Here is a 57,206-nt window from a genome sequence, read left to right as displayed (position 1 = left end):
ATTTAGTAAAATAAATTATTTAATGTGTTTTTCGCTAAATTTAGCTAATCAGCGAATAAGAAATTCAAGAAGAGAAAGACAAAAAGAAATTAAGAATTTCAATCAAAAAGCAAACCAACGAATGTTTATTCCATTAATTTTGTCTTTCTGAGAAATTACATTTATAAAAATACGCATGTTTTATAAGAGATATTTTAGAAGTCTCTATTACTCTTTAAAGCGAAAAACAAAAGAATTTAAGTGAAAGAAAGGAAAGAACAAAGAATAACAAGAGAAGAATAAGATACGAAGAAAATTAAGAATCTATATTCCAAATTCTTTCCTTTCTAAATAAATCTCTTCTTCAATTTCGGAAACTGCAATTAACAGCGGCTTCACGCTTCGCTGCGGGACTTGCGCCCTTGCTCGGCCTACGGCAAATTTCCCGCTATTCCTAACGCCTCCTACAGAGGCTCAGGGCGGGAAACTTCGGGAAGCCTAGTTCGTTATATGCAATTGCCACACTTTTCTTGAGTAAAAAAGTATTTGAAAGAAAATGATTGCATTCACTCATAACTAATTTAGGATATAAGTTGGCAGATTTGCACACTTATGAAGCAGATAATAATATGGCAGTGTTCGCTTCCGCAACTTATATAGAAAAGCCTAAAAAACTCTTTTCAAAGAAAAGTAACAAATTTATTAGATTGAGCATAGCACCATTAAGACTAGAAATAGATTTAGATTTTGGTTGGGGAGAGAATACATTTACCATCTATGAACTGTATAAACTAGAAGGTAATTTTAAATTTCCTGAGCGGAAATATAGCTTATACGAAGCAATGTACGATGAAAAACAACTGCAATTTGAATTTGAACGTTTGATTGAAATTTTCAAGTTATGCGGGAAAAGATTTCTATCAAACGATATGTTACTAAAACGTGATTTAGAGCAGCAAAGACAAAATATATCTTCCGTTACCAAAAATGAAATGATTTCTAAAAAAGCTGAAAAAGCATTCAAAGATCATCTTTGGGAAGATGTGGTAACATTGCTTACTGGCAAGGAAAACTCTTTAAGTTCATTAAATCAAATGCGTTTGAAATATGCAAAAAAAAAGATTCAAAAATTCAAATGACAAACTATTTTAAATCATATATTAATCAATATTCATATACTTTTAAAGCTTCATAAATAAATCAATAACACGGGCAACTGCGTATAACAGCGACTTACCGCTACGCTTCGGCACAAGGCCTCGCTCGGCCTCCGGCAAATTGTCCTTCTGTCACTCGCATGCATACGCAAGCTACGTGCCAGTCCCTAACGTCCCGTTCCGGGACTCAGGGTCGGACAACTTCGGTAAGTCTAGTTCGTTATACGCAAGTCCCTAAATAAAATTAAAGAAAATTAATATGATTAGAAAAAAATATGCATTTTTAGTATTTTTCATAACTACTTTTTTAAATTCCGAACCTTTAATTTTCGGAGGAAATAATCTAGGTTCTGATGAAATGGTATTGAAACTTGAAAACTCAAGTGCTCTATATTATTTTAATGGTGAGGGAGATGGTTGTGATGGTTTTAAGGCAAATTTTTCACAAAATGAAAATACTTTTAACTTCACAAATTTGATATCCAATTGCTCTAACAAAAAATTGAAAAATTTCAATTGTATTACGAAAATAGATGATAATTCATTAATATTTGCAGAATACTTACAATGTGATAATAAATTAATACTTTATAATAAAAACAAAGAAATTAAAGGAAATCTTAACAGAAATTACAATGGATTTGAGGTTCTTACTTTAGGCTTAAAAAATGGAACTGTAACTTCCAACCTAAAAATGAGAGAAAAACCAAATACTCAGTCTAAATCATTTACTTGCTATTTTACTCATATCGACGACGATAACATTAAAGAAAATGAAATAAATTTTATTCCTAAAAATATAAATCTCACTATTATTGCAAAAACTTTAGCTGAAGATACCGTAGGGGACAAAATAAATTTCTGGTATTTAGTATATCCAGTTTCCGATTCATATAATGGTTGTTTATTAAAAAACTCAAAGCAAAAAGAAGGTTGGGTTTTTGGAGAATACATCAAATTTAATAATTAGGGACCAGCGCATAACAGCGTGGAAACGCTGCGCTTCGGCACGAGGCCTCGCTTGGGCTACGCCACATTTCCCTTCTGTCACTCGTTTGCATCAGCAAACTCCGTGCCAGTCCCTAACGTCCCGTTGGGACTCAGGGTCAGCCTACGTCGTTAAGGCTAGTTCGTTATACGACATCACCTGAAATTAAATTCTGGAAATAATAACTATTGACAACAGTATCGCCTTGCGTTAGCATGCAATAGTGATACTAAGTTTTGCTGACAAAAAAACTGAAAAAGTTTGGAAAGGTGAGTTTTCTAAAGATTTACCGACTGAAGTTCAGAACCAAGGCAGAAAAAAGCTTAGGATGATAAATAATGCTCAAAATATTGAAGATTTAAAAGTTCCTCCGGGCAATAAACTTGAACCTCTAAAAGGCGATAGGAAAGGTCAGTTCAGCATACGTATTAATGATCAATGGCGTATCTGTTTTAAGTGGGATGGAAATAATGCTTCTTTACTAGAAATTGTTGATTATCATTAAAAAGGAGATTATATGAAACGTTTACCAAACATCCATCCGGGACAAATTCTATTGGAAGAGTTTCTTACTCCCTTAAAAATCACGGCATATCGACTTGCAAAGGAAACTGGTATTCCGCAAACAAGAATCAGTCAAATTCTACTCTATAAAAGGTCAGTTTCTGCTGATACCGCAATACGCTTATCGAAATTCTTCGGAACTACTCCGCAGTTCTGGCTTGGTCTACAAAATGATTACGATTTGGAAGAAGAAATGTTAAAAAAACAGAAAGAATTTAACGGAATTCACAATTACAAAGATTTAGCAATAGCTTCTTAATCCTTTACCATTACAACGGTGACGTCGTATAACAGCGATACGAGACTCAAGGCAACGCATTACTTCCGAACACTCCTTTCCTAAATACTCACTTGATTTAAAAAATACCAGATTCCCACTCACAAATTGACTTTACGAAAAGACTGAATCTTATCAATACTTTCAGAACAAGGTAACCATTCATTCCCTTTTGCTACATCAAATTCGAAATAGGAAATACAATAGTATGAGTAATAAAAAGAAATTGTCACCAAAACAATCAAATGACCTACTCCAAGAATTAAAAGCCCGCTTCGAGAAGAACAAAAATCGACATAAGGATTTGGACTGGGCGAAAATACAAACTAAGTTAGAAGCGAACGCCGAGAAGTTATGGTCTCTCAGTGAAATGGAAAAAACTGGAGGAGAACCGGACGTTATCGGATATGATAAAAAAGCAGATGAATATATTTTTTATGATTGTTGTGAAGAAACTCCCAAAGATCGCCGCAGTGTTTGTTACGACAAAAAAGCACTTGATGCAAGAAAAGAACATAAACCAAAAAATAGCGCCATTGAAATGGCAAATGCAATGGGTATAGAGTTATTATCAGAAGAACAATACAGAGAACTACAAACGCTTGGTCACTTTGATACCAAAACTTCCAGTTGGATCCAGACACCTACGAGTATTAGAAACTTAGGGGGAGCTCTTTTTGCAGACTTTCGTTATGGAACTGTTTTTATCTACCATAATGGCGCAGATTCTTACTATGCAGTCAGGGGATTCCGAGGATCGTTACGAGTTTAAAAAATCAATTATACAAACGATATTATAAATGCGATTGAACATAATACTATTAAGTCCTTCTTTCAACCAAAGAGCATAAATTAGTAAGCTATTAATTCTTTATATTACCCGTGTCAAATCTATTCACAAACAGACTAGTTTCTCAAAAAGATTATAAAGCTCGGTGGGCAAATTTTTTCAACTCCGACAACAATTATGAACAAGACTACCAAAAACATGGAATCGACGGGCTAGCGATAAAACCCAACAGTCCATTTTGGTATCTGAGAATGATCGAAAACAAAATTGTAATTTCATCTGGCACTTGGGGAACAAAACAATCTTGGGTCAATCGACTCATCACTACAACCCAATCCGAACATATATTCTCCTCTTCCTTTTGGAAAAATTATTCAGCAAATCGATGTTTAATTCCAGTAATGTCTTACTTTGAATGGCAAACCCAACTCAGTGGGGAAAAACATAAATTCAAAATCGAATTTAAGGATAAAGAATCCTACTTCGGTGGAATATGGGGTTCCTATCCAAACAACACAACTTGGGTAACAATTGTAACACAAGTTGCCAACGTGAAGACAGCAGAAATTCATAACTTTGGAAATAATAAACATAGGCAACCAATCGTGATTCGCAAAGAAAATCAAGATCATTGGCTTGATCCAAAGATCAATTCGGAATCAGAAGTTAAAAACCTCATCACTCAATTCCAACCCGAAGATATCACTACCGAAGATCTTGATTATGAACAAACTCTATTCGGTTAGCCAATATGAGTTCAAATTTAGATTGATTCCTGCTATTTCGAACCTTATTATATTTTTTACTTATGATCAGTATTGAGACAATAAGAAATCTTGCCTTTACTTTACCTGAAGTAGAAGAGATGCCTCATTTTGAAAAAACTTCATTCAGGATTAAAAACAAAATTTTTGCAACGGTGGATAGGGAAAATCATATTGCTACTTTTAAGTTTTCAAAAGATGATCAAGAGTTTTTTTCTTCTGCATCAAATGGATCTGTATACGCTATCGACAATCGCTGGGGCCAAAAAGGTTGGACCCACGTTGAACTAAAATCAATCGACAAAAGTATTTTTAAAGATATGATGCAAATCGCCTATTGTGAAATTGCACCGAAAAAACTACGCGACCAAGTAAAACACTCCAAGTAATCAATTCACTTAAGAAACACTGAGTTCACGGATTTGTAATAGAATTTCTGAATTCTAAAATCCGACTAGATTAATAGTGGAAAACATTAGCCCTAAAATCATTCTATAGATTATGAGTGATGTTTGGACGAAAAGATGGGATGAACGTTATAGCCGAGAGGAGTTCGCTTATGGTGAGTCACCGAACCAATATTTAAAAGAACAACTCGATAAACTCAAAACCGGTAGTATTCTTTTTCCCGCGGAAGGAGAAGGTAGAAATGCAGTTTATGCAGCGAAAATCGGTTGGAAAACTTTTGCGTTTGATATCAGTGTAGAAGGACAAAAAAAAGCGAAGTTATTCGCTGAAAAGAATAAAGTTTCGATTGATTACCAAGTAGGTGGAATCGAATCTCTAGGTTATAAGCCAAATCAATTTGATGTGATTGCGCTTATCTATGCACACTTCCCTGCTGCCGTCAAATCACAATACCATCAAATACTAGATCGTTTACTCAAACCCAATGGATATATTATTTTTGAAGCATTCAGTAAACGACATATTGATTATCTAGCAAAAGACGAAAAGATGGGTGGTCCAAAAGAAATTGATATGTTATTTTCAATTGAAGAAATTCAATCCGATTTTCCAAACTATCATGTGATTGAACTAAAAGAAGCGGAAGTTGATTTGAAGGAAGGTGAGTTCCATAATGGAACCGGTTCCGTAATCCGATTCGTAGGCCAAAAGAAATAATATTACAAACCAAAGACTATCGTGTTTGTTTCGTAAATAAAATAAGTGATTTTACTGCTTAATAGCATCGCCGAGAGCCATTCGGAATTGTTTTAATACTACCAAAAATATCTTCCTGTTTTTCACAGGCAACGAAAGAAACAATGGAAACCTCTATTCCCATTTTGATTGTAACCAATTACTGAGATAGGAAAGTCCCATTGTAAAGTAGTGTATGTTATCGTTTTTGACTACCGAAAACATACACCTCTAGTTTTATCTGCTTGCAAAATGAACGATTAAAAATTCATTTCTGACAAAGAGACTTCAATTCATATCATCAATTTTAATATCACTAGGCGCAGGTCTTCCAACTCCCACCTCAACAAGGCTTTTTAAACTAAGTAGAAAAGTAGCCCATTTCATACTACAGTGAGCAGTGAATTCCGATTCCTTTTTCCAATCTTGGTGTCGGAAGTGAATGATCGTCATTCTGCCTCCATCCGGCGCCTTACTGGAATTCAATTGAAAGTCGATATGAGAACCTACCCAATCTTCTGGACCGGAAACACACTCCCATAACACTCGTTTGGGATCTGATTCTTGCACTTTCATCTCAAAAGCATTCCCATGCCCAAATCCAAACTGAATGGACTCACCCACCACAGAAACACCCGAAGCAAAGCTTCCTTCTACTTCCTTTGTCCACCAATTGGCGAGACCCGCTTTTGTTGTCAATGCACTGATGACTTCCTTTTCATCAGCCCTAATTCCTACTTTGTGGTATATCCCGTTCATACAACACTCCTGTTTTTTATTTTATTCTTTAACTAACTTTTATATATTAATGATCTTCTCTCGATCTTAATCCATCCATTGGCTTAGGTTTTCGAGAATACTGGTCCAACCATGGTTGTGCATTTTGATTTGAATGTCGTTTATGAGTTGTTCGTGGATCAAAGTCACTAAGGTTTGCGGTTTTTGTTTCAGACCATTTTCTATAATAACATCTGATATTTTCGTGAAGGTTACGGTCACAAGAGTATCTTGGTTTTCTGTGGCATGAGAACGCCAAGTAAATACAAGTTTATGTGGTGAATCAATTGTGATGTATTCTCCTTGGTGTGGGAAAATTTTTCCATCGAGGGTCATGTTAATCAAAAATTTTCCGCCAGGTCTTGGATCCATTGTAACCGACTCAATTCCAATACCCTCACCTGACAAAAACCAAAGAGCAAAATCTTCAACGTTTAGCCATGCCTGAAAAATCCTTAGAGGATCTGCACTAATTCTTTTTTCTACTTTTAGGATTTGTGGGTTCATTTCCTTTTTCCTCTAAAAATGCTTCGAGTCTTGTCAATTTATTTGACCAAAACTCTTGATGATAGGTAATCCAGTTGGTTGCTTCAGACAAAGTCTGGCTTTGTAATTCCAATCGAAAACTACGACCGTCTTCTGGAGCTCGCACTTTCTTTACAAGTTCTGCTTCAGTCAGGACTTCAATATGTTTGGCCACTCCAGCAAAAGACATAGCAAAAGGCTCTGCAAGTTCAGTGATACTCAAAGAACCTTTACGAAGCCTGGCCAACATTTGTCTCCGCGAATGGTCTGCTAGTGCGGCAAACACTCGGTCCAAAATCTGTTCTTTTTTTCGTAATTCAACCATTTAGTTGAATATAATATTTCATATTTTTTTAGTCAAATATTAAACCAACTGGTTTAATATTTTTTATCCATCCCGAACGGAGCAAACAAAAGGACGGGAAAACCATTACCCTTCACTTTAGGAACCGGTGGATTTGATCCCCTCTATTCCAGAAAGATTGTTTGATATAGGATTTACTTTTCCTGATAGAAATAGAAATCTATCCTCTAGAGAGTGAGTATGAATTGGATTTTACTTTTTATAGCCGGCCTTTTTGAAGTTATGTTTGCAGCTTGTTTGGGAAAAGCCAAAGAAACCACTGGAAACGAAGCTTACTTATGGTATTTAGGTTTTTTTATCTCTTTAACCATCAGTATGTTGTTACTCATTAAAGTAACCCAAGTCTTACCCATTGGCACTAGTTATGCGATTTGGACAGGAATTGGTGCGGTGGGAACGGTCTTAATCGGTATCTTTTTCTTTAAAGAACCAGCTGATTTTTGGAGGTTATTCTTTCTTTCTACACTCATCTTATCGATTGTCGGATTAAAGTCTGTCTCTCACTAAAGACAAGACCCAAAAAATCATATGAGTCACAATTTGACTGAAAAAAATCCCATTCCCTCTTTTTTAAAACCGATCAAAGAAAACTTATTTGATCGTCTTGGTTTGCCAATCACGAACTTGGAACTCGAGCTGGAAAGTGCAGAATATGATGCCTGTCATTTTCAAATTCCAAATCAACATATATGGTTTCGTAGAGCAAAGATCACTCCTAAAAAAGTCGGACAATTTGTAACTTTATGGAAACGAAGTAAAAAAGGTCCAATAGAACCCTTTCATATCAAAGATGATATCGATTTCTGTATCATTGTCACAAATCACAAAACTCGTATCGGTTATTTTCTATTCACAAAACAAATATTAAGTGAAAAAGGAATTTTAACCGGTAAACGAGAAGGCAAAAGAGGATTTCGTGTCTATCCTGCTTGGGACAAACCAAGCAATAAACAAGGAACCGCAACACAAAACTGGCAACTCCCTTTCTTTATCGAATCCACAGGAAACAAAGAGGATATAGATTCTATTGCAAAACTTTTAGAGATTCACCGTAAGTAGTAGAATTGTAGATACTATTTTTCTCGTTGACGTAACTTCAATATCGACCTTTCATTCCTGAGATGAAATTCCTCAAACAAATTTGGATCAAGACCCTGAACATTGGAGTAACCAATGATCTACATGAAAAGGATGCAAAGTTCATTCGTTTGACCAATGCTATTGCCATCATCGTCGGAATTTGGTTATTTTCCATTATTCCCTCTCTACTTCCCTACTACCCCTCTAGCCAATACATCATTTATAATTCTATCTTCTTTCCCGTAATTTGGTTACTTGTTTTATACTTATCCGCCTAGACAACTAAAGTATATATCTCGTGTTTCTTTATCTGCTCTCATCCTATTCATTGCCGTAGAAGTGTATTTAACAAACAAAGGTCCAATCATCCAAGCACCACCAGAATTCTTTTGGCTCGGAAGACTCATCACACTTGTTGCCCTTTGTGTATTAGTGTATATAGTTACTTTATTCAATTACAAAACTCTGCACAAAGCCCAAGACTTACTTGAAATTGAACATCAAAAATCAGAAAGCCTGCTCCTAAATATCCTCCCCCCTACTATTGCACACCGACTCAAATCAAAAAATGAAATCATTGCTGACAAAACAAATGAAGCAACGATCCTTTTTGCTGATATCGTAGATTTTACAATCCTATCGCAAACAATGGAGCCGGAAAGAATTGTCTCTCTTTTAAACGATATTTTTTCGGAGTTCGATACCATCATCAAAACTCACAATTTAGAAAAAATCAAAACCATTGGTGATGCCTACATGGTAGCTTCCGGAATCCCTGAGTCGAGAGAAGACCATTGTGAAGCTGTTGCATTATGTGCACTTGATATGTTATCTTCTATTAAAAATGGCATCTCCGAAGATTCTAAAAACTTCAAAATTCGAATTGGAATCCATACCGGCCCAGTCGTCGCAGGTGTGATTGGTAAAAGCAAATTTATCTATGATTTATGGGGAGATAGTGTGAACACCGCCAGTCGTATGGAATCGCATGGAACCGAAGGAAAAATTCATGTTTCCAAAGATGTATACCAAAAACTAAAAACAAAATTTATATTTGAAGACAAACGAGAAATCCAAGTGAAAGGAAAAGGAATTATGGAAACCTATTTTTTGATTCAAAAATCTTAATGATAGGTTTTGAAATCCTGAGATGAAATCAGATGATTCTTTGAATTCTACTTTACCACCAACTGGCAAAGAGGAAAAAAGTGCAATGAGTCAGATTTTTCGTAAAACCTTAACCACCCACCACTTTGATTTGGATTGGAACCGTCATGTCACGAGTAGGACCTATGAACGGTTTGGTTACGATGCCAGGTGCGAAATTCTAAAGGAATTCGAATATCCTATAGAACGAATGTTAAACGAAAATATCAGTTATATTCCCGGATCCACCTATGTCCGTTTTTTAGACCAACAGTTTGTAGGTGCTGAGATGACTGTGGAATCACAAGTCTTCCGAATGAACAGTGGGGTTCTCCTCTGGAAACAAAGTATTTTGGGACCCAGCGGAAAAAAAGCCTGCGAAATAGAAACAACCTCCAGTTTGGTTCAGGATGGAAAGATCATCATCATCCCAACTATCCTTGCATTCAATATCGCTCCCTACAAATTCACCATCCACCCAAAGCCCACCAAACAAAACACAGTGGACCATGAATATTATATTCCTTTTAGTGATATGAATTGTTTTTGGAATTTACCTTCGGATGCAGTATGGAAAATTTTTGAGGAAGGTCGGTTTTTATTTTTTAAAGAAATCGTAGATTTGAATTTAATCAAAGAGACGGATGCCACTACATTTTTTATGGGCGGTGAAATCTTAATCCACAAACAACCGGAACCCGGCTCTCATGTAAAAATTTTAAGTTGGATTGAAAGTTTTGAAAAGATTCGTTTTTATTTTAGACAAGATGTAATTGATCTGAACGGAAACTTACTAGCAAGCATGAAAGATGAACAACTGTTTGTTTCTCTTTCGAAGGCTCGGCCAAGGAGAGCACCGGAAGCCTTCTTTAACAAAATAGAAAGATTTATTGAATGATCGGCGTTTTTTGTTTGAGGAGGATTTCCTCATCTGCAGTCAATTCCCGATAACTACCGAGTGTGAGTGTCGGGTCTAGTATTAAGTTTCCCATCTTCACTCTTTTTAGGTAAGTGACTTCCTTACCTAAACTTTGAAACATCCTACGAATTTGTCTAAACTTACCTTCTTTCAACCAAACCGTTACAATCTTTGGTTGGTTTGAATCGGGAATCGCAAGCCTTGCAGGTAAAGTTTGATAACCATCATCCAAAACAATTCCGGTTTCAAAAGCAAGGATGTCTTCTTTGGTCACATCATCAGAAATTTCAGCATAGTATTCTTTTTCTACAAAATGCTTAGGAGATGTATAATAATGACCGAGCGGCCCATCGGTGGTAAACAATAACAACCCCTCTGTTTCTTTATCCAATCGACCCACCGGAAACAAATCCATATTCGCATGCCTTTCGCTTAAGTAGTCCATCACCGTTTTCTCACGACTGTCTTCTGTTGCTGTGATACAATCGGGAGCCTTATTCATCATAAAGTAGTAAAACTCTTTACGAACAAGAGTCTCTTCATAATAGATCACTTCATCATTCATAGAAACTTTAAAACTAGGATCCTTAACCACCACACCGTTAACTTTGACTAGTCCCTGATGGATCTCTTTTTTGACATCGGAACGAGAACCGAGCCCATAATTTCCTAGAACTTTATCAAGGCGATCTTTTGACATATCTTATCATCCTTACAGTGCAAAAGGAATATGACAATCAGGAATTTCTTTAAGTAATGATGAATTGAATCAAAAAAAGGTATCGAAAACAAATGCCGAAAACAATCTAACTAGTATGTTCGATACCTTTCTAAGGATTGTCAAAACTTCACGAATTGCCTTTGATTTGGCTTACAAAAGTTCCCCTGTTTTAACTGCGCTTATCTCCATTCTAACGATCGCCAACGGTTTGTTCCCCTCTTTACTTGTATGGATCGGAAAACTGATCATCGACTCCATCCTCCAAAATCAATCCACCTCTGACCAATGGATAGATTTATTACAATCAGATGCGGCAAAATTAGTTTATATGGAAGGGATTTTAACCATCCTCTATTTTGGTTCGCAGAAGTTGTACAACATTGCTTATACTTTACTGCGCATTCGATTGGGCCAAGAAGTCAATGAAAGGATTTTGTCTAAAGCCATTCGTTTGGAACTCACTCAATTTGAAGACTCAGAAACCTACGACAAAATGACACAAGCAAGGACAGAGGCCTCTTCAAAACCTCTTTCCATGGTCACAAGATTTTTTACCATTGCCCAGTCCTCCATCACGATCGTCAGTTTCTTTGGACTTCTCATCAAACTCTCTCCACTCGCATCATTCATTTTAGTCATTGCATCCATTCCTTCTTTCATTGCAGAAACAAAGTTTTCGAATCATAGTTTTCGGTTGTTCCGATGGAAGGCAAAAGAAACAAGAGAACAAGTGTATCTTGAAACTTTGATGGCAAGAGAAGACAATGCAAAAGAAATTTTACTCTTTAACTTAGGAAAAGAATTCTTAAATAGATATAAAAACAACTTTCAAAGGATTTATATCGAAGACAAAAAACTCACCCTAACAAAAGGTATATACAGTTTTCTCCTTGGTTTACTCAGTCAATTTGCTTTTTACGGTTCCTATATCTGGATTGTATGCCTAGCTCTATTACATAAAATTTCATTAGGGGAAATGACAATGTATCTTGTCATCTTCAGACAAGGTCAAAGTACATTTTCCAATGCCCTTTCTGCTTTTGGTGGTATCTATGAAGATCATTTATACATCGAAAATCTTATGGAGTTTTTGGATCTAAATATCCTGAAACAATACGGAAACAAAAAAGGCAATCACCAAAGATTAGGAATTGTTTTTGATTCTGTTTCCTTTCAATATCCTGGTGCCAAACAACCTTCTCTTTCCAATGTTAGTTTTGAATTAAAACCAGAAGAAAAACTAGCCATTGTAGGTGAGAATGGATCTGGAAAAACAACTCTCATCAAACTTCTCACTCGTTTGTATTCTCCAACATCAGGTAAAATTTATTTAGATGGAATTCATTTAGAAGATTGGGATGAAGAAACTTTACGCAGAAGGTTCGGAGTGATCTTTCAGAACTTTGTCCAATACCAATTCAAAGTGGGAGAGAATATTGGGATGGGTGATGTACAAAAAGTGCAGTCAGAAGAAGAATGGATTCCTGCAGCGAAACTTGGAATGGCCCATGATTTTGTAACCAATTTGGAACAAGGATATGCGACGAGACTAGGGAAGTGGTTCCAAGATGGACGTGAACTTTCAGGAGGACAATGGCAAAAGGTGGCCCTTGCTCGCGCATTTATGCGCACTAGTGCCGATATTCTTATCTTAGATGAACCTACTTCAGCCATTGATGCAGAAGCTGAAATGAAAGTATTCGAACATTTTAGAGAACACACTCAAGGCAAAACTGTCATCCTAATTTCCCATCGATTTTCCACTGTAAGAATGGCAGATCAAATCTTAGTACTCGAACAGGGAAAAAAAACAGAATGGGGAAGCCATGAAGAACTTCTTTTGAACAAAGGGAAATATGAAAAACTATTTCGATTACAACAGGCCGGATATCAATAGCAGGGTTATTAAATCCGATACTATAAGTAATGGATAAGAACAAAAGGAGGATAGGACATGGAAGACAATTATTCTAATTTAGGTATGCGAAAACTTAAAGATCTTATCGATTCCTTTGGAGAAAGATCAAAAGAAATTGGGTCTGTGGCTGGATCAATCCAACAAGTAGCAAAACAAACCAACTTACTTGCATTAAATGCTTCTATTGAGGCAGCCAGGGCCGGCGAACACGGCCGCGGTTTTGAAATCGTTGCCAATGAAGTGACGAAGTTATCTTTCCAAACTTCCGAAGCGACAAAAAAAATATCTGAAATCTTATCTCGTATTAATTTAGAAAATTCATCCGCAAATTCAGATGTACTTGAGATGGAAAAACAATCCATTTTAGATAACGCAGAACTTTGGACTAGTAATATCGCCAAAGAACTCGAATCCAAATTCTACATCATGGCTACATCTCTCTATGGCTTAAAATTTTTAATTCAAAGTTTGGTTCATGCAAACATTGGAATGAAACGAGAACATTTACTTCTTATCTTACAAGAATACTTGATACAAAACGAACAACAACTGGCTTACGCGATTTGTTGTGAACCAAATGTGATCGATCAGATGGATCCAGAATACAAATCTAAGGAAGGCCACGATGCCAACGGAAGGTTTGTCCCTTACTGCCACAGGCATACGGGAAGGATTTCTATTGAACCTTTACAAGGTTATGACACGGCCGGAGAAGATGAATGGTACACTCTTCCTCGTGATTTAGGGGAAGACATCATGATGGAACCTTACGATTATCCAATCGAAGGAAAAACTGTCAAAATGACAAGCCTCATGACTAATTTATTTTTACATTCTAAATTTGCAGGGATCCTTGGTGCCGACTTTTCTTTGGAGCAGTTACAATCCGAACTCTCCCCTAGAAAAATATTTGGAATCGGTAAAACCTCCCTCATCACTTATAACGGAAATTTTGCCTCCCATCCAGATATGGAATCGCTTGGTATAACAGCTGAGATCCTCACCGAGGAAGCAAAAAAGGCCATCCAGAAAGGAGAAAGTTTTACCTTTATCGACAAATCTAGTAACGCGCGGATTCTAAAACCAGTTCGTATTGGCCAAAGTAAAAGACCTTGGAGTATCCTTGTTGAATTCAATTTGCTTTCTGCTCTTAAAAAATAAGGAACCTATTTTCATTTCGTAACTTGTGATTAGATACTTGCTTACCCCTCCCTAGAAAAAACTCTGGTTCTATGGACATCGATTCCTTGTTACAGGACCTAAAAACACTTTTGGACTCTCCCAAAGACCTTGTAACCATTTCGGAAGAAAAACGATTGGAACTCATGGTCCTCTGTGGCAAAATTTCTCGCCCCGATCGCAACGAGGTTCGCAAAAGAAACCGCACTGTCCGCGTCGAAAAAAAACAAACACTCAAAATCCAAGAAAAACAGAAAACTGCTCTAACAGGAATCAGGCGAGCACGAGAAACAGCTGTGTTCAAAGCACCTTTACAAATCTCCAATACAGCAGGATGGTCCTGGGACAAAGCAGAAGAACTTTCAAACCCTAAACCATGTTATATTTGTAAAACACCCTTCACCAAGTTACATTTTTTTTATGACTCCATGTGTCCTAATTGTGCAGAACTCAATTACTCCAAAAGGTTCCAAACCACAGATCTCAGGGGAACTGTAGCAGTCATTACAGGATCACGTTTAAAAATTGGTTATCAGGCAACCTTACTTTTGTTACGTGCCGGTGCCAGAGTCATCGCTACGACAAGATTTCCAAATGATTCCGCAATTCGTTTCGCCAAAGAAGTCGATTTTCACTTATGGAAGGATCGTTTACAAATTTTCGGTTTGGATCTAAGACATACACCCAGTGTGGAAATCTTCTCTAAATTTTTAGAAAACCATTTGGAAAGATTGGACATCCTCATCAATAATGCCGCCCAAACGGTTAGGCGCCCGCCTGGTTTTTATAGTCACCTACTCGACGCAGAAAAACTAACCATTTCTGAATTACCACCAGAGGCACAAAAGTTACTAAGTTTTTACCAACACTGCAAACAAGAGTTAGATTCTTATCGGTCTGATTCAGAAATGAAGGACACTGCCACGGCCCTTGCCGTCAGTTGGAATCACAAAACACCAGGGGTCGGAATTCGTTCTTCTGCGGCACTCTCTCAAATTCCCTACTCTCATGACAATTCAAATGAACTGGAAGCCGTTTTTCCGGAAGGCCAACTCGATGCTGATTTACAACAAGTTGATCTTCGCAAAACGAATAGTTGGCGGTTACGCCTTGGCGAAATTAATACTTCTGAAATGTTAGAAGTCCAATTAGTGAATGCAGTAGCACCATTTGTACTTTGTAATCGTCTTGTTAGTCTGATGCGAAGGGACAATACGGGTAAAAAACATATCATCAATGTTTCTGCCATGGAAGGAAAATTCCATAGGTTTAAAAAAGAAGACCGCCACCCACATACCAATATGGCAAAAGCGGCACTCAATATGATGACGCATACCTCAGCGGAAGACTTCGCAAAAGATGGAATCTTTATGAATGCGGTTGATACTGGTTGGGTGACAGATGAAGATCCGGTGGAACTTGCCAAAAGGAAACAAGACCTACATGATTTCCAACCACCTCTAGACATTGTGGACGGGGCAGCTCGGGTCATTGATCCCCTGTTTGACGGTGTCAATACAGGGAAACACTGGATTGGAAAATTTCTAAAAGACTATTTCCCTATTGATTGGTAGCCGGAATCTGGGATGAGAGAATTGGTTCTTTGGGAGAAAACTTCTTCAAAAATTGAACAAAGGATATCAGATTTCCTTTTTTAAATTTAAACTTAAGGATGGTCGTTGCTGGAGTTTTCAATCGAACGAGCATCTCTTTCCAATCCTGTGAATCCAGTTCGACAACCAAATTAGCATCAGCAAGTAGACCGGGAATGACTTCCGCCACAGCTTTTCGCAAATGAATGGTGTACTGTTCTTTCGTATCAGAAAAAACAAATCCCACCTTTTCATCAGAATCAATACTTAAAGCCGGATCCAAATTGGTAACAAAGCTACTTAAGATAACTTTGACTGGATAACGACGTAACAAAGCAGGACTTGGTCTTACTTTGATTTTTGCAACAAACTGCTTCCTAAGTTCTAAAGCTTCCGTAAGATAATAATGTTTGGCATTAGCATTTGATTCCGATTGGCCCAGTTTTTCTAAGGCCTCAATACGCATGGAAACTACTTCAGTGAGTTTGGGATCATTCCGAAGGAGGTAGCCTGACAAACTCAATACGGCTTGGTATTCTTTGGATTGTAACTTACTTTTTGTATATTTCAGTAGATTCTCTTTTCCTCCCGCCAAATCCACAATCAAATCAGCATAAGCCTTCCGATCCAGTGGTTGCAACTCTGCCGAGTCACCACTAAACCAACCCAAATTTCCTGTAAACGCGGAACGAACGGACCAAGACACCTTTCCATACACTTCTTGCAGGTAAGGAGATTTTTTTAAATGATCGGAAAGTTTCACAAACTCCACTAAATCATCCGGGTGGTATCCTGCATTGATCCCACGGAGGGACTGGTCATGTACGAATTGTACGGCATCTCGATAATCTGTCACAGTATCAAAGATAAATGTTTTCCCAGTGATTGGTTTTCCATGACTGGGAATGAGGTGGTCTGGTTTTAAATTCCGAATGATATCAAGGGACTGATACCAATTTTTCAAACTACGAAACCATGTTCCCCGAATTGTATATAAATTGGGAAATGCTTTATAAAAATTATCTCCAACTAACAAAACATTTTTTTCTGAATAATAAATATAAATTTGATCATCGGTTTCACCAGGGGCATGGATTAACTTCAATCGAACTCCAGAAACATCAATTTCCAAACTATCTCGAAATGTTTTTGTCGGTGGAACAAAATCCAATTTTGTATCGGCATTGTATCCTTGGTAAGGTCCAATCCCCACATTGACCAAATCACTTTTTTCTAAATAGTTCCCAAACATACGAGCACTCCTTGTCCCAATGATGGGAGTGGTTTCACTCGCTAGTTTTTGAACCGCTGGTAGTAGACTTTCGTGCGCATAAACGTCCGGAGACTGACCATCAGCAAACGTCCCAGAACCAAAAATATGATCGGGATGACTATGGGTATAAATGATTGCTTTGATGGGCAAAGAGGATATCTTTCTAAACTCTTCTAATACTTGTTTGGATGCCTGTATCTCATCTAAGGTATCAATGATAATCAGACCATCTTTTCCAACGATTAAGATCGAATTAGCAATTCCATATCCTACTGCGGAATAAACTCCGGGAACCACTTCATAAATTTTTTTCTCGAACTCAGCGTTAAAATTTTCTAGATGAACTTTCTCGGAACCTGTGGGTTCTTGTTTTGGTTTGGTGGAATGGCAATCACCAAATTGGAATAAAAAAATACATAGAATTAGAAAGTTAAGATGTAATTTCATAGATGATTCAATACAGAAATAAGATAAGATAGATGGAAACATAGTTTTATGGGGAGAGCAAGGGAACTTTTCAATTCAACCCACTGGATTGTACGAATTGTATAATCCGTAAGCGCTCACACCTGAGAAAGAATTTCATCCCAGATCGATGAAAAGCCAAAACAATCTAACTTTGATTAGCTGGTATAAAATGGATTCTCGTCCTTCCCAAAAAAACCTCCTATCTTAAATCAGGAACTAGACACAAAATACAATATATTGGATATCCATCTGTAATAACAGATTTAGGCCTATTCCCACAGCCTCTTTGGAGAACAGTGTCCAAAACACTACAGAGAGACCCAATGAAACAAATTCTATGGAGCCTATCCTTCTTCCTTCTCGCCTTTTATCCTCTTTTGGCACAATCTACGACTAAAGAAGGGGTGACCCTACCCAAGACAAACGAACCTAAGGAAAATCCGGCTGTCTCGGGGGACGAGAAATCGGACAAGGAAAGGTGGAGATTTCTCTTCTATGCAGGCGCGGGTAAGGCAGAAATCCAAACCAACCCCAATATCCCTTTTGCTCATCGGGATCCAAATACAGGACTTGCTATCAATCCAGGAATCGGAAAACGAACGGGACTTACCAATGCGGGAACTACCAATTTTCCATCGGAAGGATCGGGAACCAACCAAGGGTCTGTATTTACATTAGCCAACGACAAATGGCTGTTTGCTTACGGATACACTTCCATTGATTTAAAAATGTCACCGGCAAACCAGGGAACGGTTCCTTTACGTTCCTTTGATTCTTCTTCGGAACATGTAGTTCGTAATATCCGAGTGGATTATACTCAAAAAATTACAGATGTTTTTTCTACCGTTTTCTCTGTCCGTCAATTCCTTCGCACAGGAAATTATCAGTGGGATAATGTATTAGAAAATACAAACACAACGAATCACTATGTTGCCTTTCCGAAAATTCAAGTGAATGACAATATGAGAATTAATATCTTTGCATTGGGATTCAAATTCACTTATTTTAAAAATTGGGAAATAGAACCTTACTTTCAATATCGTGATGCCAGGTTCTATGCAAACGTATTCTCCACTGTAGGGATTGCACAAAGATCAGATAATTTACTTTTGCCATCAGATCCCACTGCCATTGGGAATGCCTGGGCTTACCAAGGACTCGGTAGTGCCTATGCGTTACCGCTCTACAACTCCATTAATAAAGAATTTGGAAACGTTGGATTAAGGTTACAATACAATCCTTATAAGTTTTTATTCTTGCGAACTGATGTAAGACGAAACCCTGTTCTCGCGGCCTGGGAAGTGCGCGGGTCAGTCACTGTATTTTTTAATAAGTATTTTGGAATTACAGCAGGTGGAGTGTATGCGGAAGCAGAAATCAACCCTTTAAGTTTACATGGTTGGGAAATTGGCCCTACTTTTACTTATTTGTTTTAAAGTAGAACCAATTTCTAAATCAAAGGGTAATTACCAAACCTAATGGTTTATGTTAATTATGGTAAAGGAATTTCGATTCTTTTACCATCATGTCCAATGATCAAATCTCCATGATATACCTTTTGAATCGGATCTTTATAGATGGCTTTGGTTTGAATATAACCTTTCACAAATGGAATCATATGGGTTAAAACCAATGTTTTTACTTTTGCCGCTTCTGCCAAGTTTCCTAATTCGGTAGCATCAATATGGTATAACTGAATGTCTTTCATAATTTTACTGAGCCGTGGATTATCAATGGATTCATAAGCCTTTTCAACTTTCGCAATCATAGATTTGTTCATCACTTCAGAAATTAGATAATCTACACCAGAGGACTGTTTCTTTAGGAATTCAGAATTAGCGGTATCACCTGAAATCACAATGGATTTTCCTTTGTATTCCACTCGGTAACCAACTGCCGGCTCCACAGGTTCGTGATTCACAAAAAAACCATGAACCACAACCCCATCCTTCTCATAAATAATTTTGGAAGAACCATCTGATTTAGGATTAAATTCATTTGCCTTGGCCCCTTTCCACTGTGCCGGCATAACAGCTTCGCCATGGTGTTTGGTGCGGTAGTAGTATTCCAATTGATAACTCTTTAGAAATCCATTCACAAGATCACCAGTCCCTCTCGGCCCGTATACAGTCAGAGGTTTTTGCCTTCCAAGTAACCAACTGCGATCAATCACCTCACCTAAATCGGCAAAATGATCCGAATGAAAATGCGTAATAAACACCGCATTGATTTCTGCAACTGGTAGGTGCAGTTTCTCCATCGCCATGGCAACACCATCCCCACTATCAAATAACAAAAACTGACCATTCACAAAGATTGCTGTGGAGTTTTGAATGCTTTCCGAAGGAAGTGGGGAACCAGTTCCTGTAAGGACAATGGTTATTTTATCTTTGTTAAAAAGCTCTTTGGCAGCTTCGACCTTTACCGTTGTACTTTCGTTAACACGGCTGAGAACAAAACGATCCCAAGAACAAGAGAGAGTCAACAACAAACTAAAAAGAATGCTGTATTGGAGTGGATGGATTTGGTTTAACTTCATAGTTTTTCCTTAGTATTTTTTTTGAATGTATCGAAACTCGTTCGTAATATAGTTCTAAAACCGATATGACCCGTGGCCAAGTGGTCTTCTTGTGGTTGTTTGGCGGCAGCTCTATAGCGTTTGCAGTAGTTTGGTGAACAGAGATAAGATCCACCTTTAATGGTATGGTATGTTGATTGATCCAATGTTTGAGTTACTTTCCAAGGATCAGCTGTATATTCCCAAACATTTCCAATCATATCATAAAGACCAAATCCATTTTTCGCAAAACACCCAACAGGCGAAATCCCAGAAAATCCGTCTTGTCCTTCATCGACGAAAGGAAATTCACCCTGCCATGTATTGGCTTCTTTTAATGGTTGGTTCTCTGTTTGAGATTCTTCTGACCCACCACGAGCCGCCCATTCCCATTCCACTTCTGTAGGTAGGGACCTGCCTTTCCACTTAGCATACAAGAAAGCATCTTTGTAAGTGATAGCAACCACGGGATAAGATCCCTTCTCCTCAATGGTCGATTCAGGCCCTTCTGGATGACGCCAATTGGTTCCAGGAATATACTGCCACCAAGCGAGAGGAGAGTCTTTAGGAACTTGGGTGGAAGGTTTTTGAAATACCACAGCACCTGGTTCATAGATTGGATTACCTAACTCTCCACCGAAACCAGAACTCTGTTTGGATTCCGCTTCTGTGATGTATCCCGTCTCAAAAACAAACTTAGAAAATTCATCATTTGTGGTTTCTGTTTCATCCATCCAAAAACCAGAAACCGATGTAGTGTAGATGGGTGATTCTTCTGGATAAACATTGTCCCCTTTTTTGAATTTGCCAGAAGGAACCCAAACCATTCCCGAAATTTTTGTGTTCCCATTTGATTTGGGGAAGTCACAAACATTTTTCTTAGTTCCAAAACTACTAGAAACTAGATAACAATGAGAAAGACCCAAACATAGAAATACTATTCCTAGTTTTCGAAACAACGAAAACAAATCAATTCACCCAATAGGTATACTCATCTTCCGGTTCCTGCTTTTGATCCAAAGTTTTATCAATGAGAACAGGAAATTCTATAAACGAAGGCCAAAGGGGTTTTGGCATTTGACTATTATAATTTACTAATAGTTTTTCTAACTTCGCGAGTGCATCAGGAAAAAGAGAGACTACGTTTTTCTTTTCTAGTGGATCTGAATCCAAATGGAACAACCATTTCTTTTTAGGTCTTTCTGTTTGGATGAGTTTCCATCCATCAGCCTGAACGGTTTGGTAGTATCCATCACTCCAGAATAGTGGTCTCGATTTTTGATTTTGTTGTCCCTTTAGATAGGGTAAAAGATTCACCCCATCAATAGGGCGATCTAAAGGCAAACTTGCACCAGCGGCACTGGCAACGGTCGGAAGGATATCAATATTGGTAATAGCATTTTGATATTTGGTACCAGGTTTGATATGGCCTGGCCACTTTGCCACATAAGGAACTCGAATCCCTCCTTGAAACAAAGTGAGTTTCCATCCTCTATAAGGCCTGTTGACATCGGGCAAACCAATATAGTTGGGAGCTCCATTGTCACTGGTAAAAATCACAATGGTATTTTCATCCAGGCCTTCTTTTTTTAGTGAAGACAAAATTTTTCCCACACTTCGATCCAAAGAACGAATCATACTCAAATACACTCGTTTCCTATGGTCTTTGATATGAGATAAGGCATCGTAATCTTCCTTACTGGCTTGTAAAGGAGTGTGAACCGCCCAGTGCGCTAAAAACAAAAAGAAGGGACGGTTTTTGTTTGTTTCAATCACTTTAACGGCTTCATCCGTAAAATAATCGGTTAGATACCGGCTAGGTTCAAACCACTTGCCGCCATTATAACTCACACCAAATCGCATATTGGGCCACAAAAATCGGTCTATCGGATCAAAGTCCTGTTTTGAATTATAAACATTCGGATCTTCCACAGGCAGATACAACCCACTTTCCATAAACAAAGTTTCGTCAAACCCTTGTTTGTTGGGACGCATCTCATCTGTACTTCCCAAATGCCATTTCCCGATATGAACGGAATGGTATCCTCTCGATTTTAATACTTCGGCAATAGTAACTTCTGTAGTAGGCATTCCGAGTTCATTAAAGCTTTTTGATTTTTCTGCCTTTTCTTTATCAATAACTACAGGATACAAACGATTCGGATCTGCATAAAGGTCAGCTCCCACACGGGCAAGAGCTCCCGGGGTCGGAGTGAATTCAACTCCAAACCGAGAAGGATATCTACCTGTCATTAAGGCCGCACGTGACACAGTGCAAACGGCGCTTCCAGAATATCCCGAATCAAACCTCACCCCTTCCTTGGCAATGGAGTCAATATGGGGAGTGGGAACACCGAGATCCGCATAACCGCCACCATACGTTGTCACATCATTAAATCCCAAATCATCTGCCATGATCACAATGACATTCGGCGGACGGTTATTTAATTTATCTTTTGCAGTGACAGGTCCCACTAACCAAGGAACGGGATGGTTCGCTTCTCTTGGATGGCGAATATCCGTAATCCAACCCAAGGAGTAACGAAGTAGAATCAAACGGTTGTAATAGAGAATTCCGAGAACAACAAATAGAGCCAAAAAAGTAGAAAGTAAAATTTTGAGTAATTTCATAGAGAACCTAAAGTCTTTGGAATGAAGGTATCTTTGAAGGTGCGACTGCGCCAAGAGTTAAGTGGGATGGGTGTTTAGTAAAAAAGAAAAAAGGCAGAATCCATCCAATCCAATGGCGAATCGACCAATGAATTAAACACCATCATTGATCCCTACAGACGAGGAAGTTTTTTAGATTTCAAGTTCTTTCCGCTGTTTTTGCAAACAAAGTAGAGGGAGAAAATCCGAATCCTTCTGGAAGATTACCTCCATCTAACTTCACCAATATGGAGATAATGGCATAATGATGGACTGTATGCGAAACAAGAAATTTGAGTTCTCGATTTAAGGAACTCAGAATCATTGGAACTGATTCCTTTGGATTGTTATTTTGTGAAATGGTAAGGGTCTCTAACGAAAAACTTTCGTTTTGAAACTTGGCTGTACAATCGAATAGCGATGTAATCGCAAACAAACGATCGGATTCTAGTTTTGGATTTCGTTTTCTATTGTCATAATCTATATGACCTGTCTTTAGACCTTCCCAAAACAATTCATAATGTTCTAAAATATGCCGGAAATGTTCACCGATGGAGGCATCCATAGGCTCATGTTTTCGTTCATAACTTTCGTTCGAAATCGATTCTAAAAGTAGAATTCCTTGCTCTAAAATTTGACAGTTCTCAGCCGATAAGGAATCCATACAATGGGATTTAGACTCAAGTTTTGCTCCAAGTTCTCTGCAAGCTGCAAGTATTTTGACCTAAAATTCGTAGATTTTTGTCTACCCACCCCAAATTTCCTTGGTTTTTAGGAAATTCCAAGATGCGCACGAACACTGTTCTTAACCTCGAACGACGAATCAAAATATCCGAGCTCTACAAACTTTTCCTTTCTTAGAAAAATTCCATTCACCATTTTCGAATTAAACACATTGACTGACTAGTCAGTATCTTTGTTTATGGATAAAAGGGGTAGAAATGTTTTTTGTTCTGATCATCTTTCTTTCTGCAATCTTTGCTATGACCCTTGGGATTCCCGATGCCCCCTTCCCTCAAGGCGACGAAATCATGCACATTCGTTCCATTCGGGAAAGTTTGGAGTTAGGGAGTTACACCCTTCCCGTTTTATCAGGCCTACCGAACCCCTACAAACCCCCACTTCTATTTTGGATGGGAATGTTCTTTGATAAAATTTTTGGTGTCGGTTACTTTGCGGAACGATTGGTATCCTTTGTATTTGGAATTGGAACTTTGGCTTTGTTCTACAAACTCTATCACTCAATAAGTAAATCACCAAAAGAAACTAAACTCGCCACCTTAACATTTGCTTTCTCCTTTCTTTCTCTGAAGTTCTTTGGGCTTCTCATGATGGAAGGAGCTATGGTATTTTTTACCTTACTCTATGTATTTTTATTCTATAGGTCCAAAAAAACTAAAAACTTAAGTTATGTGGCTTGGGGTAGTTTTTTTGTTGGATTTGGTTATTTACTCAAAGGCCCCATCCTTCATATCTACATCGGATTATTTTTACTCAGTTATCTTTATATCCAAATGATACGAGTGAGAAAAGGTAAGTTCCAAATTCATTTTTCTCCGCTGACAAAAGAAAGACCTACACTTCTCCTCTTTAGTCTTTCTCTTCTCATTCCCATTTTATGGATTTCCTATTTGTATCTATTTACAAGTTCAGGAAAGGAATTGTTGCGATTCTTTTTTATTACAGAGAATATGGGGAAATTCTATGCGGCCAACCAATCAGGCCTTAGAATTTGGGGAGGTTGGCTCCTTTACAGCATCCCATTCACCATCCCTCTCCTTCATATAGGTTTACTCACCATAAAAAAACCATCGAACCATAGAAACCAAATCTTAGCAATGACAGTTGGCGTGTTTTTATTACTCGTTACGATCTTTCACATACTACCCAACAGAAAAGATCCTTACTATGTGACCCCATTCATTGTGTTTTTATTTTTATTACCGGCAATGAAAAAAGTAAGTTGGGAATCCTTAATCCTTTCTAAATACAATCGGTATTCCATTCCCTTGGTTTACTTTGTCTTTGTAACTTTCTCCATTGTTCTGAGATTACCAGTTCTATTTGCTGTATCTCTTTTGGGAATCATCGTCACACTCGGCGCTATCTTTGCTTTCCCTGGCAGTAAAATGCGTTTCTATGGAATTTTTATACCACAGCTTCTACTTGTGCCAATCACCATGATTTTTCTATTGAAACCTATGGCCGATCCTGATATAACCAAACAACTAGTTGGTGCAGAAGGAAAAGAGATTTGTGTGATTGCAGAAAATCCGTGGACGGCCATGGACATTCAAAACAAATTAAAAAGTTCCAAAGTTAGTTTTGCCCTTCCCCTCACCTATCAGGAAACCTGCCCCAAGGCTGAGACCCTTGTTGTTTTTCGCGAGACAACACTCAGTTCTGACTGGAGGAAAGTGGGTTTTTGGTTCCAGTGGAAACAACATTTGAACCTGGATTCTAGGCAGATTTTACGTGCTCTAGTCAAGATGGACAAACGTTCCTTCCAATCGGAAGTCAGTGTTTGGGAACGAGGAGAAACCCAATGAAAAAATATGGAATCCTCCTTTTCCTTTTGGCAATCGTTTCTCTTTGGGACTTTTCCAAAGACAACGCTCCCAAATTTGGAGTCAAAGCCCAAACAAACCAGTCCTCGGAATGCAAAGTACTTTGTGAAAAAGCAAGTCTTTGTTTAAAAGAAGACCAAAAGAAATTACAAGATCCCAAGATGTATCAGTTTGCCTGTGAAATTCTTTGCACCAAACAATACCAATTGTTTTCCGGATGTTCTAAAGCCATTGGAGAGTCTTGCTCTAGTGGTGAGTTATGTATCAAAAATCAAACAAAGGGGCTTTTTTAAAAACAAAAGAAGTTAAATGACCAGTCATGCAACATAAAACAAGTATTATACTCCCAACCTATAATGAAGCCGGTAATATTAAAAACTGTGCCGAAACAATCTCTCGAATTCTAGAAAAAGAATCTATCGACTTTGAAATTGTGATCGTAGATGACAATTCACCCGATGGGACCTATGAAGTGGCCAAAGTCCTTGCTGATTATGACAAAAGGATCAAACCCTTTGTTCGGACAACAGAAAGAGGACTTAGTTCTGCTGTGACCTTTGGGTATGGGAAAGCAGAGGGTGACAATTTAGTGGTGGTGGATGCTGATTTCCAACATGACTATACAAAAATTCCCGATGTCATTCGCCTCTTAAGTGAAAACGACATCGTTGTGGCTACACGCAGAAGTTCCGATGGTGGTTATGGAAACTTCTCCATCTTACGGAAGTTAGCAAGTCAGTTTGCTACAAAAATTTCTGAGTGGTTGTTTCCTGTTCCCATTTCCGATCCAATGAGTGGATTTTTTGGAATTAGAAAATCAGTTTATCTCGAAACCAAAGGAAAACTCAAACCCAGAGGTTATAAAATTCTTTTTGAAATTTTAGGATCGGTTCGCACAGAAAAGATCGCTGAAGTGGGTTATACTTTTGGTCTTCGCACTTGGGGACAATCAAAACTCGACTCAGGGGTTATCTTTTACTTTATTTGGGATTTGATTTCGATCAAATGGAGTCAGTGGAGATCTTCCCACTCCTTCCAAATTCGATCCAAAAGACGGAATTCCCATATCCATCCATAAGCAAAACTTTAGGGTTCGTATCAAAATCTAATGGGAATCTAAAAAAAATTCCCTTCTTTTTTTATTCATAAACCCTAAGGTATTTTTTCCTTTTACCGTTCATTGTTTTGTGAGGGACAACATGGTCACAAAAACGGTAGAGGAAAATTGTTACAGAATCGAATCCAATCAATTGGATGTATACTCCGCTGCTGGCCTAGAAGAAGACATGACTAGCATCTTCAAACAAGGTGTGAGTTCTCTCTACTTGGATTTTTCCAATGTAGAGGAAGTATCCTCTTCAGTGCTTGGCCTTCTTTTATACAAAAAAATGATCTATAGAAAACAAGGGGTGAGTTTGTTTCTAATCAACGTAAACCCACAAATCCAAAAGATCTTAAAAATTCTAAACCTAAACGGATACTTACTTCTTTAAACGAATTTCAAAAACGGCTCCCGAATGCATTGTGAGTTTGAGTTCCTCCCCTAAAACTTCGGCCCCACCGAAAGAATACAATAACTTAGAACCCTTAGAAATCGTTTCCTTAGCTTCTTTCTCTCCAAAGTTTAAATACACAACCACCACTGTTTTTCCTAAGATTCTTTCAAAACAAAGGACATCGGGATGAACACTGGATTTGGTTTTGATATTTCCTTCTTTGAATACCGCAGACTCTTTTCTTAAATGGAATAAGGACCGGTAATGATTCCAAAGAGAGTCATTCTTTGTTTTTTGATACAAGACCGTATCTTCCGTTTGGAAACGACCTACCGGTAACCAAGATTTCCCTTTCGAAAATCCCGCTTGGTCACTTGCATCCCATAACATGGGTAGGCGGCAATTGTCTCTGTTGATATAAACCCCAAGAAGATTGGATAAAAACAAAGGTACCAAACGATTCATCTTGGCAATCGGATCTTTTCCCAAAAAATTAGAGATCCGTCCCTCCTTTCTTGCAATCTCTTCCCCGTAATACACAACAGGAATCCCTCTAGCTAAAAATTGGAAGGCGGAGAGAACTTTTGCTTTGCGAGTATCCCCACCTAACCTGTCGATATAACGTCTTTGGTCATGGTTTCCCAAAACATAAGTGGGTGTGAATGGGGCCGGAAATTCTCTTTCATTTTTTTCCAAAAGGTCTTTGAAAAACTGAGCCTTGTAATCGAAGTGGATGAGCTCAAACTGAAATACAAGATTGAGACCGTCTGCTTTTTCTCCTAAAAAAGATTGGAGAACTTGGTCCGATCCACTCACCTCTCCAATAAGGAATGGTTTTTGTTTGTATTTGGATATATGTTTGCGAACTTCCTTGGCAAACTGAAAGGACTCAGGTAAGTTTAAGTTGTATTGTTTCTTTTGAAAGAACGCCTCATCATGGTTATCTGGTGTGGGGAAGTATCGGAAACTAGAAGGATTGTCTCGGAAACCTTCGTCCTTATAAATCGAATTGAAGATATCGAGCCGAAACCCATCCACTCCCTTCTTAAGCCAAAAATCAAGAACACCGAACATTGCTTTTTTGACTTTGGGATTCCGATAGTTCAGATCGGGTTGGAAGGATAAAAAATTACTATAATAGAATTCGTCTGTAGTTTCGTCGTAGTTCCAACCAGTGGTTCCTACCATAGAAATCCAGTTGTTCGGAACTTTTCTTCTTCCTTTGTGCCAAATATAAAAATCCCTTTTCGGATTTTCTTTAGAGGATTTGGATTCCAAAAACCAAGGATGTTTGTCTGAGGTATGGTTCATCACCATATCAAGGACAACTTTCATCTTTCGTTTGTGGACTTCTCGGATGAGTTTGTCGCAGTCCTTCATTGTGCCAAATCTTGGATCAATGGAGGTGTAATCGGAAATATCGTATCCAAAATCTTCACCAGGACTTTTGTAAAAAGGAGAGAACCAAATGGTTTCCACACCTAAATCCCGAATCTGATCCAAACGCGTTAGAATCCCAGGTAAATCACCGATTCCGTCCCCATTGGAATCCTGAAAGGACCAAGGGTAAATTTGGTAAATTGAAGTTTGTTTCCACCATTCCATTTTGTTTTCCATGACTTTTCTAAAACTTTATCGTTATTTCAGTTGCCTCTAACCGAAAATCCAAATTTCTGTTCTTTATACAAGCAGGTAGCAATGGATAAAGAAAAAATCAAACTTTCCGGTTTCAACAATCTGACAAAAGTTTTGAGTTTTAACCTCTACGATTTTTGCATCACTTTGGATGACGAACAAAAGAGTAGATACGTAAGTTATATCCACGACAAATACAACGCTAGCAAAATTACAGAAATTTCTAAAGAGGTTGTCAAACGAATTGATGCCAATATCCTTTCTGTCTCTGCACAAGACTACGATCCTGTAGGTGCTTCTGCTATGGTTCTAATGAGTGATGTCAAAGGCGGAGGAAATCCTATTCCTTCCACACAGGTGAGTATGCACCTAGACAAATCACATATCACAGTTCACACTTATCCCGATGCTGCCGATCCCGATGGAATTTGTTCCTTTCGTGTTGACATTGATATTTCCACTTGTGGAGAGATCATTCCACTCGACTCCATTAACTTTTTGTTTGAGGCTTTTGAGTGCGACGTTGTGTATATTGATTATGTAGTGCGCGGTTACACACGTCTTGCCGATGGTAGAAAGATTTATAATGACCATCATTTCAATTCCATTTTGGATTTCGTAAAACCGGAACTCAAAAGAAACTATACTTATCTTTCTGATATCAACATGCCGCAAGACAATACTTGGCAAACAAAGATGATGATTAAAGAACTTGGACCTGAGAATTATTTACTGAACCCAGAAGATATCTCTCATCCAGACGTTCCCAACAAAATGAAATTGCTACGTGAGGAAATGAAAGAAGTTTACCATATGATCCACTAATTGATATTAGTGGACATCGGAATCCATTTCCTTTCGAATTTCCATCCATTCTTTTTCCCCCAATTTCGGCAGAAGATACATCTTTTCGCGATTGGGTGGGATTAAAAAAAACTGAGTTCCATGTTCATCCCGAATTTTTAAGGAAGGATGAATGGGCAAATAAGCACCTAACTTTCGATAGAAGCGAATCTCCTCATCGGTTTCGGGCCTTAGTGCTTGGATCGATAGACTTTTGCGATAATACGCCAAATAAGATTGGATCGTCTCTTCTGATTCACCAGGATCTGTGACTAAAAAGTAAAATGAAGACCGCACCTCAGGAAATCTTTCCTGAAATCTACGTAGGGCCTCTAGGGCCAAGGGGCATTTTTTCCCACAGCCCACTAGCCCCGGATAGATCCAAATCCAAGTATCTTTTGGCTCTTTGGAAAACCGGTCCTTACAAAAAGGACAATCGACAGATCGAGTTTTACCACTATAGAAAACGATCACAAAACTAAGCGAGAAGAGTAATCCACTCATCAAAACTAGTAGACTTAAGTTTCGAAAAATAGTTTTACGATTTGCCATGACCAATCATTGCAGCTAAGGTTTCCACGGAACCTTTGAGGCCATGGAAAATCACATTTCCCTTTTCAATGAGTGCAATCATATTGGAACTCGTTCCTAAATTCGTTTGGGTTTTGACATTCAAATCAATGATGGAATTGGAAATCTCATCCATACTTGTGGATTGTTCCTTACTCGAAACTTGCATCTCTTGTGCAATTTGATCCAAGGTAGCAAGAGCGTTTTCTTGTCTTTCGAAAGCAGACAGAGTTCCTGTGATCTGAGCCGTTAACTCTCCCATCCCCACTTCGGAAGAAAGAATGGATTTCACAAAACTTTGAACCGTTTGGTTGATTTGATTGGATTGTTTGAAGCTAACTTGGATGGCTGATTTGATCTTCCCTGAAATCGATGAAATATTCTTTGTCGCTTCTGCCGTAGAATCAGCAAGTTTAGAAATCTCGGATGCCACAACAGCAAATCCCCTACCGGCATCTCCGGCACGTGCTGCTTCAATCGATGCATTTAACGACAGCAAGTTGACCTTTTCAGCAATGTCGGAGATAAGTTCTAAAATCTCTTCCATCTTTTCCGAATCATCTACGGCGACTTCCATCGATTGGTAAAGGCCGGTAAATTCCGATTCTGTTTTTTTGACACTGTCGGCCGACTCTTGGATTTTGGACCGCATCACATCCAAGGAAGTAACAAATCCTTGGCTCAAGGTAAATAAGTTATGATTCAATTCTTCCACGGACTTAACTTCTTTGATCTGCCGATTCGATCCTTCCAAAATCAACTGGCTGGAAGCGGCGGTTTCTTCGGTGGCAGCAGAGATGGCTTCAATCGAGGAGGATTGATTTTTAAACGAAGTTTCAAACTCACGCACCTTTTGGGAAATGAGTTCCGAGTTTTCCACAAATGTCTGTGTTCGCGATGTGGCTTCCTCGATTGCTGTAGTGACCCCGGCTATGACTGTTTCTAAATTGCTTTGCGTTTCAATTTGTTTCTTCAGTTCCAAAACAGAACGATAGGAAAAATAAATCAGAATCCCGGTCTCAAAAATAACAAATAAAGCATGAGTGAGAACAATCTCAAGTCCCGTTCCATAACTGTAGACCATTACCTTAGTGTCGAAGATCACAGTACCAAATTCCTGGATGTAATTCCCAACTAAGTGGTGTATGGCGATGGTAAGAGCGGCAACAAGAAGGACTCTCCAATCTTCATAAACAAATAGAATGGCAAGGGCACTGAATACATGGAAGTGCATTTCGATCCTGCCAAATTGTGCCTGAATCAAAATGGCACTGAACATCATTAGGGCCGCCCCATTCCAAGCTCTTAAAAAGAAAGAACCTCTTCCCAAACGATAAAACACGAAGGAAACAAGAGAAAGAACAATTGCTGATAGAGTGACAACCGTTGTGCCACCATAACCTAAAGAGAGAAAAAAAACAAGAGGAGTGTGAGCGAGAATTGCCCAGAGAAAAAATGTATCTACTTTCTTTTGGCGTTCTAATAGAACCGCTGCCAATTTTTTATCCATGTACTAGTAGACGAAATAAATGGATAGAAGTTGATCAATAAATTGTCTGATAACCGATTTTGAAACTTTTATCCCTCAGATTCGATGCAACTGCGTTCATGAAAACTAAAGTCTAAGAAAGGATACAAATATAGGTGATTCATTCATGAACTTGCTCATTGTTGATACAGATTTGCAAAAATTAAGTCTGGGTGGCTCAAAGTCCTTTCGCTTTTTTTTCCCTAGACAAATGTTTGTTTCCAGAAAACCAAACTTTCTCTCTTGATTTGTCGAAAATAGGTTTTGATACTTGTTTGCAGAAGGTATATTTTGGAACAATTCTCGGAACCCACAGATTCAGAAACACCACTTACTGGTGAACCGGCGGATCCATCATTTTTCATTCCATTACCCAAAAATATTGCGAGTTATTCTATGACTTCGCAGGCCATTTTGGAAGAACTCCGAGTGCGCCATAGACGTTTAGAAATGCATGGAAGTGCCGAGATCACTCCATCCCTACTCTTAACTGTGGATTCCATTCCTGAGTTACTTTCAAGACAAGTCCAACTCACAGATACACATAAATCGGGAGTCGCCATCGCAGAAGCCTTCAAAGAACTGGCAGGGCTTACTGAACACAACAGAGAAGCTGTTGTCTATTTTTATCCTTTCTTTTTATCGGTAGACCAAAAACTCACCATGCGAGTGAGTATGATTGCACCGCAAAACAGAGAAAAGACGGACATCGTTCCTTTTCGCAGGTCTTGTTTCAAATACAGTGTCGATCTCATCGACCAACTATTCAAAAATAGAGCCAGTAGAGAATTTGTTTTAGATGAGGAAAGTCCGGGATCTGGGCTTGTTCGTTCTGACCAAAAAGGGAATGTTTATTTTTTTCCAACCAAACTCAGTTATGAAAGTGAATTGGAATCCATGATTCGTAAAACGATGGAGTCTTTTGGTTACATTCCCATGAAGGACTTTGTTTTGGATGTGATCACTCGTGGAAAAGAAACGGCAAAACTTGTGGAGATTGTTCCCGGTTACCATCTCATTTTACCCAATGGTTCCCATAACCCCGAATATGCACGGCACTTGGCAGTCCAATTGGATGGACTAAAAACTTTTTCCTTTCCTTATCTCAAACGTTACGCCACAGAAAATAAATATTCTGGGTTTTTAGAAAAACTAAATGAATTAGAAACCAATATCCCCAAACGGACCGAAGGCCTAATCAAATCAGGAGTGAGTTTGGTTCCTATCATCACTTCCCTTCTCGAAGAATTTCCTTTCGACAAAATCACAACGGAGGAAGGAAAACGAGTGGGTAACTCGGTAAGAGAAAGCCTTTTTATTTTAGATAAACTAAACAAACGCCTAAAAGAACAGAAAAAAGAAGACGCAGAGGAAGCGGTCGTGGCACTCACAAAACTTCTAGGAACTAAAATCGAAGACAATACGGAAAACACACTCACTCTCACCAAACTCGACTTAAATGCCGAAGTGAAAGTTCTTGGATTCAAAAATGAATCAGACAACTCCAAAGCCATCTCAAAAATCGTAAATTCTCTTTCTGAAATTTATGGATGTTTGGAAATGAAAGAGGATAAATTCCACGTCCTCTTTGCTCTGGATCAAAAAAAACTTTCGAAGGTAGAAGCCAATACTTTGGCCCTCGCCAAAACCGATTCGAATTATAGAAACGAACTTCCCATCCTCGACCAAATCCGAGTGATCTTAAAAAACAGATCGGATGAAAATATCGACAAAGAAGAAATTCCGGAAATACCTCAGGAAGAAAATACAAACTGGAATGCGCAAGCGTACAAGGAACCAAGAATTTCTTTTTCTGCCCTCCAAGAGAAATTCCACGTTCCCATTGGAGTATTTAGTTTCTTAGCACTGGCTTCCTTAACCACTGTGGTTTCTTTACTACTCGGAACTTTAGAATACATTGTCAGCGGTTTTTTCTTTAGTTTTTTTGTAGGCCTCACTCTCGGTTATCTCTACCGCTCAGATGGAAAACAAAAACCAACTATCGAAAAACAACAATCTACTGGTCCCAAAGAAAATAGATCTCTCGGCATTGCAAAGGTTGCAGAAGGATTCATTTATCCCAAAAAATTCAATAGCATAGCAGAGAAGGTTTATGATTCCAAACGACTCCGGAATCATATAGAAGATTGTGTAGAAGAGATCAAAGTCCAACTCCCAAGCTCTGACCAAAAAAAAGAATCTAACAAAATTGTAGCAGAGATTGAACATGCTATTTTACAAATTTCCGTTGTGATGAAAATTCCAGAAGCCATCCAACTGAAAAACAGGCCGAGAGAACTCATCATTTCCAAAGCCGATTTTCGTACGATTTTATTTCGCACCCAACTGGCTGAATATTACAGAAAGGAAGCAAGCATCTATAAATCGGATCGTGACCAGATGGACTACATCCAGTTTATCATTCGAGAATTAGAATTTGGCTATAATAAATATTTGAAATGATAAAGTTGGTTGTATGAAGTCTTTTGTATCCACCACACTTACGACATTTACGTTTTTTTTTCTAACATCTTTGTTCTTACAATGCAGTAAGGACGTTGTTAATGCAGAAGAATGGTTCGAGAACCATAAAGAAGATCGAGTAATCAACCTTTCCAACAAAGAAGTGGGAGTTCTTCCTATCTCCATTGGAAACTTAAAGAAAGTAGAAGAACTCACCCTCCAATACGATTCCTTAAAGGAACTTCCCAAAGAAATCGGGAACCTCAAACAATTGAAGATTTTAAATCTCTTTGGAAATCCGATCAAGACCTTACCAGAAGAAATTGGTAATTTGGAAAACTTAGAAATTCTACTTCTTGGTAGAACCGAATTAAATGAAATTCCGGCGGTCATCGGTCGTTTGCAAAAATTAAAAACATTGGCTCTAGACGAAACTAAAGTCCAACTAACAGAGGCTGATGTGGAAGTGATTGCAAGTCTTCCCAATTTAGAGATCCTTGACCTAACACTGATGCGGGAATACAAAACCCTCCCGAAAAACCTCTCTAAATTAAACTCCCTAAAACATCTCGTTTTACAAAAGACCCTTCTCGAAAAATCGGATGTTGTGCGGCTTCGGGACGAATTACCCAAGGTTCGCGTCAAACTCTAAGAACTAAGGAATATTTTTTTTCCGTTTTCTCTTTGGCCTAGACCCCAAAAATTGGTCTTAATATGGCCAAACCAGAAACGGAAAATCCTTATTCTAAAACGGTTCTTCTCCCAGAGACCACCTTCCCCATGAAAGCCGACCTGGCAAATCGTGAGCCTGGTCAAATTAAGATTTGGAAAGAGAAAAAAGTCTTCCAAACCATGAAGGAAATTCGTAAATCCAAACCTTCGTTTGTATTACACGATGGCCCCCCTTATGCCAATGGAAATTTCCATGTGGGCCACTCTCTCAATAAAATTTTAAAAGATATCATTGTTAAATCCAAAACCCTTGCGGGCTTTCACGCCGACATGATTCCTGGATGGGATTGTCATGGACTTCCCATCGAAGTACAGGTGTTAAAGAATCTTGGAAAAGAAGCAAGAAACACAAGTCCGAGCGACCTCAGAAAAAAATGCCGTGAGTATGCTACAGAATTTGTAGGCAAACAAGGTGATGACCTAAGTCGCTTTTTATGTTTTTGGGAAGAAGATAGAAAGTATCTTACCATGGCTCCAGAATTTGAAGCAAGGATTGTGGAAGTTTTTGGATCTCTTTTCGAAAAAGGATATATCTACAAAGGGAAAAAACCTGTATATTGGTGTATTGATCTAGCAACTGCCCATGCGGAAGCAGAGATCGAATACCAAAACCACGTCTCTCCTTCCATCTATGTAAAGTTTGCAGTCAAAGGCGAAAAAGATACCTATTGCCTCATTTGGACAACCACTCCTTGGACACTTCCGGCAAACCTTGCGATTTGTTTTAATCAAGATCTGGACTATTCTCTTTTCCAATCGGATACTCATGGAAGGCTCATCCTTGCTGATGGATTAAAAGAAGCCGTAGAACAAAAAACAGGAATCACACTCACAAAGATTCATTCCTTAACGAGTGAAGATCTAGGAAAGATGACCTTCTTACATCCGTTTATCGATAGAGATTCCATTCCTCTCTTTGGAAACCATGTCACACTGGACGCGGGAACAGGATGTGTCCACACAGCCCCAGGACACGGAACAGATGACTACCGTGTAGGAACTGCAGCCGGTCTTCCTCCACTATCCCCCGTTGATGATTACGGCCGTTATACGGACGAATTTGAAATGATGAAGGGAATCAAAATTTGGGATGCCAATCCGAAAATTGTGGATCTCCTTCGGGAAAAAAATGCCCTCGTCCACTACTCTGAATTCACTCACTCCTACCCTCATAGTTGGAGGAGTAAAAAACCTCTGATCTTTCGGGCAACACCGCAATGGTTTTTTTCGATCGACCATGCGGGTCTTCGTGAGGATTCACTGCAAGCCATTGACAAAGTCCAATGGATTCCTGATTGGGGAATCACTCGGATCCGTTCCATGGTGGAATCTAGACCTGACTGGTGTTTGTCGAGACAGAGAAATTGGGGAGTTCCGATTCCCTCATTTACTTGTAAGTCTTGTGGGTTCACTCACTTAGATGACAAAACGATCCAACACTTCATCCAAATTGTCAAAAAAGAAGGAATCGAAGTTTGGTACGAAAGAGAAGCCAAAGACTTACTTCCTGAAGGAACCAAATGTTCTAAATGCGGGTCAGAAGATCTAAAACAAGACAAAGATATTTTGGATGTTTGGTTTGATTCCGGTGTTTCCAGCTTCGCTGTGTTTGGTGATTCGCTAGACTGCGAACCAGCGGATTTGTATTTGGAAGGCTCTGACCAACATAGAGGTTGGTTCCAATCATCTCTTTGGCCATCAATGGCGATTCGAAAAAAACCACCGTATAAATCAGTTCTCACTCACGGTTATGTGTTAGATGAAAAAGGACATGCCATGTCCAAATCTCTCGGAAATGTGATCAATCCTACAACCGATATCATCAACCAATACGGGGCCGATATTCTAAGACTTTGGGTATCCACTCAAGACTTCCGAGACGATGTCAAAATCGGAAAGGATTCCATCAAAACGGTGGCGGAAGCCTATCGCAAAATTCGAAACACATTCCGTTATCTTTTAGGAAATACTAAGGCAGAAACGCTTACTTGGAATCTAAAGAAAGAGAATTTAGAAGAAATCGATAGATACTATCTGCATAAGTTAGCGAAACTCAATGAGGATGCCAAAAAACTCTACGAGAACTACCACTTCCACCAAGTGTATCATCGTGTTTTGGTATTTTGTACAGTGGATCTTTCCCAGGATTATTTTGAAATCATTCGGGACAGAATGTACTGTGATGCGAAGGAATCCAAAACAAGAAAATCTTCTGAATATACACTGGCGCTAATTCTAGAAACTCTAACAAAAATCTTAGCACCCATCTTATCTTTCACAACGGAAGAAGTATGGAATGAATTTGGTGCCAAAGACTCTGTTTTTTATTCTGATTTTTCTGACTTAACTTCTTGGTTGGATTCCGATTTAGAATCCAAATTGGCACCAGTCTTTCAAACAAAAGAACTGGTACAAAAAGCCTTAGAAGAAGCAAGGAAACTCGGGAAACTCGGAAAGTCTTTGGAAGCAGAAGTCTTAATCTCTGGTGAAACCTTGAAAGATACAAAGTTTTCTAAAGATGATTTAAGTCTCTTCTTTGTGGTATCAGAAGTATCACAAGGTAAAAATGAAATCAGTGAAGTATTCTCAGAATGGAAAGGAGAAAAGGATTCCATCCAAATCCGTAAACCTCGCCACCACGAATGCCCACGCTGCTGGCGACATGTTTCGGAAACAGAAGGAAAACTTTGTGGACGCTGCGAAGGAGTGGTTTCTAAACTTTCACCGAAGTAGAAATCGAACCAAAACCAACTAATACTTAGTTGGTGCCATAAATTTTAGGAAGTTTTCTTTTTAAACCGTCGAAAGAATCTTCCTAAAATGATTTCTGCTTCCGGTAACCCAGTGATTCCGGCTATCACAAAGTAAATGGTGACTGCCGGAAGGATGGATACCACAAGACAAATCCGACTCCCATTGGCATATCCCATTCCTAAATCTTGGACGAGCGAATCCAAAAGAACGGGTTTCAAAACCCACTCCGAGAGAGCCAACCAAAGAAGAAGTCCAAGTAGTGCCGGAGCCATTTTCAAAATCCGAACCCAAACTGTAAGGAAAGGGATTTTTACCTGATGGGATTTTAAATAAAACAGTAATAACGAAGAAGTCACAGAAGCACTGAGGGCCGAAGCCAAAGCAATGGCGGAGTGTTTCAAAAAAAACATAAGACCGATGCTTACCGCTATACTTAAGAAAAAGGAAACCAGTTGGATTCGGAGCGGTGTTTTTGTATCAGAAAAAGCATAATAAGAAGAAACCAAAACTTTATTGATGCTATAAAATGGAATGGCAAAGGAATAAAATACTAACGGATAAAGTGCCGTCATCGTAGCGAGATGGTCCCATCGTCCCCCATAATAAATGGAATCCAAAACCGTTTTCCCAAGAACCGCCAAACCAATGCTTGCTGGTAAAGTTAAAAAGAAAGCAAAAGACAAAACATCCGCAATTTCTTTAGGCACATTTTCCTCACGTCCTTCGCGAAGGTCTTTCAAAAGCGAAGGAAGGATGGTTGTGGCCAAGGCAACTCCGATGATTCCCGTGGGAAGTTGGACAAGCCTTTGTGAATAATCCAAACTCACCACAGCCCCAAGCCCTGGATTTTGATTTTGGATGTAGTTGGCAAGAAAGATGTCCACAAGAAGTCCAATTTGATAGAAACTTCCCCCAAGAGCCGCGGGTAACATGAGTTTAAAAATTTTACGAATGGCGGGATGGCGAAAGTTCAAACGGAATATGGGACCAAATCCATTTTTGTAAACATACCAACCTTGCACCAAAAGTTGCAAAACACCACCGGTTATAATTCCATAGGCCAATAAAAATACTTTGTCCCGAATCTCATGGTAAAAAGGAAAAACAAAAATAAAAACGATCAGATAACTGAAGTTAAGGATGATAGGAGAAAGAGAAGGAACAAAATAATTATGATGGGAGTTGGAGATCGACATAAAAATCGAAGACAAACTCGCTGTCATAATGAGAAAAAATAAAACGAGCGAAAGTTCAACGACGAGCGCTCCGTATTCGGGGGATCCGCCCACGAGAGCCGGTAAAAATCCAGCCGCAAAAAACCAAAAAAGAGCGACAAAGAGAGACAAACAAAGAAATAAAAAACTAAGAACGGTCCCAGACATCACCCTTGCTTCTTCTACTCCCATCTTTTCGTATTCCGAAAAAATAGGCATAAAGGATTGGCTTAAGGTCCCTTCCGCAAGTAAGTTACGAAACATATTGGGAAGCCTGTAGGCAACACTGAAGGCAGAGGCCACCATTCCGGTTCCAAAACTAACAGCCATAAAGTGGTCCCGAATGAGACCTAAAATACGAGATAAAAAGGTATAAAAAGAAAGGGCAAGCGACCGTCTGGTGCTTGACTCACTTCCCTTGGCTTGTTTTGTCATAAGACCAGACTTTAGAGTGGATTCAATTTTTCAAGAAAACGGATAGATCCACTTGGACTCATTTGGAACTGAGTGGAACAACCCGGGCATTCATGCTTTCCAAATTTATGAAGCCTGAGCCTTGTCCCACAAACCTCACATTGGATGATCCGCTCCACTGTCTCTAATTGTTTGGTTTTGGACTGGATATAACTCGGAATTGTGACCGGTTTTCCTTCTTGTTCTGGAGAGGATTTATAAACAGAAAATCTTCTTTCCAATTCATGGTTCAAAGTCTCTTTGATTTCCAATCGAAGGCTATTCAGCTTTTCTTCCAATACAGATTCCATAGGAGAAGTGCTGGTCTTAGAAACTACAGGAGAGTCTTCCGCATCCGCAAAAGATTCTAGTTGGGAGACTGGTTCCTTGGAACTGAAACCTGATTCCCGATCTTTGGATTTTCCTGTAAAATAAAAACGGATTCGGTTTTCGTTTGTGGGGCTCGCAAGCGACTGGTTTTCCGCATAAGAAGGTTTGGATTCCGCTCTTACCGGTTGTTTTGGATCCATTTGCAAAAGAAAGGATTCTGCTTGGGTATGACCGCGAAAGACAGGAAGGCGATCAAAAAGTCCCACGAGACTCAGTACATCTTCAACTTCTTGTTTCACTCCATAGATGGCGTAAACCGCACCTATCTTTGTGATTTGTTTGTGGATTTTGACAAGGATACTAATTCCATTCGATGTGATAAAATCCAAAGCCCCAAACTGGAATAAAAACTTTCTGTATCCCTTTCCGATTTGGGATTCAAAGTAACGATAAAAATCTTCAGCACTGGTTCCGTCCAAACCACCTTTCAACTGGATTGAAAATACTTTGTCTTTTGGTTCCATAATCTATCCTAAAAAGATCGCGTCCCGAATCGGTGTTTGGTGAGAATCAGGAGATAAGGAAGTAACGAGTGGCCCATCTGATAAAATTTCCACTTCACTCGCCGGCCCGGCAGTGGCTACAACGGCAACACCATGGTTTGTTTCATCCGTTAAATCAAGAACAGGTTCCACTTGGCTCTCTTTGCTCGTAGATGTTTCTATCGTTTTTTTCTCAAAAAGAGGAAGGTTATGAGATTCTTTAGGAACCACAGAAGAATCTCTGGCAACTAACATGGTATAGGCTACAAAGGCACCTGTCAAAATCAAACTCACAACAAAAGCAAATAATATATAATTGAAAACCATCCATTCCACAAGTTTCCATTGGTTTTCAAAAAGTAATCCTAAGTTCCCTCTTTCATAAACCAAAATCACAAGTCCGGATACATCGAGGGTTCCCGGTTTGTAAAGAGGGGATGTGAGTCTTACCGTATTCGATTTTGCTAATGGCAAATAGGAAAGGACCCATTCAAAACCAGAACGAACTTTGGGATCTCGTTTGGAATTCAGGATGGGGTTCTCTCCATTTTCCGCTTCCGACCATTCCCATTTTTTCATCCGAATCCCTTTTTTAAAGAAAGTCGAATGTAATAGTGTTTCATCCGGGGTTCTTTTTTTTAACTCATCAGGAGTGTAGATGGTATCAGTGGAAACAAGGAGGGTGGCGTCTGCAGAATACAAACTGATCTTTTGGATACGAAACTCTTCGGGATCATTTTTGGATTGTTCCACATAACGATGGAACATCTTTTCCAATTCCAGATAACCTTCGTTCTGTAGTCTTTGTTCCGAACTTTTGGCGAGAGCCAGTGTCAAATCCCGAGCTCTATGGTCAGAAACAAACTGCTCTTGGGTCAGAGCATTTTGTAATGACTCATAAAAAGTCCAAACCACGGCACTGAGGGCCAAGGTTTCACAGAGGAAAAAGAAAAGTATAAAGGATAGAAAAAAACGTGAATATTTCATAGATCCCCCTTATACCTTTCGACCGATGGAGCAATTTTACATAGGAAAATACAAAGGAAATTAAAGAAGTAAGTCTAGAAAAGTATTGGCGAAACTCATTACAAATTCACGGCGTTTCTTCGGGAAATCCTGATCCTTTCCCAACCGAAGAAGGGAAGTCATATCCTCACTTTTTGCCCCACAGGGATTGATGAGAGAAAAGGTGGTGAGGTTATTCACAGCATTCAGTGCAAATCCAAAACTGGTAAAATAAGACTTCGCAAAGATCCCTTCCGAGACCAGTTTCAATTTGGGTTCCAAGGTAGTGTATAAACCCGGTGCCTTTGGATTTTCCTCGAGGGCCAGGTCCCAAGTCTTATCGATGGCGACCACCAAACTTTGATTTAAGGCCCGCAAAAAATCACCCAAACTTAAATTTCGTTTTTTCAAATCAATGTGGATATATCCCACAATTTGGCCGGGTTCATGGGCAGTAAAGTCTCCCCCTCTTTGCAAAGTGACCAGTTCCACGCCGCGTGAAGTTAGGACGTCTGGGGAGACCAAAAGATTTTCCGCTTTCGCACCTATGCCCCCTGTTAAACATGGACTGTGTTCTAAAAAGAGCATGGATTCCCTTCGATTTTTCCTGGAATTTTCCTGGAATTTCACATATCTTTGGTATGGAACAATCGAAGGAAACAGGTAAGAAGGAAGTCCTTTTCGATGGAGAAACTTTGTCATGCGATCCTTTGGATCCTCGAAAAATCACCCAATGGTAGAGCCCGCCTCGATTTGGCGAAACTCCTCTACTATTCGGATGGTGTTCATTTCCAAAAACACGCGGAGATGATCACAAGAGGAGACTATATCCACTTAGAAGACTCCCCTTACCCCGTCAAACTGAACGAAGCACTTTTATTTTTGAAAGACAAAGGCCATTTGGATGCCATCCCCAAAATTGCGGGAAACGGAATCCAAGGATTTGCTTTACGGTTTTTGAAACCCATAGACGGACTCATTCTTTCTAGGGAAGAAAAACGGGTGATGATGAAGGTTGTGGAAGCATTCCGTGGCCGGGTGGTGGATGAAAATCGCCACTATCCCAATCTTTACGAAAATTACGTAGTCACCCCACTTTTCGAAGCCATTCCCTTTTCTGTGGAAAGGATCAATACGAAAATCCATGTTCTCGTCCAAAAAAGCCTTTTGAATCTATCAGGCAAAATGTTTAGGGTTTTATTTGAGAGGTCAGAATGATCATCACTGTTTGCAAAGGCAAAATCCATAGAGCCGTCGTCACCGAGGCGGAACTCCACTACGAAGGTAGCCTCACTGTTGACCAAGACCTAATGGACTTGGCCGGAATGAGACCTTATGAACAAGTTTCTGTAGTGAACGTCAATAACGGGGCTCGGTTCGAAACCTACCTGATAGTGGGAGAACGCGGTTCCGGAACCATTTGTTTGAATGGGGCAGCGGCCAGGCTCGGAATGAAAGGGGACAAAGTCATCATCATCACCTATGGCCAAGTAGTAGAAAAAGAGCTTCCCGCAGATTACAAACCCAAGGTAGTCTTTGTGGACGAGAACAATCGCCCGAAAAAAGCCTAATTTCCCTAATTTTTCTGGGACTTTTCTTCGATACTATCTGTATAAACCAAATTGGTAGTCGGAACATGAACAAAACAATATTCGCCATTTCATTCACCCTACTCACTTGTGCCCTATTCGCACAGGAAACAGGGAATACACAAGGGACACAAAACACTGTTGCCTCCAAAGACAGCCGTGACTTGTATCCACTTTCCATGTATGATACAAGGATTCGTTTAAAAAGTGTAAACTTTGTTAGACGACATGCTGATACGGGAAAAGGCGAATTTTTAGATGTCCAAGTTGAATTGGAATCTAGAGTTCCTGAAAACAATGAATACGCAATTTATGTTCTTGCTGGATACGAAGGCGACAGAAGTAATCCAGACGAAAGAAGACTCATTCCTTATCCAGCTTGGAGAAAGGCAGATCCAGAAAAAGATGAAAAAACTTTATACTTTTCCAATGTAATGCCAACTCCAGTCACTTCCAAAGAAATTTGGGGTGAAGAAACTTATGCAAAGAAAAAAGCAGAAGTAGAAAGAAGACACTACTCAGGATTTGAAGCAGAGATGCCTGAACCTACATTCACAGAAGTAGTCGATTACCTATGCAAAAACAATGCAAAGGCACTCCCCTTCACTCTATTTGGAGAAACTGGTCCGACAAAAGACAAACAAGTAACATATAACTATGTGGCACAAACAGAAGATGAGAAAAAACGCCAAGTGCATGAAACTCTTCCGAAACACACATATACAATTTACAATAACAAGTATCGCACAAACATTACAAGTCATCACTACACACAGTACCGACCGAACTTCCTTACTTTCAACAAAGTAGCAGTTCTTGTGTTTGATACAAAGAAACCAACCAATAGCCTTCTTTTTAGAAAGTTCATCGATATTTCTGACTTAAGGATTACTTATTAAGATAGATAGATTCCAAGACTAAGAATTTGGTCTTGGAAATTCAGCAGCACGACCCGCCAAACTAAAAGAAACTTTTTAGTTAGTGGTCAGTGCCTTCCGGGCGGATGGGGGGGAATTGTTCCGAAGCCCTCACCCTCCACTCGTCTTCCGGATGGTTCAAATGCAACCAACCGTTCGCAAAATCCCAACGACCGTCCAAATCCAAAAAATCCCAGAAAATTGCCTGGTTCATGTACTTGTAGGTGTCGAGTAGATCGAGTAGGTCCCTTTGTTTCCTAGGAGAATTTTCCATTCTATTCCAGTTTCGGTAAGTTGCCCCCCGGGTCGATGTTTTTTATGGACAAAACGAATCGATTCTGCCGAAAATGATACCAGACCATGGCGATCACAAAGGAAAAAAAGGCTGACTTCAACGACAAACTGGTAGATTTCAAAAACTACCTAGAAGAACTGAAAAAAGAAGCCAATATCTACAAAGTCCAGGCCAAAAAGAGTAAGGACATGGAACCTTATTTTAATATCTCCCTTGCCATCAACTCCATCAAGACAATTAACACCTGTATTGTGATCAATGAACTGTCCACTGCCATCTTAGAAATCAATAATAACAACTACCTAGAGACCGCACGAAAGGAAATTTATAACACAATTTCCTATATCGAAAAAACAGTCGGAAACAACGTAGATGGTTCCCTTTCGGAAAACAAAGAACAACTGGCAAAAATCGAAAGACTCACTCCCACGCAGAGACTGAACCTGATCAAAGGGCTTCTGCAAGCCATGAAGAAAACCACAGCAGCCTTTGGAACCAATTCCAAATGGAAATGGTCTTGGCCGGATATCAACTTTCGGATTGCTGCTTGTACTAAGAACCTTTTTGATTTTATTGCTTACGAACGAGAACAGGATCTAGAAAATCCTTACTACTACATCCGCAAAGAACACTTCAACCTTGTCATAGAACTTGCTAACCAAGCGGCACAGGATTATAGGACAAAATTTGAAATGTCTACGCAAGATTCCACAGATTTGAAACATTCTGTGGAAATGTTGGAGATGAACCGCAAGATATTCCAAATTACAGGCGAAAATGAAGATTTGGAAAAAACAAAAACACTGATTGAGTCCTTCCAACAAAAGATCACCGACCTCGAGTCCGACGATAAAAAGAAAAAAAAGAAACAATAATCGACGTTTTTCCCTAGAATCCCCAGTCTAGTTTATAGAAAGGGCATACTTTTCAAAAGGAGATTTCTAAATATGGCACTAACGGAAGTCACTGACGCCAATTTCAAAGCAGAAACTGCTAAGGGCGTTGTACTCGTGGATTGTTGGGCGGAATGGTGCGGACCTTGTCGAATGGTGGCTCCAGTTCTAGATGAATTATCGCATGAAATGGCTGATATCAAAATTACAAAACTTAACGTTGATTTTAATCAGAAGACAGCGCAAGAATTGGGAATCCAATCCATCCCTACTCTACTTCTCTATAAAGACGGAGTTTTAGTGGATAAAGCAATTGGAGCTTTACCAAAGCCGCAAATTAAAAAATTTATAGAAAATCACAAGTAGGAAATAAATTATCCCCTAATGGTCAGTTCAGAACCGAATGGTTTTACCGCTCTCCCTAGAGGGGGATATTTAGTCGATACATCGGAAGGGTATATCCAAATTGGATCCCCTCCCGAAACAATTAAAGACACCATGGGGTTGGAAAAGAAAACCCCTCTGGTGTTTGTTCTTCCCAATAAATTCTTCCATGTCGAAAAAGGGATCTCCATTGCGGAGTTAGAATTCCCTATTTACTTCAACTTCTTCTTTCGCGGTGGCAAAAAAACATTTATCGTTTGTTCTCCAGAACAAAAAGAGCAGCTAACTATTGTTCTCGGGGAATCTCTTATGGGCCCACAAGAACTAAACCTGGCTTCTGAGTTTATCGATGGAACAGAGAGTTTTGGTTTCCCTGATATCAAAGCCGAAATGGCCTATTTCCGAAGTTATAAAACAATGGAAGAGGTGGTTGAGTTTGTTCTCTTTGATGAAAATCACAAAGCGCAATTCGGAAAGATCACCATTGAACAACTTCCTTCCAATGAATTTCTAATCGTTGACGGTGACAAAAAAATCAAAACTCCAGGAGAGGTCGACTTCCATGTGAAGTATGATATTGGAAAAAGATTAGAAGAACCTTTCCAACCTCCTCTCATCGGAATCACTTGCCTTGGACCATCGCACGGATTTGATCCCACAGACAACACATCCGGTTTTATCATTTGGCTAAACGGCCAAGGGATTATGGTGGATCCACCTGTTAACTCCACCGAGTGGCTACGCGAATCCAATGTAAATCCTAAGTTTATCAACTCTATCATTCTTACCCATTGTCATGCAGACCATGATGCGGGAACCTTCCAAAAGATTTTGGAAGAATCCAAAATCACGATTTATGCAACGGCAACGGTGATGGAATCTTTCCTTAAAAAATACTGCAGTCTAACAAAGATTCCGCGCCGCGAAATCACAGACCTATTTGATTTTATTCCTGTTGTGATGGGAAGGCCTACGATTATCAATGGTGGGGAATTTTATTTTCATTATGCCCTTCATTCCATTCCATCTGTGGGTTTTGAGTTTTTTTTCCAAGACCAATCCTTTTATTATACCTCTGATCATTTGAATGATCCGGAAGCCTTTGAACTGATGTACAAACAAGGTGTATTTCCGGAAACCAGATACCAATTCTTAAAAGACTTTCCTTGGGATCGTAAAATCATTTATCATGAAGCGGGAGTCCCTCCCCTCCATACAAAGATCAGTTACCTTGCTTCTCTTCCTGAAGAAGTACAAAAACGAATTACTGTTTATCATATCGCTGCCAAAGATATGCCCGAAGGAAACCACCTAACTCTTGCTAGGTTTGGAATTGAAAATACCTTGTATCCGGAGATCACTCCTCCCAAACACCAAGAGGCTTTCCAACTACTCGAGATCCTTTCGCAGATTGATATTTTCTCTGGATTTCCAATTGAGAAGGCCAAAGAGTTTTTACAGATTGTGAAGGAAGAAAGATTTCGCCGGGGCGAACAGATCATCAAAAAAGGAACTCACGGAGACCGGTTTTTTATCATCGCTTCTGGGAATGTTCGTTTTGAAGGACTTTCGGGTGACCATTCCGCAGTAAAACGATACGGAACCTATGAATACTTTGGGGAAGCATCCCTCATTCTAGACACGGTCCGCCAAGCCGATGTCTATGCCGAAACCGATGTCCTTGCCCTTACCATTGAAAAAACTCGGTTTTTCCAGTTCATCCGCGGATCCAAACTCCACGAAAACTTGATCAAACTCAATAGCATCCGAGAGACCAATACCTGGAAAACACTCACCGAGTCCCAGACTTTCCGAGGTCTCACCAGTTTTCAAGTCACCCAACTCGAACTCATCCTCAAACTCGAAACCGTAAAGAAAGAAGCCTCACTTATCGAAGAAGGCCATACCTTTCATAACGCATTCATTGTCCGTTCTGGGACGGTTGTGGTCATGCAAAACCACAAAACCATTCGGGAACTAGGTGCCGGTGACTTTGTGGGTGAGATCTACTCTCTTACCAAAAACCTTCCTTCTAATTTCAGTTTTATCGCCTGGCCGGGCACAGAATTGTATGTTCTCTCCGAAGAAGATGCCATTCAGTACATTAAGAAAAATCCCGGCGTGTATATGAAGCTGAACACTGTTTATAATTGACCTCATTTCGCCATTTCTGTAACATTTCCATATCAAGGAGTCACAAATCACATGGAGCGTATCCTCCCCTTTACTGAAGAACACCATCAATTCCGCGAGATGGCTCGGAAATTTTTTGAAACAGAAGTAAAACCACACCACGAAGAATGGGAAAAAAACCATATCGTACCCAAGGAAGTATGGAGAAAGGCGGGAGACAACGGACTCCTCTGCCCGGATGTTCCTACCGAATACGGTGGTTCTGGTGCCGACTTCCTTTACAATATCATCATCATTGAAGAATCTTCCCGCGTGGGAAATAGTGGGTTCTTTATCTCCCTCCACAATGACGTCATTGCACCCTATATCTCCACTTATGCGAGTGACGAACAAAAGAAACGTTGGCTCCCTAAATGTGCTACGGGGGAATCCATCCTTGCTGTCGCGATGACGGAACCTGGTGCTGGATCCGACCTAAAGTCGCTACGCACGAGTGCTGTCGACATGGGTGACCACTTTGTGGTGAATGGACAAAAGACATTTATCTCGAACGGACAACTCGCTGACCTTATCATCACTGCCGTCAAACACGACAATGGAACCATTTCCCTTGTGATGATTGAAGAAGGAATGAAGGGATTTGAAAGAGGCCGTAACCTAGACAAAATCGGACTCAAAGCCCAAGATACTTCTGAGTTGTATTTCAATGATGTGATTGTTCCGAAGACAAACCTCATCGGCAAACAAGGGCAAGGTTTTCGTTACCTCATGCAAAAACTAGCTCAGGAACGTTTGGTTCTGTCTGTAGCGGCTGTGGAAGCAACAAGACTCGTTCAAAAAATCACTCTCCAATACATCAAAGAAAGAAAAGCATTTGGACAAAAGATCGGTTCCTTCCAAAATACCAAATTCAAAATGGCGGAAATGGCAACGGAATTAGAAATGGCCCAAGTATTCTGTGATAAAGTGGTCATCGAACATATGAAAGGTGAGAACACAACCGCCGAAGCTTCTATGTGTAAATGGTATACAACAGAGATGCAAAAACGCCATACCGATGAGTGTTTACAATTCTTTGGTGGTTACGGTTATATGATGGAGTATCCGATTGCAAGAGCTTACCTCGATGCAAGGATCCAAACCATCTATGCAGGAACCACTGAGATTATGAAAGAAATCATTGGCCGTAGTTTAGGACTATAGTCTCAAACAGATCGACGATTTCCATTTTCAAAATAGAAACTGACAAAAGTCTGATAAAAAACCCGGCGCATTTGGCCGGGTTTTTTGTTTACAAATGACCCTTTGACCCGAGTTCCGCAGTTTCTTTTCGTAAGTCCGATGTGAGACGCATCGAACAAAAATGGGGACCACACATAGAACAGAAATGGGCCTTTTTCATTCCATCTTGTGGCAATGATTCATCATGATAGGAACGTGCCAGTTCCGGATCAAGAGATAAGGCAAACTGGTCTTCCCAACGAAACTCAAACCGGGCTTTGCTGAGTAAATCATCCCTTTCTTTCGCACCGGGATGGCCTTTGGCAAGATCGGCCGCATGGGCTGCAATTTTATAAGCAATCACTCCATCCTTTACATCTTGTTTGTTCGGAAGTCCCAAATGTTCTTTAGGTGTCACATAACAGAGCATAGCCGTTCCATACCAGGCAATCATGGCAGCCCCAATCGCAGAAGTGATATGGTCATATCCGGGAGCAATGTCTGTGACAAGGGGTCCTAGTGTATAAAAGGGAGCTTCCATACAAATCTCCTCTTGCAATCGCACATTCTCTTTGATAAGGTGCATAGGAACATGTCCCGGTCCTTCCACCATCACTTGGACATCATCGGCCCAAGCACGTTTTGTAAGTTCTCCCAGGGTCTTTAACTCGGCAAACTGAGCTTCGTCATTGGCATCGTTGATACAACCAGGCCTAAGCCCATCACCCAAAGAATAGGAAACTCCGTATTTTTGCATGACCTTCGAGATGGCATCAAAATGTTCGTAGAGGAAATTTTCTTTTTTATGATGGTTACACCACTTCGCAAGGATGGATCCACCTCGAGATACAATCCCTGTGATTCGTTTGTTGGTTAGGTGGATATAATCGCGAAGAACCCCTGCATGGATGGTAAAATAATCCACCCCTTGTTCGGCTTGTTCTTCCAAAGTTTCTAAAAATACAGAAATGTTTAAATCTTCGACTTTTCCTTTTACCTTTTCTAAGGTTTGGTAGAGAGGAACGGTTCCAATCGGAACAGGAGAATTTCTAATGATCCATTCTCTGGTTTCATGGATATTTTTTCCCGTAGACAAATCCATCACTGTGTCGGCTCCCCAGTGCAGTGACCATCTGAGTTTTTCCACTTCATCATCAATGGAAGACAAGATCGCAGAGTTACCAATATTGGCATTGATTTTCACTAAGAACTTTTTCCCAATGATCATTGGCTCCAGTTCCGTATGACGTTTGTTTGATGGAATGATGGCTCGACCAATTTTTACTTCATTCAAAACAAACTCAGGTGCCATTCCTTCCCTTTTGGCCACATAAAGCATCTCTTCTGTGAGAATGTCCCTCTTCGCATAATAAAGTTGTGAATGATTCTTATCCCCTCTCGATTCTCTGGTTTGGATCCAAGACTCTCTAAGTTTAGGAATTCCTTTTTTATAATCGTATTCTTCTTCATGAATGCAAAACATTCCTTCCGTTCGGTAGGATCGGAATTTGGTGTTGTCAGAAAGGGTAATGGTAGTTTCTGGAATTTGAATGGGAGTTTGGGAATTGGTTTCCATAGTTTGATTTCCTTGGCCGGAACAGAAACTAGGAAGTGTTTGGAAAACAAAAGAGAAGAATTCTAGAAATTAAGGATAGAGGTAATCCTTAAACAAGACTTTGCACTTTTCTCGTTTCCCTTCGCAAGCATTACCAGGATCAGGTTCAAAAGGGTATTTCTCAGCCCATTTCCGGTCACATTCAGTTTCCAGAAACAAGCACCCCTAACGGTTACCTATCATTTACTATGGTTGTATTTTTTTGACAACCATTATCAAAAGATCTTATTTTAATTCGCGGCCAAGTCTCACCATACGGTTGACATAGACTTGCAGGTCTTGTTTGCCTTTGGGACCCATTTCTGTGAATTGTACCCCGTAAACTCCCGTTTCTTTCGATTTTTTGCCAATCTGTTTGATCACACCACGGGCAAGAAAGTCTTCCAAATCTCCCGGGAGTGCGACAAGGATTTCCACGGTTTCGTTCATATCCCATTCATCAAAGTGATTGGGAGCAATGACTCCAATACCGCCCAAACTTATGTCGCTCGCTTGTAGGACATCCAAAAGGGCTGTCCCCATCAGATGGATTTCGACTGGTTCATTTTCCAGTGGTTGTACGCGGACATATTTCCGTTTTTCTTGGATGGGTGCCATGGCCTTATATTCTACGGAAATTCTAACTTGTAAACTAGGAAATAGAACCACCCTCAGTTGTTAAGAAAGCATAGACCAATCTCCGATATTTGGTATAATAGGGGCGACATGAAATTCCGTATTGGTGTTCTATTCCTCACAATCAGTTCGAGCCTCCTTGTGAATCTTTCCTTGCAGGCAAAAGTGACTTGTAGTGGAGATGCTTGTACCATCCTCCCCACTACCATCCAATCACAAATCAATAGCGCCGATACAGCCTTACAACTCCAATACACGGACAAAGTGCTCGCTACCATGTCCGAGGCCGCTGTCATTTCCAATATCAACTCATCACTCATGGGACCAGGAATTGTGAACCGGTTCCAAGTGGGAGCGGGCCTTACTGTTGCGGGCCAACAAAAAGAAGATATCAATGTGGCTTACCAAAGTTTAAGTTTTCAAAAACTCCCGAACGTGGGTGCCTCCCTTGCGCCTAACTTTGTTGTGGCGGTAAATTTAGGTTGGCTTATGGGAGGGGGACCCTCGGATACAGAACCAGAACTCAAAACCTTCCTACATCGATTCAACTTGTACCTTCATGGATTCAAATTCAACTTTGCCCAAGGGGATGTACAAAAGGCCATAGAAGCGCAAAACAAAAACGTGGAGCTTGGTGGAGACATTACAAGTGGTGGTTTTACCTTACGATTTCATATTGTAGAAAACTATTCGGATGGAATCGGGCTTTTTGAATTCTCTGGAATCTCTATGGGACTTGGTCTCCATTACCAAAGACAAGTCATCGACGTCACTTATAACGATAACAAAACACAAACATTGGCTCTAGGTCCTGCCATCGGAACCTGGGGTGGTGCCACAACGTTTAACTATTCTAGTACGGTCACAAGTGTCCCCTTGGACATTCGTACTGGATTTCGTATGTTCTATTTCTTTACGATCTTTGCTGGTGCCGGTGCTTCCATGAACTTTGGAAGTTCTACCTTAAACCTAACCCGTTCAGGCCCTCTCACTTTGGCTTTGGATTCCAATGCCATCTCTGCTTCCCTCTCTCCAGAGATTGCCGCCCTCATCCCCACTTCCGCTCTCGGCCAAACCAAAACAGGAACTCTGACTATGGACTTAAGTGGTAAGGCACAAGCACCAAACACGACGAACTTTCTCATCGCAGGGATCGAAATCAATGCTCTCATCACAAAAATCACAGTCGAAGCCCTAGTGGCTCAAAACGTCCAGTCTGTGATGCTCGGAGCAAAAATTTCGTTCTAACGAATACTTGGCACCCTTTTTGCAATTTCGTTAGAGAACGGCTATTTTAGAACCGGTGCGGGGATTTCCAGGCATCGATTGTTTATGTTCTAAGCAGAATGCCGATTTTAAGGGAGAGTTCTATGGCGCAAACTATGCAAGAAATCAAAAAACCAATCCTACATGTTTCTTGTGTCCCAAGAAAAGATACGACCCTACTCAAAATTTCCCTTTCCCAGGATGATTTGGGAATTCTCTACCGGGTCACCTCTGTGCTCTACAATCATGGTTGGGATATTTTAGAAGCTGTTGCCGAAACTGCGAGTGATGGACATGTGCAAGATCTATTTGTGATTCGGAGTTGGGACGGGGGAGAGATGACAGAAGAACTTTTGAGTCAAATCAGAACGGATCTCTATTCTCTGTTTTACGAAGGAAAAACAGTGGCTATGTACTTACGTGAGAATGCTAAGGAAGAAGTGTTGGTACGTAAAATTGGTGATTCGGAAGCCACACTCAAACTCTACAATCCTATCTCTTCTGACTTTACTGTAATGGATTTACGAATGAAAGACACACCGGGAATTCTATTTCAAATTACAGAGTCTCTTTTTCACTTAGGAATTGATATCATTAGTTTTACTGCCAATAGTTTTGACGGTAAAATTCGAGATAGTTTTTTACTCCGCACTTCCCTCACAGGAGAGAAGTTGGATGAGAAAGTGCTCTTTCCTATGCTTCGTGCGAAGTTAGAATCCTTTCTTTAAGTTGTTTTTTCTTTTTGTGTAAAAAGTAAAATTCCAAATCCAATCAGAAGGACAAAGGAAACAAAAAACGCCAAACTCGGGCCTTTTTGAAAGTATAATAAAGAAAATACGACGGGTGAAACCGCTCTTCCGAGGGAACCAAAACTTCGGAAGAGACCGAGTGACCTGCCCAAATCCCCTCTCCCACTTTCCAGGGATGCAAAAGAAGAAAGCCCTGGATTCACAAGAGCACTTCCAAAGGCCAAAAAGAATAAAGATACAAATAGTCCGGTAAAACTGGTTCCAAAACAAACAAGAAGTCCCATTCCAGTGACAACAAGGACTGCCCCATAAAGAGAGATTCGTTTTTCCGAAATTTTTCCTGAAAGTCTACGAACCACACCACCTTGCACAAGTATGATGATGATCCCAATGTATAAAAAGGTAAACCCAATCTCTTTTGGGGAAAATTGGAAACTATCAGAGAGAAAAAAATTCACAACAAACTCAAAACCTGAAAAACTAAGAACAAAAAGTAAGTTCAAAAGGGAAATACGAACTAAATTACGAGATTCAATTTTCTTTAAAGAAAGGAAGGGATGAATTTCTTTTTCAGGAACTACTTCTGGTTTGTTTTGCGGTAAAAAAACAAAAACAAGAATGACTGTGAGTAAAGAAGCCAAAATGGCAAATAGGGCCGAAGCCGGAAAAACAACAGCACTCCCTTCTTTATATAAAAAATCTAAAAATGTCCACTGGGAACTAATCCCTCCGAGAAGTGGTCCCATCACAAATCCAAGACCAATCCCAGCGCCAAGAAATCCCATCCCCGCTGCTCTTGATTTCTCATCCGTTTGGTCCGCCATAGCTGCGGATGCCACAGACAAATTCCCGCCCATCATTCCTGTAATCACACGACTGAGTACGAACATCCAAAACTGAGAAGAAAACAACCAAAGGATATAACCAAGGGTGTTTCCAAGAGTGGTAAAAAGTAAAATAGCCCGCCTTCCCGAATGATCAGAGAACCTTCCCCAAACCGGTGCTGCTATAAATTGCAAAAAACTATAAATACTCCCCAATATTCCACCAAACAATACAAAGGTGTATTTGGTATCTCCCCCAAAGGACAAAAGGTTCGCTGTGGAATAAAACATTCGGAACAGAGCATCGTCACCTTTTAATAAGAAGAATTCTAAAGTTTTGGGGAAGAGAGGAAACAAAAGGGAAAAACCCATCATGTCCGTAAACACAATCAGGAAAAGTATGAATTTGATTCGCTTGGGAGACGTACTCATCTAGGCTAGTCTCTGGGAACAAATAAAAAAAGCCACAGAAATCTCTATGGCTTTTTCTTAAATTTTACTGGAAACTATAGTCTTATTTTGATTTTGCTTTATCAATTAAAACTTTCAACTCATCTAACGTTTGTTTCAACTTTTCCTTCACTTGAGGAGGAATTGCCGTATCAATTTGTTGGTAAATGGTTTGGTAATTTGCCTGAAGTTTTGCAAGCACCTCATCATAACTAGCGTTAGTTTTTCCAATTGCTCCTTGAGCGTCTGCAATAGTTTTGCTTAGAAGGTCACGAATCTTTTGAGACTCGACCGATTTGTCCAATTCCCCTTTTGATTTTAGATCATTATAAACTTTTTCTAAATCAACAACAGCGGTTTTTAACTTTTCTTCGCCGGAACGAAAGAGAGCGATTCCAGCATTGACAACATCCATAACCAATTTTTCCATACAACTTTCCTATAAAGGGAACAGACCCTATTTTTGGAATCCAAGTCTAAGTAAGAAAAGGTGGGATTACAATTAAAAAATTCTAATGTATCAATTTTCTATGAGACATAGTTAAGAGCGGGATCCGTCTTAACTGTTTTCGATGAGTTTTTTGATTTGGTCTCTGATTTTGGCCGCAGTTTCGTAGTCTTCGGTTTTTAATGCATTTTCCAAAGTTTCTTCTAGGATCTGCAAATTCGACTTCGGTAGGGCTTGAATTTTTTTCTCAGAGGAAATACTCTCCCCTTGCATTTCCTCTTCCTTCATAATGATCCCAGTTTCATCTAATACCGATTTGGCGATAAAAATAGGAGCATTGGCCCGTAAAGCAAGGGCTATGGAATCAGAAGGTCTTGCATCCAGAGTGATGATCTCGTCCTCTTTTTGGAGTTGGATCTTTGCATAAAATGTACTATCTATGATTTCTTCGATTGTGATTTTTAAAACGGTCGCACCAAGGGAAGTTAACATGTACAACATGAGGTCATGTGTCATTGGTCTTGGGGGTTTGGTTCCGTCGATGACGGTAGTGATCGAATGGGTTTCTAATGGTCCAATAAAGATGGGAACCACACGTTTATCATCCGAATCCTTAGGTCGTAAGAATACAGCAAAGCCTACATTGGTCAGGCTGATATCAGAGATTTTTACTTCATAAAACTCCATATAATATCGATTCCTTTCCTGTTTTGTGGGCCCAGAAGGGCTCGAACCTTCGACCCGCAGATTATGAGTCTGCTGCTCTAACCAACTGAGCTATAGGCCCCACTGACTTCCAATCTTTCCAAGAAATAAGTGGAGACAAGCATAAAACTCAAGAGACTACCATTAAAGCGGAAGAAACAGGTTGGATTCAAAGAATTCCGTAAGGTCTTTTCGATCACTCTTCCATTGAATCCAGATCCATACAGCGGGGTTTGAATCCAAACCAATCCATACTTGGTTCCGAAGTGCATTTTGGTTTCGGACTTGGTCCGCCTGAAAGATTTGAAAGTTTTGATTTCCGAGAGTCTTTTGGAACTGTTTTGGTTCGATCCCTCTTGTAAAAACAGAATCCATCCAAAGTTTTTTATCAACCAATGGTTCCTTCCAGGGAAGAGTTCTGACGACCATAAAAAATCCATCACGTTTAGCAGGATAAACGGTAAGTTTTTTACTAGCTGTGGATTCCAACTTCACCACGACTGCTTCCGGAAAGACAAAAGAAAAACTTTCCCAAACAAAGTTTTGGTTTGGTTCCACAAGTGTCTGTGAAAGGATCGCAGTAGTAGAGATTCCAAAAAATAACAGAATCGATACAAACCCTCTCATACTCATGGAATTATTAGACAAACAATCCATCTGGCAAGTCCGAAATTCGTATTTGGGAGTCTATGTCCACTTTCCGTATTGTTTCAAAAAATGTGACTATTGTGATTTTTATTCCGAAGGAATTGGAGCTGCCCCAGCTAACGATGAAAAGTCGCTTTTCCAATCCTACCAAAAAGAAATTTTAGAAAGGGCAAACCTGTTTCCTAATCTGAAAAACCGCACCATCGATACGGTTTTTTTTGGTGGTGGAACTCCTTCCAAAGCTTCTGCTAAGAGTTGGAAAGAACTCCTGGATTTTTTACGCTCCGAATTCCCTTTCGAAAGTGATACAGAAATCTCCATTGAAGTAAACCCGGAAGACTTAAATGCAGAGCTTTTAGAGGAATACCATTCGATAGGAATCAACCGAGTGAATGTGGGGGTTCAAACTCTAGAGCCCAAAGGATTGGAATTTCTTGGCCGCCACTATGATCATGAGCGATACGACTCTCTTGTCGATGTTCTCACCCATTCTCCGATCCAGCGCGTGGGAATCGATTTGATGTATGGAATTCCGGGAGTTTCCAAAGATTCTTTTTATAGAGATCTCCATCTTTTTTTAGAAGCCGGCCTTCCCCATTTGAGCTTGTATTCTTTAACTTTAGAAAAGGGAACTCAGTATTCTCGCGATGTTACGGATCATAAAAAAAGCGAACCGGAAGAAAACATCCAATCGGAAATCCTCACGCAATTGCCGGACTTACTCAAAAAACATGGATACAACTGGTATGAAGTTTCCAACTATGCAAAACCTGGATTTGAATCTAGACACAACCTCAAGTATTGGACCTATGAACCTTACTTAGGCATTGGACCTGGGGCTCATGGAATGATCGAAGGACAAAGGTATGGCAATCCCAGAAACTCTAGTCTGTATCAGAAAAAACAAACAAACACAAAATATGAACCGGCTGATCCATCAACAGAACTTAGCCTTACGTTATTCCGATTGTTTTCCCCTTTTCGGTATTTGGATTTTATAGAAACCTATTTAGATACCAATACAAAAATCAAATACATCAGGACCATTGAAGGATGGGAAAAAAAGGGTTATTGTTCACTCGAGAAAGGTGTGTTTCAATGGAAACCGGCGGCATTACTTCTGTTAGATGATCTAATCTTAGAAATTTCACTCTAAATTTTCCTGATGACTTTCTTAAAATAATCTTAAAAAAAGATTGCCCAGGCACCCCTGTCGAAAAATACTGTTCGTATCCCGGGCCTGTAGCTCAGTTGGTTAGAGCACTCGCTTGATAAGCGAGGGGTCACAAGTTCAAATCTTGTCAGGCCCATGAAGATACGGGGCGTTAGCTCAGCTGGGAGAGCATCTGATTTGCATTCAGAAGGTCATCGGTTCGATCCCGATACGCTCCAAAAACCCGTGTCTTTCCTCGCATTCCTCCTAAAAATTTCTTGCTATCTCTCTCAATTCCTATAAACCGATAGGAATCATGTCCGTAAAAGATATCTTAAA

General features: G+C 39.7%; 58 protein-coding genes, 3 tRNA genes, 1 pseudogene and 1 riboswitch (1 of these 63 only partly in view). Of the genes and pseudogenes, 38 read left to right on the top strand and 24 right to left on the bottom strand.

Annotated elements, in window-relative coordinates:
* Positions 1–572 precede the first annotated feature (572 nt).
* The 8 genes from JWG41_RS17010 to JWG41_RS16980 all read left to right on the top strand — a co-directional run bounded on the left by JWG41_RS17010 (position 573) and on the right by JWG41_RS16980 (position 5,644).
* On the top strand, positions 573–1,118 hold the full coding sequence (locus tag JWG41_RS17010) for a hypothetical protein (RefSeq protein WP_205271008.1): 546 nt from the start codon (positions 573–575) through the stop codon (positions 1,116–1,118).
* 277 nt (positions 1,119–1,395) lie between these two features.
* Positions 1,396–2,106 carry a hypothetical protein gene (locus JWG41_RS17005; protein ID WP_232374073.1) on the top strand — a complete coding sequence of 237 codons (711 nt, stop codon included), beginning with the start codon at positions 1,396–1,398 and terminating at the stop codon, positions 2,104–2,106.
* 241 nt (positions 2,107–2,347) lie between these two features.
* Entirely contained in the window at positions 2,348–2,629 is a 282-nt protein-coding gene (locus tag JWG41_RS21055; RefSeq protein ID WP_332461308.1) for a type II toxin-antitoxin system RelE/ParE family toxin, read from the top strand.
* A 12-nt stretch (positions 2,630–2,641) separates the two neighbouring features.
* Positions 2,642–2,947: a HigA family addiction module antitoxin gene (locus JWG41_RS21050; RefSeq protein WP_015679763.1), complete on the top strand. Its 306-nt coding sequence runs from the start codon at positions 2,642–2,644 to the stop codon at positions 2,945–2,947.
* A gap of 226 nt (positions 2,948–3,173) precedes the next feature.
* Positions 3,174–3,737 carry a DUF4256 domain-containing protein gene (locus JWG41_RS16995; protein WP_205271007.1) on the top strand — a complete coding sequence of 188 codons (564 nt, stop codon included), beginning with the start codon at positions 3,174–3,176 and terminating at the stop codon, positions 3,735–3,737.
* A gap of 110 nt (positions 3,738–3,847) precedes the next feature.
* Positions 3,848–4,501: an SOS response-associated peptidase family protein gene (locus JWG41_RS16990; protein WP_205271006.1), complete on the top strand. Its 654-nt coding sequence runs from the start codon at positions 3,848–3,850 to the stop codon at positions 4,499–4,501.
* Between the two features lie 62 nt (positions 4,502–4,563).
* Positions 4,564–4,908: an MmcQ/YjbR family DNA-binding protein gene (locus JWG41_RS16985; RefSeq protein WP_205271005.1), complete on the top strand. Its 345-nt coding sequence runs from the start codon at positions 4,564–4,566 to the stop codon at positions 4,906–4,908.
* Between the two features lie 112 nt (positions 4,909–5,020).
* Positions 5,021–5,644, top strand: coding sequence for a class I SAM-dependent methyltransferase (locus tag JWG41_RS16980; protein ID WP_205271004.1), 624 nt, complete (start codon positions 5,021–5,023; stop codon positions 5,642–5,644).
* 306 nt (positions 5,645–5,950) lie between these two features.
* On the opposite strand, the gene JWG41_RS16975 is transcribed toward JWG41_RS16980, so the two are convergent.
* The 3 genes from JWG41_RS16975 to JWG41_RS16965 all read right to left on the bottom strand — a co-directional run bounded on the left by JWG41_RS16975 (position 5,951) and on the right by JWG41_RS16965 (position 7,289).
* Positions 5,951–6,421 (bottom strand): SRPBCC family protein, encoded by a 471-nt coding sequence (locus JWG41_RS16975; RefSeq protein WP_205271003.1) that lies wholly within the window; start codon positions 6,419–6,421, stop codon positions 5,951–5,953.
* Between the two features lie 66 nt (positions 6,422–6,487).
* Positions 6,488–6,946, bottom strand: coding sequence for an SRPBCC family protein (locus JWG41_RS16970; protein ID WP_205271002.1), 459 nt, complete (start codon positions 6,944–6,946; stop codon positions 6,488–6,490).
* Positions 6,909–7,289, bottom strand: a complete 381-nt coding sequence (locus JWG41_RS16965) for an ArsR/SmtB family transcription factor (protein ID WP_205271001.1) — start codon at positions 7,287–7,289, stop codon at positions 6,909–6,911. The genes JWG41_RS16970 and JWG41_RS16965 overlap by 38 nt, the downstream gene beginning before the upstream one ends.
* Positions 7,290–7,508: 219 nt before the next feature.
* Between JWG41_RS16965 and JWG41_RS16960 the strand changes: the two genes are divergently transcribed.
* The 5 genes and pseudogenes from JWG41_RS16960 (at position 7,509) to JWG41_RS16940 (ending at position 10,452) form a co-directional block, all read left to right on the top strand.
* Complete coding sequence (locus tag JWG41_RS16960; RefSeq protein ID WP_205271000.1) at positions 7,509–7,835, top strand: DMT family transporter; 327 nt, start codon at positions 7,509–7,511, stop codon at positions 7,833–7,835.
* Between the two features lie 21 nt (positions 7,836–7,856).
* Positions 7,857–8,387, top strand: a complete 531-nt coding sequence (locus JWG41_RS16955) for a MepB family protein (RefSeq protein WP_205270999.1) — start codon at positions 7,857–7,859, stop codon at positions 8,385–8,387.
* Positions 8,388–8,449: 62 nt separating this feature from the next.
* Entirely contained in the window at positions 8,450–8,686 is a 237-nt protein-coding gene (locus JWG41_RS16950) for a hypothetical protein (RefSeq protein WP_205270998.1), read from the top strand.
* 208 nt (positions 8,687–8,894) lie between these two features.
* A pseudogene (locus tag JWG41_RS16945) lies at positions 8,895–9,536 on the top strand (adenylate/guanylate cyclase domain-containing protein); the annotation flags it as partial.
* Positions 9,537–9,621: 85 nt separating this feature from the next.
* Positions 9,622–10,452: an acyl-[acyl-carrier-protein] thioesterase gene (locus JWG41_RS16940; protein ID WP_205270996.1), complete on the top strand. Its 831-nt coding sequence runs from the start codon at positions 9,622–9,624 to the stop codon at positions 10,450–10,452.
* Here JWG41_RS16940 and JWG41_RS16935 read toward each other — a convergent pair.
* Positions 10,442–11,173: a pseudouridine synthase gene (locus JWG41_RS16935; RefSeq protein ID WP_205270995.1), complete on the bottom strand. Its 732-nt coding sequence runs from the start codon at positions 11,171–11,173 to the stop codon at positions 10,442–10,444. The two genes, JWG41_RS16940 and JWG41_RS16935, sit on opposite strands and share 11 nt — an antisense overlap.
* 115 nt (positions 11,174–11,288) lie before the next feature.
* Between JWG41_RS16935 and JWG41_RS16930 the strand changes: the two genes are divergently transcribed.
* From JWG41_RS16930 to JWG41_RS16920, 3 genes are all read left to right on the top strand, one after another.
* Positions 11,289–13,091 (top strand): ABC transporter ATP-binding protein, encoded by a 1,803-nt coding sequence (locus JWG41_RS16930; RefSeq protein WP_205270994.1) that lies wholly within the window; start codon positions 11,289–11,291, stop codon positions 13,089–13,091.
* 57 nt (positions 13,092–13,148) lie between these two features.
* The gene (locus JWG41_RS21190; protein WP_205270993.1) at positions 13,149–14,273 is read left to right on the top strand and encodes a methyl-accepting chemotaxis protein; all 1,125 of its coding nucleotides are present in this window, start codon (positions 13,149–13,151) and stop codon (positions 14,271–14,273) included.
* A gap of 71 nt (positions 14,274–14,344) precedes the next feature.
* Positions 14,345–15,865 carry an SDR family oxidoreductase gene (locus JWG41_RS16920; RefSeq protein WP_205270992.1) on the top strand — a complete coding sequence of 507 codons (1,521 nt, stop codon included), beginning with the start codon at positions 14,345–14,347 and terminating at the stop codon, positions 15,863–15,865.
* Here the strand turns inward: JWG41_RS16920 and JWG41_RS16915 are convergent.
* The gene (locus JWG41_RS16915) at positions 15,852–17,603 is read right to left on the bottom strand and encodes an alkyl sulfatase dimerization domain-containing protein (protein ID WP_205270991.1); all 1,752 of its coding nucleotides are present in this window, start codon (positions 17,601–17,603) and stop codon (positions 15,852–15,854) included. The two genes, JWG41_RS16920 and JWG41_RS16915, sit on opposite strands and share 14 nt — an antisense overlap.
* Before the next feature lie 344 nt (positions 17,604–17,947).
* On the opposite strand from JWG41_RS16915, the gene JWG41_RS16910 reads away from it, so the two are divergent.
* Positions 17,948–19,060, top strand: a complete 1,113-nt coding sequence (locus tag JWG41_RS16910) for a hypothetical protein (protein WP_205270990.1) — start codon at positions 17,948–17,950, stop codon at positions 19,058–19,060.
* A 56-nt stretch (positions 19,061–19,116) separates the two neighbouring features.
* Here the strand turns inward: JWG41_RS16910 and JWG41_RS16905 are convergent, their stop codons facing one another.
* The 4 genes from JWG41_RS16905 to JWG41_RS16890 all read right to left on the bottom strand — a co-directional run bounded on the left by JWG41_RS16905 (position 19,117) and on the right by JWG41_RS16890 (position 23,494).
* Positions 19,117–20,163 carry an MBL fold metallo-hydrolase gene (locus JWG41_RS16905; protein ID WP_205270989.1) on the bottom strand — a complete coding sequence of 349 codons (1,047 nt, stop codon included), beginning with the start codon at positions 20,161–20,163 and terminating at the stop codon, positions 19,117–19,119.
* A complete protein-coding gene (locus tag JWG41_RS16900; RefSeq protein WP_232374071.1) occupies positions 20,160–21,107 on the bottom strand; it encodes an SUMF1/EgtB/PvdO family nonheme iron enzyme in 948 nt (315 codons plus the stop codon). The genes JWG41_RS16905 and JWG41_RS16900 overlap by 4 nt, the downstream gene beginning before the upstream one ends.
* Before the next feature lie 43 nt (positions 21,108–21,150).
* The gene (locus JWG41_RS16895; RefSeq protein WP_205270987.1) at positions 21,151–22,812 is read right to left on the bottom strand and encodes a sulfatase-like hydrolase/transferase; all 1,662 of its coding nucleotides are present in this window, start codon (positions 22,810–22,812) and stop codon (positions 21,151–21,153) included.
* A 178-nt stretch (positions 22,813–22,990) separates the two neighbouring features.
* A complete protein-coding gene (locus JWG41_RS16890) occupies positions 22,991–23,494 on the bottom strand; it encodes a DinB family protein (protein ID WP_205270986.1) in 504 nt (167 codons plus the stop codon).
* A 277-nt stretch (positions 23,495–23,771) separates the two neighbouring features.
* Between JWG41_RS16890 and JWG41_RS16885 the strand changes: the two genes are divergently transcribed.
* From JWG41_RS16885 to JWG41_RS16870, 4 genes are all read left to right on the top strand, one after another.
* The gene (locus JWG41_RS16885; RefSeq protein WP_205270985.1) at positions 23,772–25,379 is read left to right on the top strand and encodes an ArnT family glycosyltransferase; all 1,608 of its coding nucleotides are present in this window, start codon (positions 23,772–23,774) and stop codon (positions 25,377–25,379) included.
* Positions 25,376–25,690 carry a hypothetical protein gene (locus tag JWG41_RS16880; RefSeq protein ID WP_205270984.1) on the top strand — a complete coding sequence of 105 codons (315 nt, stop codon included), beginning with the start codon at positions 25,376–25,378 and terminating at the stop codon, positions 25,688–25,690. Before JWG41_RS16885 ends, JWG41_RS16880 begins: the two co-directional genes overlap by 4 nt.
* 26 nt (positions 25,691–25,716) lie before the next feature.
* Positions 25,717–26,475: a polyprenol monophosphomannose synthase gene (locus JWG41_RS16875; RefSeq protein ID WP_205270983.1), complete on the top strand. Its 759-nt coding sequence runs from the start codon at positions 25,717–25,719 to the stop codon at positions 26,473–26,475.
* A 121-nt stretch (positions 26,476–26,596) separates the two neighbouring features.
* A complete protein-coding gene (locus JWG41_RS16870) occupies positions 26,597–26,890 on the top strand; it encodes an STAS domain-containing protein (protein ID WP_205270982.1) in 294 nt (97 codons plus the stop codon).
* On the opposite strand, the gene JWG41_RS16865 is transcribed toward JWG41_RS16870, so the two are convergent.
* Positions 26,879–28,498 carry a glycoside hydrolase family 13 protein gene (locus JWG41_RS16865; protein WP_232374070.1) on the bottom strand — a complete coding sequence of 540 codons (1,620 nt, stop codon included), beginning with the start codon at positions 28,496–28,498 and terminating at the stop codon, positions 26,879–26,881. The genes JWG41_RS16870 and JWG41_RS16865 overlap by 12 nt on opposite strands.
* Before the next feature lie 93 nt (positions 28,499–28,591).
* Between JWG41_RS16865 and speD the strand changes: the two genes are divergently transcribed.
* Positions 28,592–29,353 carry an adenosylmethionine decarboxylase gene (gene speD, locus JWG41_RS16860; protein ID WP_135578698.1) on the top strand — a complete coding sequence of 254 codons (762 nt, stop codon included), beginning with the start codon at positions 28,592–28,594 and terminating at the stop codon, positions 29,351–29,353.
* 6 nt (positions 29,354–29,359) lie between these two features.
* Here speD and JWG41_RS16855 read toward each other — a convergent pair whose 3' ends face one another.
* Both JWG41_RS16855 and JWG41_RS16850 read right to left on the bottom strand, forming a co-directional pair.
* Complete coding sequence (locus tag JWG41_RS16855) at positions 29,360–29,923, bottom strand: hypothetical protein (RefSeq protein ID WP_232374069.1); 564 nt, start codon at positions 29,921–29,923, stop codon at positions 29,360–29,362.
* Entirely contained in the window at positions 29,910–31,439 is a 1,530-nt protein-coding gene (locus JWG41_RS16850) for a methyl-accepting chemotaxis protein (RefSeq protein WP_205270980.1), read from the bottom strand. Before JWG41_RS16850 ends, JWG41_RS16855 begins: the two co-directional genes overlap by 14 nt.
* Before the next feature lie 321 nt (positions 31,440–31,760).
* Here JWG41_RS16850 and JWG41_RS16845 point away from each other — a divergent pair, with 321 nt between their 5' ends.
* The 3 genes from JWG41_RS16845 to ileS all read left to right on the top strand — a co-directional run bounded on the left by JWG41_RS16845 (position 31,761) and on the right by ileS (position 37,397).
* Positions 31,761–33,932 (top strand): hypothetical protein, encoded by a 2,172-nt coding sequence (locus tag JWG41_RS16845; protein WP_205270979.1) that lies wholly within the window; start codon positions 31,761–31,763, stop codon positions 33,930–33,932.
* A gap of 13 nt (positions 33,933–33,945) precedes the next feature.
* Positions 33,946–34,584 (top strand): leucine-rich repeat domain-containing protein, encoded by a 639-nt coding sequence (locus JWG41_RS16840; RefSeq protein ID WP_205270978.1) that lies wholly within the window; start codon positions 33,946–33,948, stop codon positions 34,582–34,584.
* A gap of 62 nt (positions 34,585–34,646) precedes the next feature.
* Positions 34,647–37,397 (top strand): isoleucine--tRNA ligase, encoded by a 2,751-nt coding sequence (ileS, locus tag JWG41_RS16835; protein WP_205270977.1) that lies wholly within the window; start codon positions 34,647–34,649, stop codon positions 37,395–37,397.
* 44 nt (positions 37,398–37,441) lie between these two features.
* Here the strand turns inward: ileS and murJ are convergent, their stop codons facing one another.
* The 4 genes from murJ to lipB are packed head-to-tail and all read right to left on the bottom strand — an operon-like array spanning position 37,442 to position 41,664.
* Positions 37,442–39,067 (bottom strand): murein biosynthesis integral membrane protein MurJ, encoded by a 1,626-nt coding sequence (gene murJ / locus JWG41_RS16830; protein WP_205270976.1) that lies wholly within the window; start codon positions 39,065–39,067, stop codon positions 37,442–37,444.
* Between the two features lie 11 nt (positions 39,068–39,078).
* Positions 39,079–39,939, bottom strand: a complete 861-nt coding sequence (locus tag JWG41_RS16825) for an STAS domain-containing protein (RefSeq protein ID WP_205270975.1) — start codon at positions 39,937–39,939, stop codon at positions 39,079–39,081.
* A 3-nt stretch (positions 39,940–39,942) separates the two neighbouring features.
* Positions 39,943–40,944 carry an LIC_12071 family protein gene (locus tag JWG41_RS16820; RefSeq protein ID WP_205270974.1) on the bottom strand — a complete coding sequence of 334 codons (1,002 nt, stop codon included), beginning with the start codon at positions 40,942–40,944 and terminating at the stop codon, positions 39,943–39,945.
* A gap of 60 nt (positions 40,945–41,004) precedes the next feature.
* Complete coding sequence (lipB, locus tag JWG41_RS16815; RefSeq protein WP_205270973.1) at positions 41,005–41,664, bottom strand: lipoyl(octanoyl) transferase LipB; 660 nt, start codon at positions 41,662–41,664, stop codon at positions 41,005–41,007.
* On the opposite strand from lipB, the gene JWG41_RS16810 reads away from it, so the two are divergent.
* The 3 genes from JWG41_RS16810 to JWG41_RS16800 all read left to right on the top strand — a co-directional run bounded on the left by JWG41_RS16810 (position 41,647) and on the right by JWG41_RS16800 (position 43,450).
* Complete coding sequence (locus JWG41_RS16810; RefSeq protein WP_205270972.1) at positions 41,647–42,180, top strand: type II toxin-antitoxin system antitoxin SocA domain-containing protein; 534 nt, start codon at positions 41,647–41,649, stop codon at positions 42,178–42,180. The two genes, lipB and JWG41_RS16810, sit on opposite strands and share 18 nt — an antisense overlap.
* Positions 42,177–42,533 (top strand): aspartate 1-decarboxylase, encoded by a 357-nt coding sequence (panD, locus tag JWG41_RS16805; protein WP_205270971.1) that lies wholly within the window; start codon positions 42,177–42,179, stop codon positions 42,531–42,533. Before JWG41_RS16810 ends, panD begins: the two co-directional genes overlap by 4 nt.
* A gap of 65 nt (positions 42,534–42,598) precedes the next feature.
* Positions 42,599–43,450, top strand: a complete 852-nt coding sequence (locus tag JWG41_RS16800; protein WP_205270970.1) for a hypothetical protein — start codon at positions 42,599–42,601, stop codon at positions 43,448–43,450.
* 79 nt (positions 43,451–43,529) lie between these two features.
* Here JWG41_RS16800 and JWG41_RS16795 read toward each other — a convergent pair whose 3' ends face one another.
* Positions 43,530–43,742: a hypothetical protein gene (locus JWG41_RS16795; protein WP_004787634.1), complete on the bottom strand. Its 213-nt coding sequence runs from the start codon at positions 43,740–43,742 to the stop codon at positions 43,530–43,532.
* An 86-nt stretch (positions 43,743–43,828) separates the two neighbouring features.
* On the opposite strand from JWG41_RS16795, the gene JWG41_RS16790 reads away from it, so the two are divergent.
* The 4 genes from JWG41_RS16790 (at position 43,829) to JWG41_RS16775 (ending at position 48,376) form a co-directional block, all read left to right on the top strand.
* Positions 43,829–44,638: a hypothetical protein gene (locus tag JWG41_RS16790; protein WP_205270969.1), complete on the top strand. Its 810-nt coding sequence runs from the start codon at positions 43,829–43,831 to the stop codon at positions 44,636–44,638.
* 72 nt (positions 44,639–44,710) lie between these two features.
* On the top strand, positions 44,711–45,022 hold the full coding sequence (trxA, locus tag JWG41_RS16785) for a thioredoxin (protein ID WP_205270968.1): 312 nt from the start codon (positions 44,711–44,713) through the stop codon (positions 45,020–45,022).
* An 18-nt stretch (positions 45,023–45,040) separates the two neighbouring features.
* A complete protein-coding gene (locus JWG41_RS16780) occupies positions 45,041–47,194 on the top strand; it encodes a cAMP/cGMP-dependent 3',5'-cyclic-AMP/GMP phosphodiesterase (protein WP_205270967.1) in 2,154 nt (717 codons plus the stop codon).
* A 51-nt stretch (positions 47,195–47,245) separates the two neighbouring features.
* The gene (locus JWG41_RS16775) at positions 47,246–48,376 is read left to right on the top strand and encodes an acyl-CoA dehydrogenase family protein (RefSeq protein ID WP_205270966.1); all 1,131 of its coding nucleotides are present in this window, start codon (positions 47,246–47,248) and stop codon (positions 48,374–48,376) included.
* 88 nt (positions 48,377–48,464) lie between these two features.
* On the opposite strand, the gene thiC is transcribed toward JWG41_RS16775, so the two are convergent.
* Both thiC and JWG41_RS16765 read right to left on the bottom strand, forming a co-directional pair.
* Positions 48,465–49,970 (bottom strand): phosphomethylpyrimidine synthase ThiC, encoded by a 1,506-nt coding sequence (gene thiC, locus JWG41_RS16770; RefSeq protein ID WP_205270965.1) that lies wholly within the window; start codon positions 49,968–49,970, stop codon positions 48,465–48,467.
* Between the two features lie 99 nt (positions 49,971–50,069).
* Positions 50,070–50,186: riboswitch (TPP riboswitch) on the bottom strand.
* Positions 50,187–50,234: 48 nt separating this feature from the next.
* Positions 50,235–50,606, bottom strand: a complete 372-nt coding sequence (locus tag JWG41_RS16765) for a PilZ domain-containing protein (RefSeq protein WP_205270964.1) — start codon at positions 50,604–50,606, stop codon at positions 50,235–50,237.
* Between the two features lie 108 nt (positions 50,607–50,714).
* Here JWG41_RS16765 and JWG41_RS16760 point away from each other — a divergent pair, with 108 nt between their 5' ends.
* Both JWG41_RS16760 and JWG41_RS16755 read left to right on the top strand, forming a co-directional pair.
* Positions 50,715–51,872, top strand: a complete 1,158-nt coding sequence (locus JWG41_RS16760) for an Lsa36 family surface (lipo)protein (RefSeq protein ID WP_205270963.1) — start codon at positions 50,715–50,717, stop codon at positions 51,870–51,872.
* 122 nt (positions 51,873–51,994) lie between these two features.
* Entirely contained in the window at positions 51,995–52,618 is a 624-nt protein-coding gene (locus JWG41_RS16755; protein ID WP_205270962.1) for a hypothetical protein, read from the top strand.
* Here JWG41_RS16755 and JWG41_RS16750 read toward each other — a convergent pair.
* The 5 genes from JWG41_RS16750 to JWG41_RS16730 all read right to left on the bottom strand — a co-directional run bounded on the left by JWG41_RS16750 (position 52,615) and on the right by JWG41_RS16730 (position 55,693).
* The gene (locus tag JWG41_RS16750) at positions 52,615–53,895 is read right to left on the bottom strand and encodes an MFS transporter (RefSeq protein ID WP_205270961.1); all 1,281 of its coding nucleotides are present in this window, start codon (positions 53,893–53,895) and stop codon (positions 52,615–52,617) included. The genes JWG41_RS16755 and JWG41_RS16750 overlap by 4 nt on opposite strands.
* 82 nt (positions 53,896–53,977) lie before the next feature.
* A complete protein-coding gene (locus JWG41_RS16745) occupies positions 53,978–54,343 on the bottom strand; it encodes a phasin-related domain-containing protein (RefSeq protein WP_205270960.1) in 366 nt (121 codons plus the stop codon).
* A 129-nt stretch (positions 54,344–54,472) separates the two neighbouring features.
* On the bottom strand, positions 54,473–55,048 hold the full coding sequence (locus tag JWG41_RS16740) for a bifunctional nuclease family protein (protein ID WP_205270959.1): 576 nt from the start codon (positions 55,046–55,048) through the stop codon (positions 54,473–54,475).
* Between the two features lie 26 nt (positions 55,049–55,074).
* Positions 55,075–55,148, bottom strand: a tRNA-Ile gene (locus JWG41_RS16735).
* Between the two features lie 62 nt (positions 55,149–55,210).
* A complete protein-coding gene (locus tag JWG41_RS16730) occupies positions 55,211–55,693 on the bottom strand; it encodes a hypothetical protein (protein WP_205271012.1) in 483 nt (160 codons plus the stop codon).
* Between the two features lie 4 nt (positions 55,694–55,697).
* On the opposite strand from JWG41_RS16730, the gene hemW reads away from it, so the two are divergent.
* The 4 genes from hemW to JWG41_RS16710 all read left to right on the top strand — a co-directional run.
* Positions 55,698–56,870, top strand: a complete 1,173-nt coding sequence (gene hemW / locus JWG41_RS16725) for a radical SAM family heme chaperone HemW (protein WP_205270958.1) — start codon at positions 55,698–55,700, stop codon at positions 56,868–56,870.
* 80 nt (positions 56,871–56,950) lie between these two features.
* Positions 56,951–57,024: transfer RNA gene (locus JWG41_RS16720), tRNA-Ile, on the top strand.
* Between the two features lie 9 nt (positions 57,025–57,033).
* Positions 57,034–57,106, top strand: a tRNA-Ala gene (locus tag JWG41_RS16715).
* A 77-nt stretch (positions 57,107–57,183) separates the two neighbouring features.
* Positions 57,184–57,206: the start of a CBS domain-containing protein gene (locus JWG41_RS16710; RefSeq protein ID WP_205270957.1), read on the top strand. Its footprint extends 409 nt past the window's final position; only the first 23 of its 432 coding nucleotides appear in the window; it begins with the start codon at positions 57,184–57,186; its stop codon lies beyond the right edge, outside the window.

It is taken from the genome of Leptospira chreensis (assembly GCF_016919165.1).
GTDB lineage: Bacteria > Spirochaetota > Leptospiria > Leptospirales > Leptospiraceae > Leptospira_A > Leptospira_A chreensis.
This window is presented reverse-complemented; position numbering and strand designations above follow the sequence as displayed.

Coding starts and splice junctions, on each gene's coding strand:
- JWG41_RS17005 (WP_232374073.1), top strand. CDS start 1,396: ATGATTAGAAAAAAATATGCATTTTTAGTATTTTTCATAACTACTTTT.
- JWG41_RS16800 (WP_205270970.1), top strand. CDS start 42,599: ATGAACAAAACAATATTCGCCATTTCATTCACCCTACTCACTTGTGCC.
- JWG41_RS16910 (WP_205270990.1), top strand. CDS start 17,948: ATGAAACAAATTCTATGGAGCCTATCCTTCTTCCTTCTCGCCTTTTAT.
- JWG41_RS16920 (WP_205270992.1), top strand. CDS start 14,345: ATGGACATCGATTCCTTGTTACAGGACCTAAAAACACTTTTGGACTCT.
- JWG41_RS16940 (WP_205270996.1), top strand. CDS start 9,622: ATGAGTCAGATTTTTCGTAAAACCTTAACCACCCACCACTTTGATTTG.
- JWG41_RS16930 (WP_205270994.1), top strand. CDS start 11,289: ATGTTCGATACCTTTCTAAGGATTGTCAAAACTTCACGAATTGCCTTT.
- JWG41_RS16820 (WP_205270974.1), bottom strand. CDS start 40,944: ATGAAATATTCACGTTTTTTTCTATCCTTTATACTTTTCTTTTTCCTC.
- JWG41_RS16965 (WP_205271001.1), bottom strand. CDS start 7,289: ATGGTTGAATTACGAAAAAAAGAACAGATTTTGGACCGAGTGTTTGCC.
- JWG41_RS16825 (WP_205270975.1), bottom strand. CDS start 39,939: ATGGAACCAAAAGACAAAGTATTTTCAATCCAGTTGAAAGGTGGTTTG.
- JWG41_RS16890 (WP_205270986.1), bottom strand. CDS start 23,494: ATGGATTCCTTATCGGCTGAGAACTGTCAAATTTTAGAGCAAGGAATT.
- JWG41_RS16895 (WP_205270987.1), bottom strand. CDS start 22,812: ATGAAATTACTCAAAATTTTACTTTCTACTTTTTTGGCTCTATTTGTT.
- JWG41_RS16885 (WP_205270985.1), top strand. CDS start 23,772: ATGTTTTTTGTTCTGATCATCTTTCTTTCTGCAATCTTTGCTATGACC.
- JWG41_RS16740 (WP_205270959.1), bottom strand. CDS start 55,048: ATGGAGTTTTATGAAGTAAAAATCTCTGATATCAGCCTGACCAATGTA.
- JWG41_RS16750 (WP_205270961.1), bottom strand. CDS start 53,895: ATGAGTACGTCTCCCAAGCGAATCAAATTCATACTTTTCCTGATTGTG.
- JWG41_RS16760 (WP_205270963.1), top strand. CDS start 50,715: ATGAAATTCCGTATTGGTGTTCTATTCCTCACAATCAGTTCGAGCCTC.
- JWG41_RS21190 (WP_205270993.1), top strand. CDS start 13,149: ATGGAAGACAATTATTCTAATTTAGGTATGCGAAAACTTAAAGATCTT.
- JWG41_RS21050 (WP_015679763.1), top strand. CDS start 2,642: ATGAAACGTTTACCAAACATCCATCCGGGACAAATTCTATTGGAAGAG.
- speD (WP_135578698.1), top strand. CDS start 28,592: ATGGATAAAGAAAAAATCAAACTTTCCGGTTTCAACAATCTGACAAAA.
- JWG41_RS16745 (WP_205270960.1), bottom strand. CDS start 54,343: ATGGAAAAATTGGTTATGGATGTTGTCAATGCTGGAATCGCTCTCTTT.
- JWG41_RS16935 (WP_205270995.1), bottom strand. CDS start 11,173: ATGTCAAAAGATCGCCTTGATAAAGTTCTAGGAAATTATGGGCTCGGT.
- murJ (WP_205270976.1), bottom strand. CDS start 39,067: ATGACAAAACAAGCCAAGGGAAGTGAGTCAAGCACCAGACGGTCGCTT.
- JWG41_RS16730 (WP_205271012.1), bottom strand. CDS start 55,693: ATGAGAGGGTTTGTATCGATTCTGTTATTTTTTGGAATCTCTACTACT.
- trxA (WP_205270968.1), top strand. CDS start 44,711: ATGGCACTAACGGAAGTCACTGACGCCAATTTCAAAGCAGAAACTGCT.
- JWG41_RS16980 (WP_205271004.1), top strand. CDS start 5,021: ATGAGTGATGTTTGGACGAAAAGATGGGATGAACGTTATAGCCGAGAG.
- lipB (WP_205270973.1), bottom strand. CDS start 41,664: ATGACAAAGTTTCTCCATCGAAAAGGACTTCCTTCTTACCTGTTTCCT.
- JWG41_RS16790 (WP_205270969.1), top strand. CDS start 43,829: ATGGCGATCACAAAGGAAAAAAAGGCTGACTTCAACGACAAACTGGTA.
- JWG41_RS16840 (WP_205270978.1), top strand. CDS start 33,946: ATGAAGTCTTTTGTATCCACCACACTTACGACATTTACGTTTTTTTTT.
- JWG41_RS16855 (WP_232374069.1), bottom strand. CDS start 29,923: ATGGCAAATCGTAAAACTATTTTTCGAAACTTAAGTCTACTAGTTTTG.
- JWG41_RS16755 (WP_205270962.1), top strand. CDS start 51,995: ATGGCGCAAACTATGCAAGAAATCAAAAAACCAATCCTACATGTTTCT.
- JWG41_RS16970 (WP_205271002.1), bottom strand. CDS start 6,946: ATGAACCCACAAATCCTAAAAGTAGAAAAAAGAATTAGTGCAGATCCT.
- JWG41_RS16995 (WP_205271007.1), top strand. CDS start 3,174: ATGAGTAATAAAAAGAAATTGTCACCAAAACAATCAAATGACCTACTC.
- JWG41_RS16865 (WP_232374070.1), bottom strand. CDS start 28,498: ATGGAATGGTGGAAACAAACTTCAATTTACCAAATTTACCCTTGGTCC.
- JWG41_RS16915 (WP_205270991.1), bottom strand. CDS start 17,603: ATGAAATTACATCTTAACTTTCTAATTCTATGTATTTTTTTATTCCAA.
- JWG41_RS16775 (WP_205270966.1), top strand. CDS start 47,246: ATGGAGCGTATCCTCCCCTTTACTGAAGAACACCATCAATTCCGCGAG.
- panD (WP_205270971.1), top strand. CDS start 42,177: ATGATCATCACTGTTTGCAAAGGCAAAATCCATAGAGCCGTCGTCACC.
- JWG41_RS16905 (WP_205270989.1), bottom strand. CDS start 20,163: ATGAAGTTAAACCAAATCCATCCACTCCAATACAGCATTCTTTTTAGT.
- JWG41_RS16765 (WP_205270964.1), bottom strand. CDS start 50,606: ATGGCACCCATCCAAGAAAAACGGAAATATGTCCGCGTACAACCACTG.
- ileS (WP_205270977.1), top strand. CDS start 34,647: ATGGCCAAACCAGAAACGGAAAATCCTTATTCTAAAACGGTTCTTCTC.
- JWG41_RS16955 (WP_205270999.1), top strand. CDS start 7,857: ATGAGTCACAATTTGACTGAAAAAAATCCCATTCCCTCTTTTTTAAAA.
- JWG41_RS16960 (WP_205271000.1), top strand. CDS start 7,509: ATGAATTGGATTTTACTTTTTATAGCCGGCCTTTTTGAAGTTATGTTT.
- JWG41_RS16975 (WP_205271003.1), bottom strand. CDS start 6,421: ATGAACGGGATATACCACAAAGTAGGAATTAGGGCTGATGAAAAGGAA.
- thiC (WP_205270965.1), bottom strand. CDS start 49,970: ATGGAAACCAATTCCCAAACTCCCATTCAAATTCCAGAAACTACCATT.
- JWG41_RS16810 (WP_205270972.1), top strand. CDS start 41,647: ATGGAGAAACTTTGTCATGCGATCCTTTGGATCCTCGAAAAATCACCC.
- JWG41_RS16795 (WP_004787634.1), bottom strand. CDS start 43,742: ATGGAAAATTCTCCTAGGAAACAAAGGGACCTACTCGATCTACTCGAC.
- hemW (WP_205270958.1), top strand. CDS start 55,698: ATGGAATTATTAGACAAACAATCCATCTGGCAAGTCCGAAATTCGTAT.
- JWG41_RS16870 (WP_205270982.1), top strand. CDS start 26,597: ATGGTCACAAAAACGGTAGAGGAAAATTGTTACAGAATCGAATCCAAT.
- JWG41_RS16985 (WP_205271005.1), top strand. CDS start 4,564: ATGATCAGTATTGAGACAATAAGAAATCTTGCCTTTACTTTACCTGAA.
- JWG41_RS16950 (WP_205270998.1), top strand. CDS start 8,450: ATGAAATTCCTCAAACAAATTTGGATCAAGACCCTGAACATTGGAGTA.
- JWG41_RS16880 (WP_205270984.1), top strand. CDS start 25,376: ATGAAAAAATATGGAATCCTCCTTTTCCTTTTGGCAATCGTTTCTCTT.
- JWG41_RS16875 (WP_205270983.1), top strand. CDS start 25,717: ATGCAACATAAAACAAGTATTATACTCCCAACCTATAATGAAGCCGGT.
- JWG41_RS16780 (WP_205270967.1), top strand. CDS start 45,041: ATGGTCAGTTCAGAACCGAATGGTTTTACCGCTCTCCCTAGAGGGGGA.